Consider the following 46,711-nt stretch of genomic DNA (forward strand, 5'->3'; position numbering starts at 1 on the left):
CGGGCTGCGCGGGCGCGGCGGCCTCAGGCGCGGCCGCGGCAGGGGCCGGGGTCTCGGGCTGAGCGGGCGTCTGCGCGGCGGCATCCGCGGCCGACTGCGAGGGGACGGCGGGGGTCTGGTCTTCCGGGCGGTCGCCCTGGATGTCGCTCATGGTTGCTCCTTCTGCCAAGCACTCACCACTGTGCCCACCGATGCTGTGCGTTTCTTATGTCGGGAATGGGACTCGCCTATGCAACGAGGATGAGCCTCCCGATACGGTGAAGCGATGCGACAGATCCCCGGAGCATGGCACCGCACTGCCGCGGGTGCCGGACTCGTCGGTTCCGACGGGTCGATCCACCCCACCATCTTCGCCGAGATGTCCGCACTGGCGGCGCGAACCGGTGCGATAAACCTGGGGCAGGGCTTTCCCGATGAGGACGGCCCGGCCGAGGTGCTGGAGGCCGCCCGTTCGGCCATCGCGGCCGGGGCGAACCAGTATCCGCCGGGCCGCGGCATCCCCGATCTCCTCGCCGCCGTCGCTGAGCATCAGGAGCGGTTCTACGGCATCGCGCTCGATCCCGCCCGCGAGGTGCTGGTGACAGCCGGCGCCACCGAGGCGCTCGCCGCGGCGCTCCTCGCGCTGCTGGACGATCCCGACGACGAGGTCGTGGTGTTCGAGCCCCACTACGACTCGTACGCCGCCGTGGCCGCCCTGGCGGGCGCCAGGCTCGTGACGGTGCCGCTGCGGTGGCCCGACTTCCAGCCCGATCTCGATGAGCTGCGCGCGGCCGTGAGCGATCGCACCCGCGTCATCCTGGTCAACGATCCGCACAACCCGACGGGCGCCGTCTTCTCGCCCGACGTGCGCGATGAGATCGTGCGCCTCGCCGAGCGCCATGACGCCGTCATCGTCACCGACGAGGTGTACGAGCATCTGGTGTTCGGCGACCCTCACGTGCCCATCGCGACGCTTCCCGGCGCGCGCGAGCGGACCCTGACCATCTCGTCGGGCGGCAAGACCTTCTCGACCACCGGCTGGAAGATCGGCTGGATCTCTGGTCCCTCGGCCCTCGTCGACGCGGTGCTCGCCGTCAAGCAGTTCCTCACGTACGTCAACGGCAGCCCGTTCCAGCCGGCGATGGCGGTGGGGCTGCGCCTGGGCGACGACTTCTTCCGCGGCATCGCCGACACGCTGCGGACCAAGCGCGACCTGCTGGGCGCCGGCCTCCGGGCAGCCGGTTTCGAGGTGTCGGAGCCCGCCGGCTCCTATTTCACGGTGGCCGACGCGGCCCCTCTCGGAGCGACGGATGCCGCGGCCTTCTGCCGTTCCCTCCCCGAGCGCGCAGGGGTCGTGGCCATCCCCCTCACCGCTTTCGCGACTCCGGCTCGGCGGGCCGAGTTCGCCTCGCTGGTGCGGTTCGCCGCGTGCAAGCGCGTCGAGGTGCTGGAGGCGGCGGCATCCCGCCTCACCGCGCTGCGCTGACGACCCCGCTCAGCGCGGGCCGACCGTGAATCGGCGGAGCGAGAGGGACGGGTTGACGCGGCGCACGCGCTCGATCGCGCCCACGTCCAGGTGAGCCACCGCGACGTCCGTCGAGGTGCCGACCGCCGCGAGCTCGACGCCCTGGGCGTCGACGATGAGGGAGTTTCCGACCCCGAGCGGAGGCGGGTGATCGGCCGCCGCCACGAACACGGTGTTCTCGATGGCCCGCGCGTGCAGGAGCGTCCGCCAGTGGTGCTCCTTGAGGGGCCCGCGCACCCACTCGGCGGGAACGAGGAAGACGTCGGCGCCCGCATCCACGAGCAGACGGCCGACCTCCGGGAAGCGCAGGTCGTAGCAGGTCATGAGCCCGAACCGGAGGCCGCCGACCTGGAAGATCCGAGGCTCCTCGGGCTCGCCGGGCTGTACCCAGTCGGACTCGCGCTGACCGAAGGCGTCGTAGAGGTGCAGCTTGCGGTAGTGCCCGATCAGTCCTGTCTCGTCGACGGCGACGGCCGTGTTGCGCACCCGCTGCTCGTCGGTCGCACGCTCGAGAAGCCCTGCGACGACCACGACCCCGTGCCGGCCGGCGATCCTCGAAAGCGCCTTCACGAACGGCCCGTCGAGATCCTGCGCGTTCTCCGACAGAGAGTCGTCGAAGGGGTCGACGAAGTAGCTGGAGTACTCGGGGAAGACGATCACCCGCGCCCCGCGCGCAGCCGCCGTCGCCGTCAGCTGTCCGATGGTCTCGAGATTCGCCTTGGTGTCGGCGGTCGGAGCGAACTGAGCGACCGCGACGGGGAGAGTGTCGGTCATCGGCGGTTCCCTTCCGCGCGGAGGCGTACCCGGATGATCGCCGGCGCGATCAGCCACAGCACGAGGATGAGCAGGGCCAGCGGGACGAGGGCCCACCAGAACGCCGACCCGCCGAGGACGACGTCGAACACGAACGCCACGACGCCCACGAGGAGCACCGAGACGAGCAGGAGAGACGTGACCAGTCCGACGTGGCCGTAGCGGACCACCGCGGGCTTGGCGCGCTGCTGGAACAGCACGCGATGCAGCGCCACCGGGGCCAGAGCCACGATCGAGCTGAGAGCCGAGAGCACGACGAGCCCGAGGTAGACCGCGCGCTGGGCGTCGGACAGATCGGAGAACGCCGGCTGGAACGCCAGCGCCAGGAGGAAGCCGGTGAGGATCTGGGTGCCGGTCTGGAGCACGCGCAGCTCCTGCAGCACCTCGCTCCAGTTGCGGTCGGCGCGCTCTTCGGGAGTCTCGTCGCGGCCGTCCACTCGATCGTCGTGAGGGTCGTTGTCGCGATCCGCGGGCATGCTTCATCCTGGCGCGCACGCCGCGCGCACAGCAAGCGAACCCGCCCGTGTGTCACGACCACTCAAAACCCGTGCTAGGCTTACTTCTTGTGCCGCGGGGTGGAGCAGCTCGGTAGCTCGCTGGGCTCATAACCCAGAGGTCGCAGGTTCAAATCCTGTCCCCGCAACAGAAAAAACAGAAGAGGGCGTCCCGATGGGACGCCCTCTTCTGCATCCCGGCACCGGAACGGCGGCGGATCCGCAGACCTGCGGCCGCGGCATCCGTCGCGTCTATCCGGGCGGGTCCATCGCGCCGCTGAGGTCATCCAGGAAGCGCGCGATCACGGCGAGCTCGTCCTCGTCGTACTGCATCGCGACCTCGCGCATCGCGCGCAGATGACCGCCGAAGACGCGGAAGAACGTCTGCCGCGCCGAGTCGGTGAGCACGACGACGAGACCGCGGCGGTCGGTGGGATGCGGGCGGCGCTCGACGTGCCCCGAGTCCGAGAGACGATCGAGCAGCTTGGTGGTCGAGGCCGTCGAGATCCGCAGGTGCCTGGCTATGTCGCGGGGGCTGACGGACCGGTCCTGCCGCTCGCGGACGATCAGCATGCGCAGCGCAGCGACGTCGCTGGCGTTCATGTCCATGTCGCCCTTCATGCCGCTGTGCATGCGCTCCATGGCGTCGCTGACGGCACGGATCGACGTGAGCACGCGCATCACCGCGTGCTCATGATCCGTCTGCGGAACCCAACGTTCGGCCATCATGGAAGTTACCTCCGACCCGTTGTAGCATCGCACAAGGGATATCGCTAGTTTAACTAGCGATCGAAAGGAGCGACCGGATGACCGACACCGACCATGTGGTACTGCTCGATGACGACGGGCGTGCCATCGGCACCGCGCCGAAGTCGAGCGTGCACGGCCCCGACACCGCCCTCCACCTGGCCTTCTCGTGCCACGTCCTCAACAGCGAGGGACAGGTGCTCATCACCCGTCGCGCCCTCTCCAAGCGCACGTGGCCCGGCGTGTGGACCAACTCGTTCTGCGGTCACCCGCGGCCAGCCGAGCCGGTCATGACAGCGGTGCGCCGACACGCGGACTTCGAGCTCGGCCTGACGCTCCAGGACGTCCGCGTCGCACTCCCCCTGTTCCGCTACCGGGCGACCGACGCCAACGGGATCGTCGAGCACGAGGTGTGCCCGGTCTATCTCGCGTACACCGACGACGAGCCGGTGATGAATCCCCTCGAGGTCGTCGACTCCCGCTGGGTCGAGCCTGAGGCGCTGGCGACATCGCTCGAGGCGACGCCGTGGGCGTTCAGCCCGTGGCTGGTCCTGCAGGCGCAGCAGCTGCACCTGTTCGAGACCGCGTCGCGCCGCCGAAGGGCATCATGATCCCGGCTGCCGAGCATCCCGACCTCGCCATCGCGATCGACGGCGCGCTGGCGAGGATCCGCGAGCGCGCCTCGGAGCTCGGTCCCGGCTTCGGCGCCCTCGGCGACGCCATCACGCGGGCCGCGCACGGCGGCAAGCGGTTCCGGCCGGCGCTGGTGACGGCATCCTTCGACGCGTTCCGCCACGACGAGACCAACGCGTCCGCGGTGCTTTCGGTGGCTGCGGCCTTCGAGCTGCTCCACACCGCGTTCGTGGTGCATGACGACGTCATCGATCACGACACGATGCGCCGGGGTGTGCCCAACATCGGCGGGGAGTTCCGCGACCGCGCCCGGGACGGCGGCGCCGATGCGGACGGCGCGGCTCTCGTGGGCGACGCCGCCGCGATCCTCGCCGGCGACATCCTGCTCCATGAGGCGTTCCGGCTGGTAGCCATGGCGCACACCGACGCCGCCACACGCGACCGGCTCCTCACGCTGTTCGACGATGCCGTCCTGGTATCGGCGGCGGGAGAGCTGGCGGACGTCGAGAACAGCGTCGCCTCGCGGTTCCCCAGCCGCGGAGCGACGCTCGACACCGCCTTCAACAAGACGGCGGTCTACTCGTTCCGGGCACCGCTGCAGGCCGGTGCGCTGCTCGGCGGCGCCGGCACCGACGCACTTCGCGTGCTCGGCGACGCCGGTGGCCGGCTCGGCCTCGCGTTCCAGCTCGTCGACGATCTGATCGGCGCCTTCGGCACCACCGAGCAGACCGGCCGCGACAGCGGGCCGGACCTGCGCGAGAACAAGCGCACCCCGCTGGTGGCGCTCGCCCGCGAGTCCGAGCGCGCCCCGCGCGTCGACGAGGCGCTCGCACTCGCCCGCACCGGTCCCGTGGCCGTGCGCGAGGCGCAGCAGCTGCTCGAATCCAGCGGCGCGAAGGATCGCCTCGTCACGCTGATCGCCGAGACGCTCGACGCGGTGCGGACCTCGTCGCACGATCCCGCTCTCCCCGAACGCGCGGGGGCGCTGCTGCGCACGCTCGCCGACCGCATCGAAGGACGTATCCCGTGAAGACGACGCACCGGGGCGAAGCCACCGGTCTGAGCCTCTACGACAGGGCTGCCGACGACGCCGCCGCCACCGTGATCGCTCACTACTCGACCTCTTTCGGGCTCGCCTGCCGCCTGCTCGGGCCCCGGCCGCGCCCGCACGTGCGCAACGTGTACGCGCTCGTCAGGGTGGCCGACGAGGTCGTCGACGGACCGGCCGAGGAGGCTGGCCTCTCGCCCCTCGCGACGAGCGAGGTGCTCGACAAGCTCGAGCACGAGGTGATGGCAGCGATCTCGCGGGGATTCAGCGCGAACCTCGTGGTGCACGCCTTCGCCCGCACTGCCCGCGAGTGCGGGATCGGCGAGGATCTCGTGGCGCCCTTCTTCGCCTCCATGCGCACGGATCTGACCACCAGCAGCCATGACGCGGCCTCGCACGACGCCTACGTGTACGGCTCGGCCGAGGTCGTGGGCCTCATGTGCCTCCAGGTGTTCGTCAACGCGGGCGCGCCGCGCCCGGTCGCACCGGCACCCGACCTGGTGGAGGGCGCCCGGCGCCTGGGTGCGGCCTTCCAGGACGTCAACTTCCTGCGCGACCTCAACCATGACGGCCAGGTGCTCGGCCGCGACTACCTGGGCCTGTCGCAGCCCGGCGATCAGCGCGCCGCGGTGCTCGACCGGATCGACGCGGACCTCGCCGCGGCGGCGCGCGCCATCCCGGCGCTGCCTCCGGACTGCCGCCGCGCGGTGACCGCGGCGCACGACCTGTTCGCCGAACTGGCGACCCGGCTGCGTGCCGACCACGGCGACGCGCGGGTGCGCGTGCCGGACGCGGTCAAGGCACGGCTCGCGGCGCGCGCGATGCTCGGCTTCGCGCCGCGCGAGGTCCGCGCATGAGCGGCGACAGGGCTCAGCGGGCGGTCGTCGTCGGCGGCGGCATCGGCGGCCTCGCCGCGGCCGCTCTCCTGGCGGCCGAGGGATGGGACACGGCCGTCTTCGAGGCGCGCACCGAGCTCGGCGGCCGCGCGGGCTCGTGGGAGCAGGACGGCTTCCGCTTCGACACCGGGCCGAGCTGGTACCTCATGCCCGAGGTGTTCGACCACTTCTTCCGCCTGCTCGGAACGACCGCCGACGCGGAGCTGGACCTCGTGCCGCTCGACCCCGCGTATCGCGTCTACTCCGACCCCTCGACCGGCCTGCAGCCGCTCGACGTCCGGTCGGGTCGCGAGGCGGCGACCGCGCTCTTCGAGAGCGTCGAGCCCGGTGCCGGCGCGCGCCTGGAGGCGTACCTGGACTCGGCGGCGGACGCGTACGACCTGGCGGTGTCGCGCTTCCTCTACGACACGTACGAGACGACGGCGGGGCTGCGCGACCCGGCACTGCTGAAGCGGATGCCGCGCCTGGCGCCTCTGCTCACCCGCAGCCTCGCACGGCATGTCGACAGCCGCTTCACGGACCCGCGCCTGCGGCAGATCCTCGCGTACCCCGCGGTCTTCCTCGGCGGCTCGCCCTACGGCGTGCCGAGTCTGTACCACCTGATGAGCCACCTCGACCTCGGCGACCGCGTGCTCTACCCGCGCGGTGGCTTCACGGAGGTGATCCGCGCGGTCGCGCGCCTGGCCGAGGCATCCGGCGTCTCGATCGAGACCGGCGCGCGGGTGACGTCGATCACGACCGCCGGCGGACGTGCGACGGGCATCGAGCTCGCCGACGGGCGGCGGGTCGCGGCGGACCTCGTCGTGTCGGGCGCCGATCTGCACCACACCGAGACCCGGCTGCTGCCCCGCGCGCAGCAGACGTATCCCGAGGACTGGTGGCGCTCGCGCACCCCGAGCCCCGGCGCCCTGCTGGTGATGCTGGGGGTCGAAGGACCGCTGCCCCAGCTCGCGCACCACACGCTGCTGTTCACCGAGGACTGGCGCACCAACTTCGACGACATCTTCGGCCGCCGTCCGAGGATCCCCGAACCGGCCTCGCTGTACGTCTGCCGTCCGAGCGCCACCGACCCCGGCGTGGCGCCGCCCGAGCACGAGAACCTCTTCGTCCTCGTCCCGGTGCCCGCCGACCCCGCGCTCGGGCACGGCGGCATCGGCGGCGAGGGCGATCCTGCCATCGAAGCCGCGGCGGACCGCGTGATCGCGCAGATCTCCGAATGGTGCGGGATCCCCGACCTCGCGAGCCGCATCGTGGTGCGGCGCACCGTCGCGCCCGGCGACTTCGAGGACGACCTCGGCGCCTGGCGGGGCAACGCGCTCGGACTCGCCCACACGCTCGGGCAGAGCGCGGTGTTCCGTCCTCGCAATGCGTCGCGGAAGGTCGAGGGGCTCTCGTACGTCGGCGCGTCGACCCTTCCCGGCATCGGCCTGCCGATGTGCCTCATCTCGGCCGAGCTGGTCGTCAAGCGCCTGCGCGGCGACAGGTCGCCCGGTCCCCTCGCCGAACCTGCGAGGGTATGAGGGTGCCCGGCATCTACCTCGCAGCGATCCTCGTCTCCGCCGCCGGCGTCCTGCTGCTCGATCGACGCTGGCACCTGGCGGCCTGGCAGGCGCCCGGCCGCACCGCGCTCGCCGTCGGGGCCGGCACCGCGTTCTTCCTGGTCTGGGACGCCGTCGGCATCGCGACCGGCGTCTTCGTCAAGGGCGACAGCCCGCTTCTGCTGGGAATCGACCTGGCGCCGCATCTCCCCCTCGAGGAGCCGGTGTTCCTGGCGTTCCTGTGCTACCTCGCGCTCGTCGCGTGGGCGGGTGCGGTCCGCGTGATCGATCGCCGGAAGACGGATGCCGCAGCCCTGCGTTCGGAGGCGGGCCGATGACGTATCCGCTCATCGTGCTGCCGTTCGTCGCCGTGACCGCGGTCGTCGTGCTGCTGACCGTGAAGCGCGACGGCTTCGGCCGCCGGATGGCCGCCTCCGCCATCGCGGCCGGCGTCCTCGTCGTCCTCACCGCGGTGTTCGACAACCTCATGATCGCGGCCGGCCTGTTCACCTACCCCGAAGACCTCATCTCGGGGCTGCGGATCGGGCTCGCGCCGCTCGAGGACTTCGCGTACCCGGTCTGCGCGGCGTTCCTCGTGCCGGCCGTGTACACGCTGACGGCTCGTCATCCCGCGGCGAGGCCGACGGAGGCCCGGTCGTGACCGCCGCGCCCCCGCTGCGCGCCGGCGCGGTCCTGCGGCAGCTGTTCATCTCGTCGCGACCGGTGAGCTGGATCAACACCGCGTACCCGTTCGCGGCGGCATACCTCATGACGACGCGCGAGATCGACGCGACGCTCATCGTGGGGACGCTGTTCTTCCTGGTGCCGTACAACCTGGCGATGTACGGCATCAACGACGTGTTCGACTACGAGTCCGACCTCCGCAATCCCCGCAAGGGCGGGGCCCACGGCGCCGTGCTCGACCGGCGGCTGCATCGGGCCACGCTCTGGGCGTCGGGGTTACTCTGCCTCCCCTTCGTGGTCTATCTCGTGATCGTCGGTTCGCCGCTGTCATTGCTGGTGCTCGGGGCGAGCCTGTTCTTCGTCGTGTTCTACAGCGCACCCCCGCTGCGGCTGAAGGAGCGGCCGTTCCTCGATTCCGTGACGAGCAGCATCCACTTCTTCTCCCCCGCCGTCTACGGACTGGTCCTCGCCGCGGCGACATGGACCCTGCCGCTCGTCGCCATCATCGTGGCGTTCGCGCTGTGGGGCGTGGCATCGCACGCGTTCGGCGCCGTGCAGGACGTGGTGGCCGACCGCGAGGCCGGCATCGCCTCGATCGCCACGGCTCGCGGCGCGCGGTGGACCGTGCGCTTCGCGCTGGCCTGCTATGCCGCCGCGGGTCTCGCCATGCTGGCGACGACCTGGCCAGGACCGCTGGCGGCGGTGCTGGCCGTGCCGTACATCATCGCGGTGTGGCCGTACCGCTCGATCGCCGATGCCGACGCGTCCGCGGCGACGGCGGGCTGGAGCCGCTTCCTGTGGATCAATCAGCTGTCGGGGTTCGTCGTGACGCTGCTGCTGATCTGGTACGCGTTCCTCACCGCCTGAGGCGCTGGCGGTCTTCAGCCGAGAGCGCCGAAGGGTCCTCGCCGCTGGTCGGCGACGGCGGCAGAGCGTCGGCACAGACGACCGAGGGGCCGTCCTTCCGGACGGCCCCTCGGTCGTTCTCGGCTTACTGCTCGCCCAGCTCGATGAGCTTCTCGACCGCGGCGGTGAGCCGTTCGTCGGCCTCGCCGTACGCGGCCCAGTCACCCGCTTCGAGCGCCGTCTGGCGGTCCAGCATGGCCTGCTGGGCCTCCTGCAGCGCCGCCTGGTACTCGTCGGCCGGGGGCTCGGTGGGCTCCGTCGGCTCGGTGGGTTCCGTCGGCTCGGGCGTCGGCTCAGGCGTGGCGCCGGGGGTGGGCTCGACGTCGGTGTCACCGGCGTCGGCACCCGAGTCGCCGCCGAAGATCACGTCGAGCGCCTCGTTGAGCGTGTCCTCGAACGCGACCTCGTCTCCGAACGCCACCAGCACCTTCTGGAGCTTGGGCAGCTTCGTGCCACCCGAGGACTGCACGAACACCGGTTGCACGTACAGCAGGCCGCCGCCGACCGGAAGCGTCAGCAGGTTGCCGTTGAGCACCTCGGACTGCCCCTGTTGCAGGATGTTGACGAACGACGAGACGCTCGGCTCGGCGTCGAACGTGTTCTGCACCTGACCAGGACCCGCGACGGTGGTGTCGGAGTCGATCACCAGCATCCGCAGCTTGCCGAAGTCATCCGCCTTCACTCCCGCCTCGTTGCCGGCATTCGAGTCCACCGCGAGGTAGCCCATCAGCACGTTGCGGGCGTTGCCGGTGGTCGACGACGGGATGAACGACGTGAACATCGAATACGTCGGCGCCTCCTGCCCGGGCATCTGCATCGTCAGGTAATAGGGCGGCTGCAGCTGCTGATCGACCTGCGGGTCGTTCGGCGTCTGCCAGCGGTTGTCGCTCTGGTAGAACGAGCGCGCGTCGTCGACGTGGTACACGCCGAGGACCGTGCGCTGCACCTTGAACAGGTCGGTCGGGTAGCGCACGTGGCTCATGAGCTCGCCGGACATCTCGCTGATCGGCTCGACGGTGGTGGGGTACACCTTCTGCCACGCCTCGAGGAGCGGGTCCTCCTCGTCCCAGGCGTAGAGCGTGACCGAGCCGTCGTACGCGTCGACCGTTGCCTTGACCGAGTTGCGGATGTAGTTGATGTCATCCAGCGCGAACCGCGGAGCCGGGTTCGACGAGTCCGAGATCGCCGAGGTGAGGCTCACCGTCGAGGAGTACGGGTAGTTCGCGCTCAGCGTGTAGCCGTCCACGATCCAGACGATGCGGCCGTCGACGACGCTCGGGTACGGGTCGTTGTCGAGCGTGAGGTACGGCGCGACCTTCTGCACGCGCTGGCGAGGATCGCGGTCGTAGAGGATCTGAGAGTCCTCGTTCACGTAGTCCGAGAACAGGATCTGCTCGGCCTGGAACTTCAGCGCGTAGATCAGGCGGTTGAACACGTTGCCGACGCTCGGGCCGCCCTCGCCGTCGAACGTGGTCTTGGTCTCGGAGGCGCCGTCCTCACCCTGCGGGTAGTCGAGCTCGACCGGCTCGGCGCCCTCCGGGGCACCCACGATCGAGTACGGCGGCGAGTACTCGCCGAAGTACACGCGCGGCTGGAAGTCCTCCTGGTCGGAGAGGAAGCCTGCCGCCGGGATGCCGCGCTCGAGGAACACGGGGTCGCCCTCGCCCGTGCGGTCGTTGCCCTTGGCCGCGACCATGCCGTAGCCGTGCGTGTAGACGACCGCCGAGTTCTGCCAGTCCGCGGCGGCGCCGAGCTCGTCGAGATCGAGCTCGCGCACCGAGACCACGGTGTCCTGCGAGACGCCGTCGATCTCGTACCGGTCGACATCGAGCGGGTCGGCGAACTGGTAGTAGCCGCGGTACTGCTCGAGCTGGCGCACGTTCGGCGAGATGATCGCCGGGTCCATGATGCGCACCTGCGCGGTGGTCGCGGCATCCTCGCGGAGCTGGCCGGCCTCGACGTCCGTCACGGCGGTGAAGTCCTGCTTCTCGAGTCCGTCGACGCCGTATGCCTCATGGGTCATGTCGACGTTGCGCTGGTAGTAGTCCTGCTCGAGCGCGAAGCGGTTCGGCTGCACCTGGAAGGTGTTCACGACCCAGGGGTAGCCCACGCCGACGACGATCGCTGAGACGACAAGCAGCGCGGTGGCGATGAGCGGGTACCGCCAGCGGCCGATGACCGCGGTGACGAAGAACAGGATGGCGACGATGACCGCGGCGAACGCCAGGATCGTCTGGCCCGGGATGATGGCGTTGACGCCGGTGTAGCCGGGACCGGTGATGCGGTCGCCGGGCTCGACGAGCGTCTTGTAGCGGTCAAGCCAGAGGCTGGCACCCTGCACGAGCAGGTAGAGGCCCGCGATGACCGCGAGCTGGATGCGTGCCGACTTCGAGATGCGCAGCTCGCGCTGCCCGATGCGGACCGAGCCGTAGAGGTACGAGACGAGGGCGGTGACCAGCAGGCAGATCAGCAGCACCGCCGAGGCGAAGCCGACGAGCGCGCTCCAGAACGGCATCGCGAACATGTAGAAGCCGGTGTCGAGACCGAACTCCGGGTCGGTCGTGTCGGTGGCCACGCCGTTGAACCACAGCCACGTGGTCTCCCACTGGGCCGACGCGGCGAAGCCGGCGAAGAAGCCGAAGAAGATGGGGATGCCCCACATCGCGAGACGCCGCAGGGGCTCGACGACCTCCTGGTAGCGGTCCAGCTGCGAGCTCAGCCGCGCGTACACCGGGCGCAGGCGGTACGCGAGCTGGATGGACAGCCACACCGGCACCGCCATGCCCAGGAACCCGATCACGAACATCACGACCCGCGCCACCCACTGGGTCAGCAGCACCTCCGAGAAGCCGAGCTGGTCGTACCAGAGCCAATCGGCATAGAGGCTGGCGAACACGAAGAACGCCACCACGAGCGCGGCGATGACCGCGAGGGTGATGGCGATGACGCGTCGGGTGCGGGAGGGTGTGGCCGGAGTCGGCGACGAGGTCGTGGTCACCGTCCCATCCTAGGCGGCGGATTCTCGGCACCCGCCTTGTCCTCCCTGGGCGAACTCTCCGAAACATGCAACGTTTCGGGCACGGACGGGTGTCAGCTGCGCGTGCAGGTCGGAAGGGCGTCGAGGTCGCCGTCCTCGCGCACCGCGTCGAGCACCGCCAGCGCGTCGTCGAGGTCCTCGACGGCGAACACCCGCAGGTCGCCGGGGATGTGCCCGATCACCTCGTCGCAGTTGTCCTGCGGCGCGAGGAACCAGGTGGCCCCGGCATCCAGCGCTCCCCACATCTTCTGACGGATGCCGCCGATCGGCCCGACCTCGCCGTCCGCGGTGATCGTGCCGGTGCCCGCGACCTGCTGGCCGCCGTTGAGCTCACCCGGGGTCAGGGTGTCGATGATCCCCAGCGCGAACATCATGCCCGCGCTCGGTCCGCCCACGTTGTTCAGCTGGATCGTCACGTCGATCGGGAACTCGTAGTCCGTGATGAGGTTCACCCCGAGGATCCAGGAGGTCGTCCCGTCGTCGTCGGTCGTCTCCTTCGGCGTCACCTCGACGGTCTGCTCTTCTCCCCCGCGCTCGATGACGAGCTCGACCGGAGCGCCGTCGGTCTCGTTGATCACCGAGCGGAGGGTCGTGACGTCGGCGACCGCCTGGCCGTTCGCCTCGAGGATGAGGTCGCCCTGCTCGAGGATGCCCTCGGCGGCGGCGCCTTCGACCACGGAGTGCACCGACAGCTGCCCGCCCACGTCGTAGCCCAGCTCGGTGAGGGCGGCGGCGGTCGCCTCGTGCTGCGAGTCCACCATCATCTGCGCGCTCTGCTGGTTGCGCTCCTCGGTCGACTGGTCCTCGGGGAAGACCGCGTCGATGGGCAGGACGGCCCGCGTCGGGTCGAACCACGCCATCGCGAGCTCGAACCAGGACGGCGTGTGCTCGCGATTGCCCTGCACCTGAACCGTCAAGAGGTCCAGGGAGCCGTCGGTGGGATACGTCTCGGCACCCTCGACGGAGATGAGGGGCACTTCCTCGCCGTCGGCGTTCTCGGCGCTGCCGAGCGTGTTGTACACGGGACCCGGACGCTGGACGACGTACGACGTCGGCAGGAAGGTGATGACCAGGAGCACCACCATGGCCACGGCGAGCGCCCAGACGCCGGCGACGGTACGGCGGGACATCCGCGGCCTCGGGGCGGGCTGGATCGTCGTGTTCTCGTCGAACAGGGCCACGCGGGACCTCTCTTCCGTGCCTTGTCGTCGGGTGCCTGGTCGTTCGCGACCGGCGTAAGGCGTTCGGGGTCCCTGCCGGGGAGTGCGATGGATGCTGCGACTAGCGTAGAGCGCAAGCTCATCGACCGGCTGAAAGGCGGCTGAAGTGGCAGACGACGACAACACCGGCAACGGGCCGAGCCCGGAGGACGACTTCCAGGAGCTCATCCGCCAGCTGTTCGGGGGCGCGGCGGGCGACTTCGATCCCGAGCAGCTCTCTCGGCTGTCGGGGATGAACATCGACCCGGCGATGATGCAGGCCGTGATGCGGCAGCTGCAGGGCGCCTTCGAGGGCGCCGGCGAGAGCGGCATCTCGTGGGACATGGCCGAGCGTCAGGCGCTGCACATCGCCAACCAGGAGGGACTGGGCGTCACCGCCGGCCAGCGCACCGATCTGGATCAGGCGTTCGCGCTCGCGACGCTGTGGCTGAGTGAGGCCACGACCATCTCGGAGCTCCCCTCTCCGCCGAAGACGATCACGCGCGGCGGCTGGGTCGAGGCGACCCTGCCGGTCTGGCAGGAGCTGGCCACGCCGGTGGCCACGAGCATCTCCGACGCCCTCACCGCCGCGCTCAGCGAGCAGGCACCCGAAGACATGCAGGGACTGGTGCAGGGCGCCGGGCGCCTCATGCGCACGGTGGGCGGGTCGCTGTTCGCGTCGCAGCTCGGGCAGGTCGTCGGCAGCCTCTCGAAGGAGGTCGTCAGCGGCGGCGACGTCGGCATTCCGCTCATGCCCGACGGCGAGGCCGCGATCCTCCCCCAGAACTTCGCCGACTTCGGGCGCGACCTCGAGGTGCCCGAGGACCAGCTCGCCCTGTACGTCGCCGCGCGCGAGCTCGCCCATGCGCGCCTGTTCCGCCACGCGCGGTGGCTGCGACTGCACGTGATCTCGCAGGTGACCGACTTCGCGCGCGGCGTGCACGTCGACACCGACGCCCTCGAGGACCTCGCGTCGCGCTTCGACCCGTCGGAGCCCGAAGAGCTTCGCCGCGCGATCGAGAGCGGCGCGCTGCTCCCGGCTCGCTCCGAGGCACAGGACGCAGCGCTCGCCCGCCTCGAGAACCTTCTCGCCACGGTCGAGGGCTGGGTCGAGGTGGTCACCGAGGACGCCACCTCCCGGCTCCCCTCGGCAGGGCGGATCGCAGAGGCGGTGCGGCGCCGCCGCGCGGTCGGCGGTCCTGCCGAGCGCGCGCTCGGCTCGCTCGTCGGCCTCGAGATCCGTCCGCGTCGTATGCGCGAGGCTGCGGCGATGTGGCGTGCGGTGACGGATGCCGTGGGCCCGGCTGCCCGCGACGCGCTGTGGGACTACCCCGACCTCATGCCGGGGGCTGCCGACATCGACGACCCCGCGGCTCTCGTCGCACGCCTGGAGGCACGCGCACGCGGCGAGGAGCCCGCGCGGGACGAGATGGACGACGCACTGGCGCGCCTGCTCGCGGGTGAGACGCCGACGGGCGGCGATGCGGATGCCGGTTCAGCGGGTCCGGGCGATGGCGACGAGGCCCGCAGCGACAACGACGGTGGAGAGGCCGGCGAGGACGGCGGCGCGGACTCATCCGACCCCGGATCCGACGGAAATGCTGAGGACGGCGAGACCGGTTCTCCGGAGGATCACCGCCCGGTCTGATCGGCGGCGAGCGCCGACGGATTCGCCGGTTCCTCCACAGCTCCTGACGGCGTCTCGATGGCCCGCGCGGCCTGTGGATACCGGCCGCGGACCCCGGTCACTGCGCAAGGATCGGGCCATGCTGCGACTCGACCCCTCATTCCCGCCGGTGTGGCGGACCGATACGGTGCTCCAGTTCGGCTCCGAGGCGGTGGCGGTGCTCAGGGACCCTGCGGCGTGGCAGCTGCGGGTGCTCCGGGAATTGGAGCGCGGTGTGCCCGACGCGGCGTTCGTCGCCTTCGCCCAGGCGCTGGGCGCTCCCGACGCCGCTGCGGCTGCCCGCTTCCGCTCGCGGATCCGGCGGGCGATGACGACGGATGCCGCGGCCCGCAGCCGTGTGGCCCTGCGCTGCGCCACGGACGTCCCCGACGCGCATCGCGACGCCGTCGGTGCCGGCCTCGCCGCCTCCGGCTTCGACGTCGACGTGGTGCACCGCTACGACCCGCTGGATGCCCAGAATCCCGACGCCACCGTGGTGTTCGTCGTGCACCGGGTGGTCGCTCCGAGCGCCGCCGCCGGCCTCATGAGTGCCGACCTGGCGCACGTGCCCGTGACGCTCACCGGAGCCGGCGCCGAGATCGGCCCCTTCGTCCAACCGGGTCGCACCGCGTGCCTGGCCTGCGTCGCGGCCGATCGCCGCGATCGCGATCCCTCGTGGCCGGTTGTGGCGGCGCAGCTGCTCGGCCGCCCGCTCGAGAGCGAGGAGTCGGTGATGTGGGAGGCGGGACTGGTGGCAGGTCGGCTCATCGCGGAGCGCGAGCGCCGCCCCTCGCAGCCGCGGACGAGGTCGGTGACCCTGCGCGCCGGCTCGCTGCACCGGAACGTGCGATCGCACCGCCCGCACGCAGAGTGCCGCTGCCGATCTCTCGCAGGAACCGCGACGGCTGCCGCTCCCGTACCCCTCGAGACCACGTCAGCGCCAGCGTTCGCCCGGCTCGCGTGATGCCGACGTAGGCCAGGCGCCGCTCCTCGTCCACCTGCTCGAACGTGGTCGCGTACGAGATGGGCAGAAGCCCTTCCGCCACTCCGACGAGGTGCACGTGCTCCCACTCCAGGCCCTTGGCCGCGTGCAGCGTCGCGAGGGTGACCGTGCGCATCGCCGGCTCGTCGTGCGCCTTGGCCCGCGCGGTGAGCTCGTCGGTGAATGCGCGCAGCGTCGTGCCCTCCGGCGCCTCCTGCGCGAGTCGCAGGATCGCGGCCCGCGCCTCCCAGGCGTCGCGCAGGGCGCCGCCGGCCTCGGGCGGCTCGTCGGTGAGCCCGCGCGAGCGCAGGATGTCGCGGACGGTGTCGACGAACCCGCTCTCGATCGGCGCGACCGAGGCGGCGCGCAGCTCCATGACCGCCTGGCGCACTTCGGGCATGTCGAAGAACCGGCGGCCGCCCAGCACGGTCGTGGCGATGCCGGCATCGGCGAGCGCCGCCACGAGCTCGGCAGACTGGGCGTGCGCGCGGTACAGCACGGCGATGTGACGCGGGTCCGCGCCACCGGCGATCTGCGCGGAGATCCGCGTCGCGACGGCACGCGCCTCGGCGCGGTCGTCCTCGAACGCGGTCACGGTCGGCACCGGCCCTTCGCCGCCGGCCCCGTCGCGGCCGGCGGCTGTGAGGTGCAGGGCGCCGGGCCGCCCGCGCATGAGCTCGTTGGCGACCGCCAGGATCGGGGCATCCGATCGGTAGTTGGTCTCGAGGCGGACGACACGCGCGCCTTCGTAACGCGTCCCGAAGTCCAGCAGGTAGCGCGCGTCGGCGCCGGCGAAGGAGTAGATCGTCTGGCTCGCGTCGCCCACCACGCACAGGTCCCGGCGATCGCCGAGCCACAGCTCGAGCAGGCGGTTCTGAAGGGGCGAGACGTCCTGGAACTCGTCGACCGTGAAATGCCGGTACTGCTCGCGTACCGCCTTGGCGACCTGCGGCTCGGCCTCGAGCATGCCCGCGCACGCGAGCAGGACGTCTTCGAAGTCCAGCTGCCGCCGTTCATCCTTGAGCTTCTCGTAGGCGCGCTGCAGCGCCACGACGCGATCGACGCCGAGCCGCCCGACGCCCTGCGGCCGGGACGCGGCGTACTCGTCGACGCCCAGCATCGAGACCTTGCGCCATTCGATCTCGGCGGCCACATCGCGCAGCGTCGCGACGTCGGGGGCGAGCCCGATGCCGTCGGCCGCGTGGGCGAGCAGCCGAACCTTGTTGTCGACGATGCCGGGTGCGCTGTCGCCCGCGAGCGTCGGCCAGAAGAAGTTGAGCTGAGCGAGCGCCGCGGCGTGGAACGTGCGCGCCGACACACCGCCGACTCCCATCGCCCGCAGGCGCCCCCGCATCTCACCGGCGGCCTTCGTCGTGAAGGTGACCGCCATCACGCGCCCCGGCGAGTACGCGCCGGTGTCCACGCCGTGGGCGATGCGGTGGGTGATGACGCGGGTCTTGCCCGTGCCGGCGCCGGCGAGCACCACGACCGGTCCGCGCAGCGCGGTCGCCGCCTCGAGCTGCCGCTCGTCGAGCCCGGAGAGGGCAGCGGCACTCATGCGAGCCCCGCGTGCCAGTCGGCGATGAGACGATGCGCGATGGAGGCGCGTCCGGGGAGGACGACCTCGCCCTCTCCCCCGAGCGCGCGGCCCACCTCGTCGCGGGTGAACCATCTGACCGCCGCGATCTCCTCGCCGTCGGCACGCGCGGCTGCGTCGTCGCCGGCCTCGGCGAGGAACCCGACCATGAGTGAGCGGGGGTACGGCCACGCCTGCGAGCCGCGGTACGTCACACGGCCCACCTCGATGCCCGACTCCTCGGCGACCTCACGGCGCACCGCCGCCTCGAGCGACTCCCCCGCTTCCACGAAGCCGGCGAAGCACGAGAAGCGGTCGGCTCCCCACAGGGCGTTGGAACCCAGGAGCAGCAGATCCGGGTCATCGGCGCTGGTGATGGCGACGATCACGGCGGGGTCGGTCCGGGGGAAGTGCTGTCGACCGCAGTTCGGGCAGCGCCGCGACCAGCCGGCATCGCCCAGGATCGTGAGGGTGCCGCAGGCCGGGCAGTAGGGCGCGTCGAGCAGCCACCGCCCGAGGCTCAGCGCCTCGACGAACGCACCCGCTTCCGCCGCCGACAGCAGCGCGCCGGCGGTGCGCAGGCCCGCCCATCCCGCCGGTGCCTGGAAGAGCTCCTCCTCCTGCGCCGGGAAGACGGCTGTCAGGAGCGCGACGCCGTCGTCGTCGCGTCCGAGGAAGGCCCACTCGCCTCCGTCGGGCACCTCCGCCGGCGCTCGCCACGCCAGCTGATCCGGTGCGATGAGCGGTGCCGAGTCGCCGGAGATGACGAGGACGCGGGTGGCGGCATCCGTCTTCAACGTCTCGACGAGGTCCGGCGTGACCCGCTCCTCGGCCGCCCGGTCGAGACCGGGACGCGCCAGCGGAGGAAGGCTCGTGCTGTCGGGCGCCGTCATCGAACATGCTCCGCTTCGTCGTTCAGGGCCGGGCGTGGCGCGGGGACGGACGGGCGCGACCGACCTACCCTGGGCACATGGCACGCTCACCCCTCACTCTAGCCGCGTCGGTCACGTCGGCTCTGCCGCGGGTCGGGGTCGTCGGCGTCGGCGCTCTCACCGAGGGGGCGACAGGCCGATACGACGCCGCCGTCGCCGAGCTGGACGACGGCCGTCGCGTCGTCGTGCGCGTCCCCGCCGATCCGTCGTCCGGTCCCGAGCTCGCCGCCGAGGTGCGGGCGCTGCGCGCGCTGACGCCCGGCGTCCGCGGGCTGCTGCCCTTCCGCGCGCCCGATCTGCTCGGCGAGGCCGGCCTCGGGGACACGCGCGTCGTCGTCGTCGACTTCCTGCCCGGCTACCGGGTCGATGCCGCACACCTGCCTCCCGGGCGCGGCGCCGCCACCTCTCTCGGTGCCGCCCTGGCCGCCGTGCACGCGCTGCCGCATTCGATCGTGAAGGCCGAGGGCCTGCCCGCACGCACCCCGCAGCAGGTGCGCGCCGACGTCAGCCGCCTGATCGACCGGGCCGTCGCGACGCGCCGGCTCCCGATGACTCTCGCGCACCGCTGGCACCGTGCGGTCGACGCCGACGAGCTGTGGCGCTTCGAGTCCGCCGTCGTGCTGGGCGGTGCCGGCGCGGCGTCGTTCCTGTTCGAAGACCTCGACGGCGTGCCCACGGTCACCGGCCTCCTGGAGTGGCACGGGCTGTCCGTCGGCGACCCCGCGACAGACCTGCAGTGGCTGGCGTCGGCGCCCGACGCGGCCGACGACGTCTACGCCGCGTACGTGGCCGGGAGCGGCCGTGCCCCTGACGCGCGCGCCCGCGAGCGTTCGCGCCTGTATGCCGAGCTCGAGTTCGCGAAGTGGCTGGTGCACGGCCACGACGTCGATCGCGAAGACATCGTCACCGACGCCGTCGAACTGCTGGAGTCACTCGCGGCGGGCGTCGCCGGGGACGAGATCGTGACGGATGCCGCGCTCGACGTCGACGACGCGATCGCGCTGCTCGACCGGGTGCCGGGAGCCGCCGCGCCCACGATCGACACCTCGATGCACACCGACGCCTACGACCCCGACGAGCTCGCACAGTGGGTGCGGGAGGAGGACGACGGCCCCGACGGCGATCGCGCGACGCCGCCCGGCTCGACGATCTTCGACACGCCCGAGACCGTCGCCGACGACAACTCGCAGCTCCGGTCCCCGTCGGATCCGGTCGTGCCGGAGCCGGCGAGCGTGCCGGCCGGCGACGCGTACCCGGCAGACGACGTCTCGACCGCGCCCATCACTCTTCCGGTGGGCCGGGCGGCGCGGCCGGTCGCGGGCCGGAGTGACGTCGACGGCGCGACGGATGCCGCAACCGAGGCCGAGCGCGCCTCCGAGGCTGCGCTGCGGCGTTGGCTCGCTGACTGAGCCGGCTGCTTCGGGCAGACCGGGCCGCTCAGGCCTGACGCCGCGGTTCAGCCGCGCAGGATCACATCCTCCGCCACGTAGTAGAGCGCGACGTCGATCTCGCCGAGCGGGATGCCGTGCTTCGCGTGGTAGGCCTGCCGGTAGAGCTCGAGCTGCAGCATCCGCTCGCCCTTCTCGGCAGCCGTGCGCGGCGCGACACCCGTCTTCCAGTCCACGATCTCGATGCGCCCGCCGCGGTCCTCGCGCCGGTACACGGCATCGAGCTTGCAGATGACGATGTGCTCGAGCCCATCCGGGCCGGTGGTCGTGAAGTCGATCTCGGTCTCGACCTCGATCGGCTGCAGAGAGGCCCACTCGGACGCGAGGAAGCGAGACCGCAGGTCGGCGAGCGCTGCGGCGTCCTCGACCGACGATTCCGTGCCGAGCACCTCTTCGTCGGCCTCCCAGAGGGCGTCGTCCAGCGAGCCGCCGAGACCCGCCCTGCCGGAGCGCTGCTCCACCCATGCGTGGAACAGCGTCCCCAGTCGCGTCTGCCGGAACGGCCGCTCGGGCATCGGCCGGGCGATGTCGGCGAGCGTGCCCTCGAGGTCGGCGACGTACTCCTTGTAACGCGAAGCGGCGATGCGCGTCGGCGCGGTGTGCGCCGGTCGTGCGCGACGGGCGTCCCGCTCGGCCAGGAGCAGCGCCGCCTGCGCCTCGAGTGCGGCGCGGGGTGCGGCCAGCGCGTCGTCGACCGCCGCGGCCGCGCTGACGACGGCCTCGCGCCGGCTGCCGAGCGGGTCGATCGGCCATTGCAGCACCCGCCGCTCCCCCTGATAGGGGTCGTCCACCAGAACCTCATCGGCCGGTTCCACGCCGAGCGCCTCGGCGATCTCGCCGTAGAACACGCTGCGCGTGCGCGGTCGCTTGGTGCCCGACCAGGTCGCCCCGGTGAGCAGGAGGTGCTCGCGCGCGCGGGTCACCGCCACATAGGCGAGTCTGCGGTCCTCCTCGAGCTGACGCGCGCGGTTGGCCTCCACGAACGCGTCGATCGCCGACTTCAGGTCTTGCTGGGTCTGCGCCGACTGCCACGCGAGCGCCGGGAGCCATGCGGAGTCGCCGCGGAAGGAGTAGGGCAGCACGCCGAATCCGAGCCATGCCTTGGTGTCGCGGGGCGCGCTGGGGAGCTCGTCCTTCACGAGGCGCACGACGGCGACGGCGTCCCACTCGAGGCCCTTCGAACCGTGGATCGTCAGGAGCTGCACCACGTCGTCCTCGGGCGGCTCGGTGCGCGGCGCGAACTCGTCGAGCTGCTCGGCGTGTTCGAGCCAAGCCAGCAGGCTCGACAGCGACCCCGCCTCGTCCGCCGCGAGGAACGCATGCACCTCGTCGACGAAGGCGCGCAGCTGAGCCGAGGCGATGCGTGCGGGTCCGCGCGACTCGTTCGCGGCGAGCTCGATGTCCAGGCGCAGCTCGAGCTCGATGAGCCGCACGAGCTCGGGGATCGGCATCCCGCTCGCCTGCCGGAGCCCCGCGAAGACGGATGCCGCCTCCCGCAGCCGTTCGCGTGCCTCGACGGTGGATCCGGCAAGCCAGCCGTGGTCGGGCTTCTGGCGCAGCACGAAGTCGAGGGCGTCGACGAGCGAGCCGTCGTCGTCGCCTGCGCTCCCGCGGATGCGCTCGACCACCTCGGGCGCCAGAGACTGCAGGGCTGTGTCGTGCCGCGCGAGGCGGCGTGCCAGCGCGGCGAGCTCGCGGAGGTCGGGTAGGCCGATCCCCCAGCGCGGCCCGGCGAGCAGACGGATGAGCGCCGATCCGGCGGAGGGGTCGCTGATGACCCGCAGCGCCGAGACCACGTCGACCACTTCGGGCGTGGACAGCAGCCCGCCGAGGCCGAGGATGCGGTGCGGGATGCCGCGGCGCCCGAGCGCATCGCCGAAGCGCACCATGTGCTTCTTGCTGCGGAACAGGATCGCACCGGTCGTCGACCGGCCCTCCCCCGCGCGCTGCGCGCGCACGCGCGCGAACCACTCGGCGACGCGGTCTGCCTCGGTGTCGAGGTCGGCGTCGAACCCGAGCTCGACGACGCCCGCGGGAGCACCCGGGCGAGGGCGCAGCTCCTGCACCGCGACCGCCGCCGACGCCGCGAGAGGTGCCAGCACGGCGTTGGCCGCCGTCAGCACCGACGCGCTGTTGCGCCAGCTGGTGAGCAGCGCGTACTGCGCGCACGCCGCGTCCGGCGAGAACGCCGCGGGGAATCCGCCCAGGTTGCCGGCGCTCGCGCCGCGCCAGCCGTAGATCGCCTGATGGGGGTCGCCCACCGCCATCACGCCGGTGCCGGCGAACAGCGTCGCGAGGAGATCGGTCTGGACCACCGACGTGTCCTGGTACTCGTCGAGCAGCACCACCCGATAGCGGCCGCGCAGCTCGTCGGCCACGGCGCGATGCCCGGCGACCACCTGGAGCGCGCCCGCCACCTGGTCGGAGAAGTCGATCACGCCGAGCCGGAGCTTCTCGGCGGCGTACTCGCGGGCGAGGTCTGCCAGCAGCGCCAGGGCGTCCACGCGCTCGACGGCGTCGGCGACCTCGGCGTAGACGGTGGTGCGGCGGTTGGTGGACGGCAGCTCGCAGACGGTGCGGAATCGCTCGGGGAAGGCAGCGAGCGCGTCGAAGTCGACGAGGTTGTCGACCCCGTCGCGCGCGATGCGCAGTGCGGCATCGACGATCGAGCGCACCGCCTCGCCGCGCACCTCCAGCCGCGGGTCGTCCGAGCCGAAGACGACGCGGCGCATGAGCAGCCACGCCGCGGATTCCGACAGCACGGCCGCCTCGGCGTCCCGCCCGATGCGCACTGCGTGCTCGCGCACGATCTGGTCGGCGAAGCTGTTGTACGTCGCGACCGTCGGGCGGTGGAGCAGAGCGTCGTCCGCACCGTCCTGCGGGGTCGCCTCGACGGACCGTGCGAGCTCGTCGAGGAGGCGATGGCGCTCCGCCGTGGCACGGGCGCCGTCGCCCCCCGAACGTTCGAGTTCGCCGAAGACCTCGAGGCGCCCGTGCGCCGCGAGTTCGGGTAGCGCAGGGAGCAGCCCGCGCCGCTCGAACTCCGCCAGGCGACCGAGTCGCTTCTGGATGCGCTCCGCGAGCTCGCCGGCGGCCTTCCTGGTGAACGTCAGGCCGAGCACCTCGTCGCGCCGCACGATGCCGTTGGCCACGAGCCACACCACGCGCGCGGCCATCGTCTCGGTCTTGCCGCTGCCGGCGCCGGCGACGACGAGAGCGGGCGCGAGCGGTGCCTCGATGACCGCCGTCTGCTCCTCGGTGGGCGGGAACTGACCCAGCGCCGCGGCGATCACCCGCGCCGGCAGCGGGGCCACCGAGGAGACCAGGTCGTCGGGCGTTCCGGGCTCGGCGCCCAGCCCTTGCACGACCGTCACGAGGCGCTCACCGCACCGACGGTGTGGATCCGGCACAGCCCGTACGCGTGCTCGTCTCGGCAGTGCTCCTCGTACGGCGCGGTGAAGGTCGTCCCCCGCATCACGCCGACGGCCGCGCGGATGCGACCGAGGAACGCGTCGCGCCGCTCGTCGTCGAACGGCGGCTGCCAAGGCGTCACGTAGTCGGACTTGGTCGCCGTCGGGCGCAGCACGAGCAGTTTGGCGCCGCCGGGCGTGTGACCGTTCGCCGCGGCGATCGCCCCCGATTCGAAGGCGAGCTGGTAGGCGCCCAGCTGCGGGTTGTCGAGCACCTTGGCGTCAGTCTGCGGCTCCCGCTTGCCGGTCTTGAGGTCCATGATGACGACCTTCCCCTCGGGGGTCAGCTCGACGCGGTCGATGTACCCCGACAGGATCACGCGGTGTTCGCGGGGATCGTCGGACACCGCTTCTGCCGTCTCCGCGCGAGCGTCGACGAGGTCGCCCGCGTCGAGCGGGATCACGACCTCGAAATGCGGCTCCGCGCCGATCAGCGTGCCTCCGGCGTCGTCGAAGCGCCGCAGGTACAGGTGCAGCCGGCGCACCAGGTCGCGGGCGCGGGTCTGCTCCGCGCGATCGCGCCACGCGGCTTCGAAGGTCAGCTCGCCCCAGCGCGATTCGACCTCCGCCCACAGCGCCGCCTCGTCGTGACCGGCCGCGTGCTCGAGCGCGGCGTGGATGATCGTCCCGAGGCCCGCTGTCGTCCCGCCCGGATCGCCGCCAAGATCTGCGATCACCCAGTTGAGCTCGCATTCCTCGAGCGCGTGCAGCCGCGACGGCGACACGCGCACATCCTCGCGCGCGAGGTCGCGCAGGGGCCCGGTCGAGGTCGGACCCGTCACCCCGTACCAGTCGCGCGGCACGGCACCCGGCACTCCGGCGTCCGCCAGGAGAGCGAGCTGCTGGGCGGCGCGGGCCGCGGCCGCCGGCACCGTTCCCGGGGCCGGCACGATGCGCGACCCCGCCGCCGCGAGAGTCTGCGGCGCCAGCGCGGTGAGGGTGCGGCGGTGGCGGGCGACGAGCCCGCGCAGCGAGACGGGATGGTCGAGGTCGAAGGACTCGGGGTCGGGCAGCAGCTCGAAGAAGACGCTGGGGCCGGTGTCGTCGTCGTCGACCGCCGTCACGATCACCTGGGCGGTCGCGCGCGACAGGGCCCGCGCGAGCAGCCTCAGCTCGTCGTGCATCGCCGCGCGGCGGCGGTCGAACGCGCCGGTGGTCTCGCCTTCGGCGCGGGTCGCGGCGTCCGCCAGCCGCCACGTGTCGAGCAGGCTGCCGCGCAGGCGTGTGTTGGGCCAGACGGCGTCCTGCATGCCGGCAACGACGACAGTGTCGAACTCGAGCCCCAGCGCACCCGCGGGCGTCATGATCCTGACGCTGTCGTCGCGCGTCGGAGCCTCCAGCCGGTCCTCGGCGACCCCGCTGTCGAGGATCGAGCGCACGAACACCCGCGGATCGGCGTCGAGCGAGCGCTCGACGAACCGCTTGGCGGCCTGGAAGAGCGCGACCAGCGCGTCCAGATCGCGGTGGGCCTGCTCGGCGAGCGGGCCATTGCCCTTCGCCAGCTCGCCCCACGCGCGCTGGAGGCCGCTGCGGTCCCAGGCCGTCCACAGCAGTTCGTGTGCCGTCGCACCCCGCGAGAGATCCTCGCGCAGCACCTCGAGCGTGCGGGCCAGCGATGCAGCCCGCCGCGCCTCTCGCGTGTCGAGCAGATCGAACTCCAGCGGCTGCCGCATCGCCGACAGCACCAGGTCGCGCCCCGACCGCTCGGCGACCGCCGCCGCCTCGTCGGCGAGAGCGGCACCGTCACTGCCGCCGTCGGCGTCGGCGAGCGCGAAGACGCGACGCAGCTCGGCATGGCGCAGCGCAGAGCGCAGCCGGCGCAGCTCGATGACATCCAGGCGTCCGTACGTCCCGACCAGGGCCGCCGACACATCCTCGAACGTCCAGTCGTCGCGGGAGGCCAGCTCGATCAGTCGCAGCAGATCGGCCACCGGTCGTACCGCGCCCAGGGCGCGGCCGGGCCCGCTCGATCGCGCCGGGACCTCGCGCGCCGACAGCTCGGCTTCCAGCGCCGCCACCTGCCGAGTGTCGTGCGCGATCACGGCGCACGCGCTCCAGCGCACGCCGTCGTGGACGTGCCGCTCACGCAGCAGCCGCGCGATCGCGTCGTACTCCTCGGCCGGCGAGCGCAGCGTGAGCACGCGGACCGACTCGTCGGGCTCGGCCGCCGTTCCAGCGCCGCGGTGCGCCACGACGCCGACCGCGCCGATGCGCTGCGTGACGCGCCCCACCAGCTCCCGCTGCCACGGCGTGCCGCGATGCCCGCCCGCGAGGACATGGACCGTGCCCAGCGACGCGGCGAGCCGGGCGAAATTCTCGGGCGTCGCTCCGCGGAACGAGCCCGAGCCGACGTCGGGGTCGCCGAACGCCAGGACGGCGGCGCCACGTGCGCGCGCCGCCTCGAGCATCTCGATCCCGCCCAGGGTGAGCTCCTGCGCGTCGTCGACGAGCACGATGCGCACGCGGTCGACCGCGGGGCTGCCGGCCGGTGCGGTGCGCAGCAGTCCGACGGCCTCGCGCACCAGCCCCGCGGCGTCGCGGTGAGCTCCGCGCATGCCGTCGCGCACCTGCAGGTACTCGGCGAAGAACGACGACAGCGCGACCCACGCCGGGAGCTCATGCTGCTCGCCGAGACGGCGGAGGCGTGCCGGCTCGATGCCGAGGGTCGTGCACTCGGCCAGGAAGGTGCGCACCTCGGTGCGGAAGCCGGCGGTGCCGCGGATCGTCGGACCGAGCCACTCCGGCCAGCGCTCTGCGCCGGCCACCTCGTCCTCCTCGTCGCCGTCGAGGAGGTCGCGGATGATCTGATCCTCGTCGCCGCCCGTGAGCAGCTGCGGCGGGTCGGCATCCTCCGCGACGGCGTGTGCCCGCACGATCTGGAAGGCATAGGAGGCGACCGAGCGTGCCAGCGGCCCCGCCGTGGCCACCTTCACCGCGAGACCCAGCCGGTCCCGCAAGGCGGTCGCCGTCTGACGGGACGGCGTGAGGACGAGCACGCTGTCGGGATCGACGCCGTCGGCGACGAGCGCCGCGACGCGCGCGACCAGGGTCGCGGTCTTGCCCGTGCCCGGCGCTCCGACGACCACGCCCGACGCATCGGCGGGCAGTGCCAGCACCGCCCGCTGCGACGCATCCGGCTGGACGGCCGCGCCGTCTCCGCTCCCCGAGTCCACCCTTCGACGCTAGCGCGACGGACCGACATCGGGCGTTCGCCCAGAGCGTTCCGACGGCGGGCGGACGCCCCTCCCCGGTGTCGTAGAGTGGCCATGCGTCCGGGGAGCCTCAGCCTTCCGCCGAGAAACCGTCGCCCCGCGCAGGAGGTCAGTCACGTGGAGATCCGCATCGGCATCGCGAACACCGGCCGCGAGCTCAACTTCGAGACGAACGAGCCGGCAGCCGACGTGAAGAAGTCCGTCGCCGCGGCGCTGGACGCCGGTGCCACGCACGTCACCTTCGCCGACGCGAAGGGCAACTCGTACATCGTTCCGACCGCGGGCCTGGCCTACATCGAGCTCGGCTCCGAGGAGTCGCGCCGCGTCGGCTTCGTCGCCTGAGCGGTCGCCTGACGTGCAGATCCTCATCGCCTTCATCGTCGGGGCGGTCATCGGTCTCGGCATCCACTTCCAGCTGCACCAGCGGCTGACGCGCGGCGTCGTCCTCGCGCCGATGATCGGCGCGGTGTCGGCGGGCGCCGCCTGGTCGATCCTCACGTGGCTCGGCGTCGGCATCGACACGCCGTGGCCGTGGCTCGCGTCGCTCATCGTGCCGGTCGTCGTCACCTACCCGGCGATCATCGCGCTCTCGCGCGCCCGCGTCGCCCATGACCGTCGCGAGAAGGCGCGCCTCGGCATCGGCTGAGTCCTCAGCGGCGCGCCAGCCCTGGGCGTATCCGGTAGGCCCCGCCGTCAGGCGGCCAGGCCCATCGCGTCCATGCGGCGGGAGTGGGCCGCCATCAGCTCGGTGAAGACGGGCTCGACCTTCTCCTCCTCCGCGCGTCCGAGCGTCGTCGGCCGCAGCGCGGCGCGCGCGATGAGAAGGGTGTCGCCGACGAGGCGGCGTCCCCACAGCGCGAGCAGCGACTTCCACTCCGGATCGCTCGTGATGGTCTCCGAGATCAGCTCGACGATCGCCTGGCGGTCGTCGTCGGCCTGCAGGATCCGCGCCACGCGGTCGCCCGTCTCGCCGTAGCTGGCCGACAGGGCGAGATAGAAGTCGTCCAGCATGCCGGCCGTGATGTGCACCGACAGCATCGTCTCCTGCGGCCGCACGCCGTGTGTGGCCGCCCGGAAAGCGTCCAGCGGCTCGCGGAACGGACGCATGATCTCGGTCGGGTCGTCGCCGCGCTCGCGGATGAGCGCCACCAAGGCCTCGTGCTTGGTCAGGGCGGCGCCGGCCGCGCGCGACACCGCCTCCTTCTCGCCGAGCTCGGGGATCGTCTGGATGAGCTCGGTCAGCGTCTCGAAGAAGCCCAGCTGCAGGTAGGCGGCCTGACCCAGGAACGTGTCGATGTCGGGAGCGAGCTCCTCGAAGTCCACGCGGTTGCCGCCGCTCAGCTCGTCACGCGAGCGGAGCTGGAGCTTGCGCCCCGTCTCACGCCTCTCCCAGAACCACTTCACCATGCACGAAAGCCTACGAGGGCGGACGGCTCCGTGCTGGCGCGGGAGACTCCGGTATCGTGGGTGTCGGCCCCGGCGTCGGATCGGGGCGCCCGCGCCTGTGGGAAAGAAGGGCGTGGATCGCACTTCCGCCCGCGCGGCGGCTCTCCGAAGAGGCCGGACCCGCGCCCGGGCACGAACCCAGGCAGCATCCCACTGCCGGACAGGCACACATCGTGACGACCTTCGCCGAACTCGGCGTCGATCAGGACATCGTCGAAGCGCTCTCCGCGAAGGGCATCGTCGACGCGTTCCCCATCCAGGAGCAGACCATCCCGCTGGGGCTGCCCGGACAGGACATCATCGGCCAGGCCAAGACCGGCACGGGCAAGACGTTCGGCTTCGGCATCCCCGTCGTCCAGCGTCTGGGACTGGACCCCTCCCCCGGCGTCAAGGCGCTCATCGTCGTCCCCACCCGTGAGCTGGCCGTCCAGGTCTACGAAGACATGGACATGCTCACCTCGAACCGCTCGACCAGCGTCGTGGCGATCTACGGCGGCAAGGCGTACGAGGGCCAGATCGACCAGCTCAAGGCCGGCGCGCAGATCGTCGTCGGAACGCCGGGCCGCCTGATCGACCTCAACAACCAGCGCCTCCTCGATCTGTCGAACGCGACCGAGGTGGTGCTCGACGAGGCCGACAAGATGCTCGACCTCGGCTTCCTCCCCGACATCGAGAAGATCTTCTCGAAGGTGCCGGCGCTGCGTCACACGATGCTCTACTCGGCCACCATGCCGGGCCCGATCGTCGCCCTCGCGCGCCGGTTCATGTCCAACCCGATCCACATCCGGGCGACCGACCCCGATGAGGGCCTCACGCAGGCCAACATCCGTCACCTCGTCTACCGCGCCCACTCGCTCGACAAGGACGAGGTCATCGCGCGCATCCTGCAGGCCGACGGCCGCGGCAAGACCGTGATCTTCACCCGCACCAAGCGCGCCGCCCAGAAGCTCGTCGACGAGCTCAACGACCGCGGCTTCAACGCCGGGGCGGTCCACGGCGACATGAGCCAGGAGGCCCGCGAGCGGTCGATGGCGGGCTTCAAGGCCGGCAAGAAGGACGTCCTCATCGCGACCGACGTCGCCGCGCGCGGCATCGACGTCGACGACGTGACCCACGTCATCAACCACACCATCCCCGACGACGAGAAGACCTACCTCCACCGCGCGGGCCGCACCGGCCGCGCCGGCAAGACGGGCATCGCGGTCACCTTCGTCGACTGGGAGGACCTCCACAAGTGGGCCCTCATCAACCGCGCCCTGGAGTTCGGGCAGCCCGAGCCCGTCGAGACCTACTCGTCGAGCGCGCACCTGTACTCCGACCTCGACATCCCCGAGGGCACGAAGGGCCGCATCCGCACCGCGCCGAAGACCCAGGCCGTCCGCGTCCAGCCCGAGAAGGCGACGGATGCCGCAGCCGAGGTCGAGACGAACGGCCAGGGCGCCTCGCGCCGTCGGCGTCGCCGCCGCTCGGGCGGGTCGGCCGACCGCGTCGGCTCGACCTTCGAGACGGCCGACGGCGGCGCAGCCGCAGGATCGCACGGCCAGAGCACGGAAGCGGGCTCCGAGGGCGACCGCTCCAGCGACGGCGGCGGCACGCACGACGGCGGAGGCAAGGAGCACCACGACGGCAAGCCGGCTCCGCGTCGCCGGCGGCGGCGCCGCGGTGGCAGCGGCGGCGGCGCCCCGACCGGCGGTGCCGCGGTCGGCGCCTGAATCGACACCCCGCGTCGCGGTGCCGTCATACGGCACCGCGACAGCGCTATGGTGAGCGCAGACGGCGCACGTGGCGCCGTGACCTCGCAGTCAAGAAAGGCATATCGTGCGCTTCATCGAGGCAGTCAACACCGCCTACGAGTACCAGGGCTTCTGGGGCTCGTTCTGGGACATCATCTGGTGGTTCCTCTGGATCTTCTTCTTCATGGCGTACCTGTTCGCGCTGTTCGCCGTCATCGCCGACCTGTTCCGCGACCACAAGCTGAACGGCTGGCTGAAGGCGATCTGGATCATCTTCCTGATCTTCGTGCCGTTCCTGACGCTGCTGGTCTACCTCATCGCCCGCGGCAACGGCATGGCCAAGCGCAGCGCGAAGGAGGCCTCGGAGCTGCAGAGCGCGCAGGACGCGTACATCAAGTCCGTCGCCGGCTCCGCCGCCAGCCCCGCCGACGAGATCGCCAAGGCGAAGACGCTCCTCGACGCCGGCACCATCACGCAGGCCGAGTACGACGCGCTGAAGGCCAGGGCCCTGGGCTGACGAGCCCGCGCGTCCGGCTGAGGCCGGGTCGCGGCATCCGTCCGCTCTGAAGCGCCCTCGTCCGCCCTCACGGGTAGACGGGGGCGCTTCCCGTTGCGCGATCGATGATGCGCGCGACCATGTCGTCTGCGGTCGTGTTCTCGCCGGGCTGGTTGGGCTTTCCGAGGCCGTGGTAGTCGCTCGAGCCGGTGACGATGAGGTCGCGCTCTCGGCACAGGTCGCGCAGCGTGGACAGCCCCGGGTTCCGGTTCTCGCGGTGGCCCAGTTCGAAGCCGGCCAGGCCGGCGTCCAGCATCCGCTCCAGCAGGCGCATCGGCAGCAGCCCGCCGCGGGAGGCGGGGTGCGCGATCACCGGCACTCCCCCGGCACCCGCGACCAGCGACACCGCCGTGACGGGGTCGGGCGCGTAGAGCGCGACGTAGTAGTCCCCGCCCGGACTCAGGATCCCGGCGAACGCCTCGGCGCGGTCGCGCACGAGACCGCGTGCGACCAGTGCGTCGGCGATGTGCGGGCGCCCGACGGTCGCCCCGTCGGTGGTCTGCTCGAGGATGTCGTCCCAGACGAGGTCGTAGTCACGCGAGATGCGGTCGGCCATCAGGCGAGCGCGGTCGAGCCGTGACGAACGGATGCGGGAGGTCTCGGCGCGCAGCCCCGGCTCGTCGGGATCGGGGAGGTAGGCCAGCACGTGGACGCTGCGCCATTCGTGCCGAGCGGAGAGCTCCATGCCCGGGACGAAGGTCATGCCCAGCGATGTCGCCGCCTCTGCCGCCTCCGCCCACCCGGACGTCGTGTCGTGGTCGGTGAGCGCCGCCGTGCGGATGCCGTGGCGATGCGCCGAGGCCATCACCTCGGCGGGAGGCTGCGTCCCGTCGGAGTTCGCCGAGTGCAGGTGAAGGTCGCTCGGTCCCTCGAAGCGCCGGGTCGGCGTGCCCCGTGATTCCGCGCGCCGCGACGGCGACGGGTCGGAGGGGCGCGGGGACGGTCCGGGCATCCTCCGAGCGTAGCGCCCGACCGGGTGGCGACAGGGGTGCCGTCCGGCGCCACGCCCGTCGCGCTGACGGATCTCCCAGCCTGCTCGCATAGAGTCGCCGTCGTGCTTCGCCTGCTCGGGATCCTCGCGGCGGTGCTCTGCGCGATCGCCGCGGCGGTGCTGACCTTCCCGGGCTTCTTCCGCGTCGAGCGCCTGTACCCGGTCGCCCAGATCGTGTCGTTCCGGGGCCTCCTCGCGGCGGCCTTCGCGGTCGCGACGCTGCTCGCGCTGCTGCTCGCGATCGCCCGGCCCCTCCGCGCCTTCTTCTTCTCCATCGCGGTGATCGCCGGGGTCGCCACGGTGGCCAACGTCGCGGTGCTCGCCTCGCGCGGCGGCCTCGGCACCGATCCGCTTCCGACGAAGACCGACGCCAGCATCCGCGTGATGACCTGGAACACCGCGGGCCCGGCGACCCCGCCCGACACGATCGCCAAGATCGCCGTCGCGATGGACGTGGACATCGTGGCGCTGCCCGAGACCACGATCGAGACCGGCGAGCGGGTCGCTCTGGCCATGCGCGACCTCGGCCACCGCATGTGGGCGCATCACGCCGAGGACCCCTCGACCGAGTGGGACGCGGGCTCCACCACGCTGCTCATCTCGCCGGAGATGGGCGACTACGCCGTGATCGAGTCCTCCCTCGACGGCACGAGCAACACCTCCACGGTGCCCAGCGCCGTGGCCATGCCGGTGTCGGGCGAAGGGCCTATCGTGGTGGCCGCCCACGCCGTCGCGCCGCGCCCGAGCTACATGCAGAGCTGGCGCGACGACCTCCAGTGGCTCGCCGACCAGTGCGGCGACGGCAACGTGATCATGGCGGGCGACTTCAACGCCACAGTCGATCACATGTCGGGTCTGGGCATCGACGGCGCGACGCTCGGTCACTGCACCGACGCCGCCGTCGATACCGGCAACGGCGCGCTCGGAACGTGGTCCTCGAACGTGCCGGCCATCCTCGGCGCACCGATCGACCACATCATGGCGACGTCGCAGTGGCGCGCCAGCGGATCACTCGTGCTGCGATCGATGGACGACTCGGGCTCCGGCTCCGATCACCGGCCGCTGATCGTCCAGTACGAGCCCGCCGTCTGAGCCCTGCCTGCCGTCGGCGCGCGTGCGAGACTGTCTGCATGAGCAGCGCAGCCGCCGAGCAGTCCCCGGGAGCCACGAGCACCACCGAGACCTCCACCGAGCCCTCGCCCTCGACCAGCACCAATCGTCGCCAGCCGTACGGTCAGGGTTTCCTCGACACCATCTCGACCGGCTGGGCCGAGCGGCCCGAGTCCACCCCGCCGGCCCGTGCGCAGGCGCCGTTCGCGGCGGCTCGCCGTGACGCGGTCTCGGCCGCCTTCCCCGGCAAGCGCCTGGTCGTCCCCGCGGGTGAGCTCAAGCAGCGCAGCAACGACACCGACTACCCGTTCCGCGCGCACTCGGCGTTCTCGCACCTCACGGGGTGGGCCTCCGACGCCGAGCCCGGCGCGGTGCTCGTGTTCGACCCGCGAGCGCACGGCGGCCATGACGTCACGCTCTACTTCCGCGAGCGCGCCGACCGCACCACGAGCGAGTTCTACTCGGATGCCTCGATCGGCGAGTTCTGGATCGGTCCCCGCCCTGCCCTGACCGGCGTCGCCGCCGACCTCGGGCTCGCCACGGCGCACATCGACGACTTCGAGTCCGGCGACGGCGACCTCGTGCTCGACGAGGACGACGACCTCACCCGGTTCGTCTCGGAACTCCGCCTCATCAAGGACTCCTACGAGATCGGTCAGATGGAGCTCGCGGTGCAGGTCACCGCCGACGGCTTCGACGACATCGTCGCGAACCTTCCGGCGATCATCGAGCACGCTCGCGGCGAGCGCGTCGTCGAAGGCGTCTTCCACCAGCGGGCGCGCAGCGACGGAAACGCGGTCGGGTACGACACGATCGCGGCCTCCGGCCCTCACGCCTGCTATCTGCACTGGACGCGCAACGACGGCGCCGTGGTGCCCGGCGACCTCATCCTCATCGACGCCGGTGTCGAGGTCGACAGCCTCTACACCGCCGACATCACGCGGACCCTCCCGGTGAGCGGCCGGTTCACCGACGTGCAGCGGAAGGTGTACGAGACGGTGCGCGAGGCGGCTGACGCCGCGTTCGCCGCCGCGAGGCCCGGCGTGAAGTTCCGCTCGATCCATGAGGCGGCGATGCAGATTATCGCGACGCGCGTCGCCGAATGGGGCCTGCTGCCGGTCTCGGCCGAGGAGGCGCTCGATGCCGACAAGGGCGGTCACCACCGTCGCTACATGGTGCACGGGACGAGCCATCACCTCGGCATCGACGTGCACGACTGCGCCCAGGCTCGCCGCGACATGTACTACGACGGCCTGCTCGAGCCCGGCATGGTCTTCACGATCGAGCCCGGCCTCTACTTCCAGATCGACGACCTCACGGTCCCCGAGGAGTACCGCGGCATCGGGGTGCGCATCGAGGACGACATCCTCATGACCGCCGACGGGCCGGTGAACCTGTCGGCGGCCATCCCGCGCACGGCCGATGAGGTCGAGGCCTGGATCGCCGAGGGCCGCCGCTGAGCCTTCACACCGGATCTCGAAGCTTGTCGAACTACACCGCTCCCGCGCCCTTCACGACGCGCCCGACGCTCACAGGCACGTTCGGCATGTCCGCCTCGACGCACTGGCTCGCGACGGCCAGTGCGCAGGCCGTGCTCGAGCGCGGCGGCAACGCGTTCGACGCCGCGGTCGCCGCGGCGTTCGTGCTGCACGTCGTCGAGCCTCACCTCAACGGCCCGGGCGGCGACCTGGTTGCCATCTTCCAGACGGCGGATGCCGCGGCCCCGACGGTGCTGATGGGTCAGGGTCCGGCGCCCGCGGGCGCAACGATCGACCACTACCGCGGCGAAGGGCTCGAGCTGGTGCCCGGCGCGGGCGGACTCGCCGCGGCGGTGCCGGGTGCGGTCGACGCCTGGCTGCTGCTGCTGCGCGATCACGGCACGTGGGAGCTGACCGACGTCCTCGCCTATGCGATCGGCTACGCGCGGGACGGACACCCGCTGGTCGCCGGCGCGGCGGCGACCATCGCGCGCGTGGCGGAGCTGTTCCAGAGCGACTGGCCGACCTCGGCGGCGCTCTGGATGCCCGACGGCGAACCTCTCGCACCGGGCGCGGTCGTGCGCAATCCGGCCTACGCCGCCGTCCTGGACGCCCTTGTGCACGCCTCGTGCACCGTCCGCGACGACGGGCCCGTCGGACGGGCGGCTCGCATCGACGCCGCGCGGCGCGAGTGGAAGACGGGCATCGTCGCCCACGAGGCATCCACGTTCCTGGCGCAGCCGCACGTCCACTCGGGAGGGGGCTCGCATGCGGCCGTCATCACGGCGGACGACTTCGCCGGCTTCGACGCGGGCTACGAACAGGCGGTGACGCGCGAGTTCCGCGGGCGCACGATCGCGAAGGCGGGCGCGTGGACGCAGGGGCCGGCGCTGCTGCAGACCCTGGGACTGCTCGAGCCGCTCGCCGACGACCTCCTCGACCCATCGCAGGAGGCGGGTGCCCACACGATCCTCGAAGCGCAGAAGCTGGCCTACGCCGATCGCGACGGCTGGTTCGGCGATGACGACGTGGATCTCGACGCGCTGCTCGCCGCGGACTACCTCGATGAGCGCCGGGCGCTCATCACCCCGACGGCGTCCGCCGAGTTCCGGCCCGGAGCCCTGCCCGGGCGCACCGCCTACCGCCCGCCGCTGCGCACGTCGTACGACGCGCCGGCCGTGGGAACCGGCGAACCCACGGTCGCGCGGAGCGGTGAGACGCGCGGCGACACGTGTCACCTCGACGTGATCGACCGGTGGGGCAACATCGTCTCGGCGACGCCGTCAGGCGGCTGGCTGCAGTCCTCCCCCACCGTCCCCGCGCTGGGCTTCTGCCTCGGCACGCGCCTGCAGATGACATGGCTCGAGCCGGGGCATCCGTCGTCCCTCGTTCCCGGCCGCAGGCCCCGCACCACGCTCACGCCGACGCTGGTGCTGAGGGACGGGACCCCGGAGTTCGCGATCGGATCGCCGGGCGGCGACCAGCAGGACCAATGGCAGCTGCTGGCGCTGCTGCGCATCATCGTCGGCGGCTATTCGCCGCAGCAGGCGATCGACGCCCCCGCGCTCCACACGACGTCGCTGCCGGAATCGTTCTGGCCGCGCACGTGGACGCCGGCCGGAGCCGTGGTCGAGGACCGGCTCGGCGACGCGCTCATCGCGGGCCTCGAGCGCCGCGGGCACGTCGTCACCCGAGCGGGCGACTGGACCCTCGGGCGCGTGTCGGCGGTCGGACGCGACGCCGCGTCGGGCGTGCTGTGGAGTGCGGCCAATCCGCGCGGCATGCAGGGATACGCCGCCGGTCGCTGACCGGCGACGCGCCCCGTGCGCACCGCGTGGGTCACGCGGCGACCACGCGGACGGGCGGACCGACGTAGCGCGCCGACGGACGGATGATCTTCGGGTCGCGCGCCTGCTCGAGGATGTGCGCCGTCCACCCGATCGTGCGGGCGATGGCGAAGGTCGGCGTGAACATCGACCGCGGCAGACCGCACCGTTCCATGACGAGCGCCGCCCAGTACTCCACGTTGGCGTGCAGCTCGCGCCCCGGCTTCGCCTCGGCGAGGAGCCGCTCCGCCGTCTCCTGGAACTCGACCGCCAGATCCACGCGCGGTCCGCCCGTGCGCATCGCGACCCGCTTCAGGAGCTCGGCGCGCGGGTCGGCGGTCCGGTAGACCGCATGACCGAATCCCATGAGCCGTCGGCCGGCGCCGAGCTCGCCGCGGATCCACGGCTCGACGCGGTCGGCGCTGCCGACGGCGTCCAGCCCGTCGAGCGCCCGCGACGGCGCCCCGCCGTGGAGCGGCCCCGTGAGCGCACCGAGCGCACCCACGAGGCAGGCTGCGGCATCCGCACCGGTGGACGCGATGACGCGCGCGGTGAACGTGGACGCGTTGAAGCCGTGATCCATGACGGCGATCAGGTAGGCCGTGAGCGCGCGCTCCGTCTCGGCGTCCGGCACGACCCCGGTGACCTGGTGCAGGTAGTTCGCGACGACCCCGCGGCCGTCCAGTGCCGGCAGCGGCTGCTCGCCGCGGCCACGGCGCCACAGAGCGGCGACGAGGGCCGGCGTCGCGGCGGCCAGCTCGATCGCGTCGGCCAGGCGCTCATCCTCGTCGAGATCGTAGAGGGGACGGATGCCGCGCCGCGCGCCCAGCAGCGGCCACGCTGCTGCGAGCCCGGCGAGCACGTCCGGCGTCGCAGCGCTCACCGCATCCACGACGGAATCGAGGTCTGCCCGACGCGCGTCGGTGGCGCCGGCGATCCGGGCGGCGAACGCGGGACTGGTGGCCTCGCTCGCCGGCTCTCCGGTGACCAAGAGCTGCCAGGCCTCCTCGAAGGTCGCGGTGGCGGCGAGCTCGATCGCCGAACGATCGCGGTACTGGTAGAAGCCCTCTGCGCCGCGGACGTCGCTCACCGCGGTGTCGGCGACGATGACGCCGGCGAGTCCTCGCGGCGCCTCGAACGGCGAAGGTCGATCGGTGCTCATCTCGTCTCCTTTGTCGTGCAGGGCGGCGTCATCTCGATGTCGGACGCGCGATCCCGCTACAGTCAGTGTCGGAACTTGATCGCCACTTCGTCAATCTTGATCGGATCAACATGAACGAACTCCCCCGGCTGAGCGCGGCAGAAGCCGCGGCGCGGCTCGGCGTCAAGCCGGAGTCCCTCTACGCCTACGTGTCTCGGGGACAGCTCTCTCGGGTGCGGGACGCCGCGGGCTCGTGGTTCGACCCGCTCGAGGTCGAGGCGTTCGCGCGGCGACGCCGGCGCACCCCGGCGGCGGCTGCGCCGCGCGCCACCGCCGCCGGCACTCCTCTCATGGTGCTCGAGACCTCGCTCGCGCACATCGACGACGACGAGCTCTTCTACCGAGACCGGTCCGTCGCACAGCTCGCGCGCACGGAGTCGTTCGAGGCCGTGCTCGCGTGGCTGTGGGGCGCTGCTCCGATGCCCGTTCCCACGCCGGACGACTTGGCGATCGCCCGCCGCGCCATGTCCGCGCTCCCGGACGGCGCGACTCCTCTCGACCGGCTCCTCATCGGCGTCACCGCCTTCGCCGCTGCGGATCCGCTGCGCCTCGACCCCGCCCCCGAGCACCTCGTCCGCATCGGGTGGCGGCTCGTGTCGGGGCTCCCCGCAGCCCTCGCGGACGAGGGTGAGTGCGGCCCGGTCGCGGCCACCCTGTGGCGAGCGCTGGCGGGTGCCGACCACCCCGACGGACCTCGTGTGGTCGATGCCGCGCTCGTGCTCGTGATCGACCACGACCTCGCCGTCTCCACGCTGGCCGCGCGCATCGCCGCGTCGGCGCGGGCCTCGGGCTATGCCGTGGTGACGGCGGCCCTCGGCGCATTCGATGCGCCGCTCCACGGCACCGCGAGCCGATCCGCCGCCCGCATGCTGCGGGCCGTGCGGGACGGCGAGGCTGCCCCCGCCGCGATCGCCCGGGCCGTCCGCGACGGCGGGCGAGGCATCCCCGGCTTCGGTCAGCCGCTGTACAGCGGTGCCGACATGCGCGCAACGGTGCTCCTCGACCTGCTGGGAGGGATTCCGGGCGCCACCGACGTGCTGACCGCCGTGGACGAGGTGTCCGCCGAGGTGGCACGCCGCGCCGACACCGCGCCCAATCTCGATCTGGCGCTGGGCGCGCTGACGCTCTGGGCCGGAATGCCCGACGACGCCGGAGCGGTCGTCTTCGCGATGGGCCGTATCGCCGGGTGGATCTCGCACGCCGTCGACGAGTACGACGAGCGTCCGATGCGGCTGCGCCCCCGCGGCCGCTACACGGGACCCGCGCCGGAGTGACGCGCGCGCAGCCAGTCGGCGACGAGGGGTGCCAGCTCGGCTGCGATCTCCCCAGCGGGGCGCTTGCGCCCTTTCACCTCGAAGGAGTGGCCGCCGCCCTCGATCCACACGACCTCCGCGTCGCGGCAGGAGGCGACGGCCTCTTCCAGCTGCTCGTGAGGATCGATGAAGGGGTCGTTGGTGCCCTCGACGAACAGCTGCGGCTGGGGCACGTCCGGAAGGTGCGCGGTGCGCGCCTTGTCGGGGCTGCCCGGAGGATGAAGCGGGTAGCCGAGGTAGACGAGGCCTGACGGATCGATCGCGCCCTCCGCAGCCGCCATCGATGCCATCCGCCCGCCGTACGACTTGCCGATCGCGGCCACGGGTCTGCCCGCCGCGTGCTCGACGAGGGCCGCGTGGACCGCCGTCCAGGCGAGCACGGCGTGAGCCGCGGGTCCCGGCATCCGTCGTCCTGCCTCGACGTACGGGAAGTTGAACCGAAGGGTCGCGACGCCCGCTTGCGCGAGCGCGTCGGCGAAGCCGGTGAGGAACGGATGCCGGTACCCGGCTCCCGCGCCGTGCGCGAGTCCGGCGAAGGCCCAGGGGGATTCGGGCGAGACGAGGTCGGCCGACACCTCCACGCCGCCCGCGGGCAGCGCGACGGCGATCCGCAGCGGCTGCAGAACCGGGCCGGCGCCGTCGGGGCTCATGCCCTCGGGCTGTCCTCGGAGCGCGCCTCGCCCGTCACCTCGGCCGCGTCGCGGGGCTCGTCTGCGTCTGCGCCGGCGTCTGCGCCTGTCGCGGCATCCGCCGGTTCCGCCGGCTCTGTGTTCTCAGCGGCGGCGGCCTCGGCCTGCGGCGCGACCCGCTCGCCGTAGCGCGGCGGTTCATCGGGCGTCGTCGGGGTGGGTACGGCCGGCGCGGCGGCCTGCGGCGTCGCGGGCGCGGCGACGGCGCCCTGCGGCCCGAGAACCTGGCGCGCGCGATGCACGCTGTTGTCGGTGACGGTGATCTCGTAGTGGTCGGCGACGACCTGCATGACCGAGGCGTAGTCGCGGCGGCGGCGCACGAAGGAGTACGCGACGATGCTCATCAGCATGCCGATCGCGATGCCGACGAACAGGACGCCCACGAACGCCTGGATCGGCACCGACGGGGAGCCGATGACGAGGATCGCGGAGAAGAGCAGACCCAGCAGCAGGCCGTTCACGGCACCCGAGCGCGCCGCGGCCGCGTAGCCGAGCCGGCCCGTGATGCGCTCGATCGAACGGAGCCCCTGCCCCACGATCGCGATGTCGCGCGCGGGGATGTCGGCCGCGATGAGCGAGGACACCACCTTCTGCGCCGCCTCGTACGTGGGGAAGCTCGCAACGGTCTGACCGACCGCCTCGGAGCCCTTCGGGCCGCGCCCACCCATCATGGTCATCTCCCCATCCTCCCACGGCACGCGGACTACGCTGGGACGTGTGAGCACGCAGAGGGTTTTCGTCGCGCGCCTGTCCGGGTGCTCGGTCTTCGACCCCGCCGGCGATCGTCTCGGCAAGGTCCGCGACGTCGTCGTCATCTACCGCAAAGACGATCCGCCGCGCGTCATCGGACTCGTCGTCGAGATCCCCGGCCGCCGCCACGTCTTCGTGTCGATCGGGCGGGTGACCTCGATCGCCACCGGCCAGGTCATCACGACCGGCCTCATCAACGTCCGCCGCTTCCAGCAGCGCGGCGGCGAGGTGCGCGTCATGGCCGAGATGCTCGGCCGGAAGGTGTTCTTCGCCGACGGCTCCGGTACGGCGGTCATCGAAGACGTCGCGATCGAGCGCAACCGCCTCGGCGAGTGGGATGTCGGTCAGCTGTTCCTGCGCAAGCCCAAGACGAGCGCGTCGCCGTTCGCCAAAGGGCCGACGACGTTCGCCAACTGGGATGCCGTGCGCGAGAGCCAGGTGCCGGGTGAGGCGCAGTCGGCGGAGCAGCTCGTCGCCACCTACTCGGAGCTGCGTCCCGCCGACCTCGCGAACACCCTGCTCGACCTGCCCGAGGAGCGGCTCCTCGAAGTGGTGGAGGAGCTGCCCGACGACCGCCTCGCCGACGCCCTCGAAGAGATGCCCGAGGAGGAGCAGGTCCACATCCTCGAGGCCCTCGACGACGAGCGGGCCGCCGACATCCTCGACGCGATGGAACCCGACGACGCGGCCGACGTGCTCGGCCAGCTTCCCGAGGAACAGCGTGAGGAGCTCCTCGAGCTGATGGAGCCCGAGGAGGCCGAGGACGTCCGCGCGCTGCTGAAGTACGGCCCCGACACCGCGGGCGGTCTCATGACGAGCGAGCCGATCGTGCTGTCCGCCGATGCGACGATCGCGGAGGCGCTCGCCCTCATCCGCCGGCACGAGCTGCACCCGGCGCTGGCGGCCGCCGTCTTCGTGACGCTCCCGCCGTACGAGACGCCGACTGGGCGGCTGCTGGGCACCGTGCACTTTCAGCGGATGCTGCGCTACCCGCCGCACGAGCGGCTCGGCGCGATCATCGACGACACGCTCGATCCGATCCCCGCCACGGCGTCGGCCGCCGAGGTGGCGCGTCTGCTCGCGTCCTACAACCTCGTCTCGCTCCCGGTCGTCGACCCGGCCCACCGGCTGGTCGGCGCGGTGAGCGTCGACGACGTGCTCGACTATCTCCTGCCCGAGGACTGGAGATCGCAGGATGCCGAGGAGCGTGAACGCGCGGCATCCGAACCCGTACCCACCACGACCGCAGGCACGCTGACCCTTGGCAAGCCGTCCGCGGGGAGGAGGCGCTGATGGCACGCAACACCCGCCGCCCCTCCCTCGACGCCCCGCGCGGCCGCGGTGGAATGCTGCAGCGCACGCCGCAGCAGTCCAGCGACAGGTTCGGGCGGTTCTCCGAGTCCTTCGCGCGTGCGATGGGCACGTCCGGCTTCCTCATCGGCATGACGATCTTCGTGGTCGTGTGGCTCGCGTGGAACACCTTCGCGCCACGCGAGCTCCAGTTCGACCCGCGCGAGTACAACTACACGCTGCTGACCCTGATCCTGTCGCTGCAGGCCTCCTACGCCGCGCCCCTGATCCTCCTCGCGCAGAACCGTCAGGACGACCGCGACCGGGTGCAGATCGAGCAGGACCGCCAGCGCGCCGAGCGCAACCTGGCCGACACCGAGTACCTGGCCCGCGAGGTCGTGGCGCTGCGGATGGCGGTGAACGACTTCGCCGACCAGGTGGTCACGCGCGACGTGCTGCGCACCGAGCTGCGCGCACTCCAGGACAGACTGGAGAGCGCCCCCGAGGTCGAGGACGGCGCCGCGCGATGAGCGCGCCCGCCGCGGACGCCGTCCGCACCGCCGTCGGCGCTGTGCCCGACCCCGAGCTGCGCCGGCCGATCGGCGAGCTCGACATGGTGCGCGACATCACGGTCGACGGGTCGGTCGCCCACGTGGCGATCGCCCTGACGATCGTGGGCTGCCCCGCCGCGGACCGCATCGCCGCGGACGTGCGTGCGGCCGCGGCATCCGTTCCGGGGATCACGGATGTCGCGCTCGAGGTCGGCGTCATGACGCCGGCCGAGCGGCACGCGCTGACCGAGCGTCTGCGCGGCGGGCGATCACGCGAGATGCCGTTCGGTCCCGGCACCCTGACCCGGGTGATCGCCGTCACGAGCGGCAAGGGCGGGGTGGGCAAGTCGACCGTCACGGCGAACCTCGCCGCCGCGCTCGCGGAGCGGGGCCTCGCGGTCGGGCTGATCGACGCGGACGTGCACGGCTTCTCCATCCCCGGTCAACTGGGACTCGTCGCCGCGGACGGAACGGTCCCCCAGCCGACGCGGGTCGACGATCTCATGCTGCCGCCGGTGGCGCACGGCGTGAAGGTCATCTCGATCGGGATGTTCCTGCGCCGGGGCGAGGGCGACGCGGCCGTGGGAGCCGTCGCCTGGAGAGGCCCGATGCTCCACCGCACGGTGCAGCAGTTCCTCACCGACGTGTACTTCGGCGACCTCGACGTGCTGCTGCTCGACATGCCGCCGGGAACCGGCGACGTCGCGATCTCGGTCGGCCAGCTGCTGCCGAACGCAGAGGTGCTCGTCGTGACGACCCCGCAGACCGCCGCGTCGGAGGTCGCGGTGCGCAGCGGCCTGGTCGCCCGCCAGACCGGGCAGCGTGTGATCGGCGTGGTCGAGAACATGGCGGCCATGGCGCTGCCCGACGGCACCACTCTCGACCTGTTCGGCTCGGGCGGCGGGGCCGCGGTCGCCGCCGCGCTCTCCGATGCGGACTCCGAGGTTCCACTGCTGGCGTCGGTGCCGCTGAGCCCCACGTTGCGCACGGACGCGGATGCCGGAACCCCGGCGGTCATCGCCCACCCCGACGACCCCGCCGCACGGGCCATCGCCGACCTCGCGGCCGCGCTCGCGCGCAGTCCGCGCGGGCTCTCGGGCAAGCCCCTGCCTTTCCGTCCGCGCTGACGGGCGGGGTCAGGTCGCTTCGCTGTCGAAGGGCGTCGGCCCGTCGGCCGGCCCTCGGAACGGCGACTTCACGGGCGGTGTGGGGGGCGTGGGAGCCGACAGCTGGGCGGTCCGGGCGGCATTGACGCTCGCCACCGGTGCGTCGTCGAGGAGCGCTTCGCGGATGATGCGCCGCGGGTCGTACTGACGCGGATCGAGTGTGCGCCAGTCGACGTCGTCGAAGTCCTCGCCCATCTCGTCGCGCACACGCGTCCTCGCGGTCGTCACCCACTCCCGGGCCCGCTTGGTGAAGCCGGCGAGCGCCTCCGCATAGCGCGGCAGACGCTCGGGTCCGAGGATGAGTGCCGCGACGAGTCCGATCAGCAGAAGCTTCTCGATCGTGAGGCCGAAGATCATGACATCAGGTTACCGCCGCGCCTGTGCGGCCCGCGCCGCCGGGCCGCGTAGGCTTGCGGGCGGAGGGTCAGGATGGCAGAGCAGAACGCGAACCAGCGGTTCGTCGACGAGGCGACGAGCGAGCCGGAGCACATCGCGCGCGCCCGCGCGCACGCTCTCGAGCTCGGCGCCTCACCGATCAGCCCGGCGATCGGGGCGCAGTGCGCCGTGCTCGCCGCGGCATCGCAGGCCCTCAACATCGTCGAGATCGGGACGGGCGCCGGTGTCTCGGGCCTCTGGCTGCTGCACGGCTCGCCCCGCGCGACCCTCACCACGATTGACAAGGAGCCCGAGCACCTCGGAGCAGCACGCCAGGCGTTCGCCGAGGCGCGCATCCCTCCCGCCCGCGCGCGCTTCATCACCGGTCGCGCGGCCGAGGTGCTCCCCCGCATGAACGAGGCGTCGTACGACATCGTCCTCGTGGACGCCGACCCGGACGGCGTGATCGAGTACGTCGAGCACGGTCTGCGGCTCGTGCGTGCCGGAGGGACGGTGCTCGTGCCGCGGGTGCTCGCCGGCGGCGCCGTCGCCGACCCGGTCCGCCGCGACCCGGTCACCACCGCCTACCGGTCGCTGATCCAGGAGACCCAGGCCTCGCCCGCCGTGATCGGGGCCCTGTCGATCACCGGCGAAGGCCTGCTCCAGCTGACCACCGTGCCCACGAACTGACCTGTACGCACGAACGCGAACGGCCGGTCCGATCGGACCGGCCGTTCGCATAACGTGCGACTACGCGGCGTTGACGACGCCGCCCAGAACGTCGTAGAGCTCCTTGGCCTCAGCGTCGTTCACCGAGACGACGAGGCGACCGCCTCCCTCGAGCGGCACGCGCACGATGATGAGTCGACCCTCCTTCACGGCCTCCATCGGCCCGTCTCCGGTTCTCGGCTTCATGGCTGCCATTGCGGCTCCTTTTCATCGATGGTCTGCGGATCAAGTTTATCGTGAGGGCACGGGCCCCGGGCACGCCTGGGGAAAGCGGCATCCGTCATCCGGCGTTATGGCACCTGCGTGTTGCTGCCGAGCGCGTACATGTTGTAGATCCACCACCACTGCCCCACAAGGCAGGCCACGAGCACGCTTCCCCTCCACAGGCGCGAGCGGGGAACCGCGAATGCACCCCACAGGGGCGACAGCGGCACCAGCAGGCGGAAGATGCTCGACTGCGGGAAGAACACCAGCAGCAGGTAGAACAGGTAGCTGGCGCTCCAGAGGCGGATCTCGACGCCGAGCCGGCGCACCTGCGGAAGGAAGAGGAGCGCCGCCGCGACGGCCGCGACGATCACCGCGAGTCCGGCGTAGCCGACCCACGCCGGGATGTGCCAGACGGTCTCGCACCAGAAGCGGACGCCTTCCAGGAACGGTTCGAAGGGCGTGAACGCAGCCTCGCCCGGCAGCCAGTTGCGTCGCCATGCGAGTTCGGTCGCAAGGTAGGCGTCGGGCACCCCGGTCACCGCGGCCGCGATCCACTGCCACGCGAAGCCCACTGCCGCTGCGAGAAGGCCGAGCGCGATGATGTGCGCGATCTCGGACGCCGGCAGCGGCTCGCGTCGTCGTCCGAGCCAGCGCCACACGCCGTACAGCGCCAGGAACAGGGAGAACGCCAGCACCCCCGGCCGCGTGAAGCCCATCAGCGGGATCAGCGCGTAGAGCCAGACGTATCGCCGTCGCATCACGCACCACAGCGCGGCGAACAGCCACAGGAGGCTCAGCGACTCGGCGTACCCGACATGGAACAGGGCGGCGAGCGGGCCGCTCGCGAAGAACGCGACCGCCCACAGCGCGGACCTGTCATCGAGCCGGGTCCGAAGGAGATGGAAGAGGATGAGGGATGCCCCGTACCCGGCGACGAGCGAGACGATCATCGCTCCGCTCGCCCAGGTGCCGAACGGCACGGCGACCCACTTCGCCAGGTAGGGATAGATCGGCATGAAGGCCCAGGTGTTCTCTGCCACCTGGCCCGCCTCGTTCCGCGGCAGCTCGGAGGGGTACCCCACCAGTGCGACGTACTGGTACCAGGCGCCGTCCCACGCGACGATGGTGTCGGCGATGTCGGCGTCGGCGCCCATCCTCGAGCCGAATCCGGAGAGTTCCGCGGCGAGGAAGAGGAACGCCGTCGTGACCGCGCGCGCGGCGGCGTAGATCACCGCCACCCGCACCGCGACGGCACCGTGCGACGCGGGCGCGGCCTCCGCGACCGTCGTCAGCCGGCTGCCAGCCACGCGCGCAGGCCCTGCTGGACCGCCTCGATCTGCCAGAGAGGCACCCGCTCCTCGTCGTGGTGGGCGAGGTGCGGGTCGCCGGGTCCGTAGTTGACGGCGGGAACGCCGAGCGCGCTGAAACGGGCGACATCGGTCCACCCGTACTTGGGGCGTGGTTCGGCACCTACGGCGGAGAGGAACTCCTGTGCCAGCGGCGCGTCGAGACCCGGTCGGGCGCCAGCCGCGGCATCCACCACTTCGACGTCGAAGCCCGCGAGCACCTCGCGTACATGGTCCGCCGCTTCTTCGACGCCGCGACTGGGGGCGAAGCGGTAGTTGACCTCCACCTCGCAGAGGTCGGGGATCACGTTGCCCGCCACCCCGCCGTTGATGCGGACGGCGTTGAGGCCTTCGCGATAGACGAGTCCGTCGACCTCGACCTGAAGCGGCTCGTACGCCGCGAGGCGCTCGAGGATCGGTGCGGCCTTGTGGATCGCGTTCTCGCCGATCCACGCCCGCGCGCTGTGCGCGCGCACGCCGTCGGTGCGAACGATCGCGCGAAGGTTGCCGTTGCAGCCGCCCTCCACCTCGCCGTTGGAGGGCTCGCCGAGGATCGCGAAGTCGCCGGCGAACAGGTCGGGCCGCGTGCGGGCCAGGCGGGTCAGGCCGTTGAGGTCGGCGTCGACCTCTTCGTGGTCATACCACATCCACGTGATGTCGACGCGGGGGTCGGACAGCTCCGCGGCGAGCTTCAACTGCACCGCGACGCCCGCCTTCATGTCCACGGTGCCGCGACCCCAGATGAAGGGCTGGCCGTCGAGCTCGATGTCTCGCGTCGGCACGTTGCCGTTGATCGGCACGGTGTCGATGTGCCCGGCGATGACGACCCGCTGCGCCCGGCCGAGGTGGGTGCGCGCGACGATGGTGTCGCCGTCGCGGTAGACCTCGAGATGACCGAGCGCCGAGACGGCGTCGAAGACCGCGTCCGCGAGCGTCTGCTCCTCGCCCGAGACGCTCGGAATGTCGCAGATGATGCGGGTGAGATCGACGGAGGAAAGGGACAGATCGAGCGCCGGCATCCCTCGAGTCTACCGACGCGGATGGGGCCGTTAACGCGGAATGGCCACCCAGGGTGTGGGTGGCCATTCCGTGAATGGGTGTCCGGCGGTGTCCTACTCTCCCACAGGGTCCCCCCTGCAGTACCATCGGCGCTGAGAGGCTTAGCTTCC

General features: G+C 71.9%; 40 protein-coding genes, 1 tRNA gene and 1 rRNA gene. 23 read left to right on the forward strand and 19 right to left on the reverse strand.

From position 1 onward, the window contains the following. The first annotated feature begins 265 nt into the window (after positions 1-265). Positions 266-1,465 (forward strand): aminotransferase class I/II-fold pyridoxal phosphate-dependent enzyme, encoded by a 1,200-nt coding sequence (locus IM767_RS19490; RefSeq protein ID WP_109212069.1) that lies wholly within the window; start codon positions 266-268, stop codon positions 1,463-1,465. A 9-nt stretch (positions 1,466-1,474) separates the two neighbouring features. On the opposite strand, the gene IM767_RS19495 is transcribed toward IM767_RS19490, so the two are convergent. Both IM767_RS19495 and IM767_RS19500 read right to left on the reverse strand, forming a co-directional pair. Next, complete coding sequence (locus IM767_RS19495; protein ID WP_109212068.1) at positions 1,475-2,278, reverse strand: carbon-nitrogen hydrolase family protein; 804 nt, start codon at positions 2,276-2,278, stop codon at positions 1,475-1,477. Further along, entirely contained in the window at positions 2,275-2,793 is a 519-nt protein-coding gene (locus IM767_RS19500; protein WP_109212067.1) for a DUF6328 family protein, read from the reverse strand. Before IM767_RS19500 ends, IM767_RS19495 begins: the two co-directional genes overlap by 4 nt. A 93-nt stretch (positions 2,794-2,886) precedes the next feature. Between IM767_RS19500 and IM767_RS19505 the strand changes: the two genes are divergently transcribed. Further along, positions 2,887-2,960, forward strand: a tRNA-Met gene (locus IM767_RS19505). Positions 2,961-3,063: 103 nt separating this feature from the next. Here IM767_RS19505 and IM767_RS19510 read toward each other — a convergent pair. After that, complete coding sequence (locus IM767_RS19510) at positions 3,064-3,540, reverse strand: MarR family winged helix-turn-helix transcriptional regulator (RefSeq protein ID WP_239453494.1); 477 nt, start codon at positions 3,538-3,540, stop codon at positions 3,064-3,066. 77 nt (positions 3,541-3,617) lie between these two features. Between IM767_RS19510 and idi the strand changes: the two genes are divergently transcribed. From idi to IM767_RS19545, 7 genes are read left to right on the forward strand one after another with little or no spacing between them, the layout of a single operon-like run. After that, complete coding sequence (gene idi, locus IM767_RS19515) at positions 3,618-4,169, forward strand: isopentenyl-diphosphate Delta-isomerase (protein ID WP_109212066.1); 552 nt, start codon at positions 3,618-3,620, stop codon at positions 4,167-4,169. Continuing rightward, a complete protein-coding gene (locus IM767_RS19520) occupies positions 4,166-5,221 on the forward strand; it encodes a polyprenyl synthetase family protein (RefSeq protein WP_109212065.1) in 1,056 nt (351 codons plus the stop codon). The genes idi and IM767_RS19520 overlap by 4 nt, the downstream gene beginning before the upstream one ends. Next, complete coding sequence (locus IM767_RS19525) at positions 5,218-6,096, forward strand: phytoene/squalene synthase family protein (RefSeq protein WP_162564402.1); 879 nt, start codon at positions 5,218-5,220, stop codon at positions 6,094-6,096. The genes IM767_RS19520 and IM767_RS19525 overlap by 4 nt, the downstream gene beginning before the upstream one ends. Continuing rightward, positions 6,093-7,655 carry a phytoene desaturase family protein gene (crtI, locus tag IM767_RS19530; protein WP_109212064.1) on the forward strand — a complete coding sequence of 521 codons (1,563 nt, stop codon included), beginning with the start codon at positions 6,093-6,095 and terminating at the stop codon, positions 7,653-7,655. Before IM767_RS19525 ends, crtI begins: the two co-directional genes overlap by 4 nt. A gap of 2 nt (positions 7,656-7,657) precedes the next feature. Then, positions 7,658-8,011, forward strand: a complete 354-nt coding sequence (locus IM767_RS19535) for a lycopene cyclase domain-containing protein (protein WP_109212063.1) — start codon at positions 7,658-7,660, stop codon at positions 8,009-8,011. Next, positions 8,008-8,334 (forward strand): lycopene cyclase domain-containing protein, encoded by a 327-nt coding sequence (locus tag IM767_RS19540; RefSeq protein WP_109212062.1) that lies wholly within the window; start codon positions 8,008-8,010, stop codon positions 8,332-8,334. Before IM767_RS19535 ends, IM767_RS19540 begins: the two co-directional genes overlap by 4 nt. Continuing rightward, the gene (locus IM767_RS19545; protein WP_194398956.1) at positions 8,331-9,224 is read left to right on the forward strand and encodes a prenyltransferase; all 894 of its coding nucleotides are present in this window, start codon (positions 8,331-8,333) and stop codon (positions 9,222-9,224) included. The genes IM767_RS19540 and IM767_RS19545 overlap by 4 nt, the downstream gene beginning before the upstream one ends. Before the next feature lie 124 nt (positions 9,225-9,348). On the opposite strand, the gene IM767_RS19550 is transcribed toward IM767_RS19545, so the two are convergent. Next, entirely contained in the window at positions 9,349-12,261 is a 2,913-nt protein-coding gene (locus tag IM767_RS19550; protein WP_109212061.1) for a UPF0182 family membrane protein, read from the reverse strand. A gap of 92 nt (positions 12,262-12,353) precedes the next feature. After that, complete coding sequence (locus tag IM767_RS19555) at positions 12,354-13,481, reverse strand: YlbL family protein (protein ID WP_109212060.1); 1,128 nt, start codon at positions 13,479-13,481, stop codon at positions 12,354-12,356. Between the two features lie 145 nt (positions 13,482-13,626). Here IM767_RS19555 and IM767_RS19560 point away from each other — a divergent pair, with 145 nt between their 5' ends. Then, the gene (locus IM767_RS19560) at positions 13,627-15,147 is read left to right on the forward strand and encodes a zinc-dependent metalloprotease (protein WP_109212059.1); all 1,521 of its coding nucleotides are present in this window, start codon (positions 13,627-13,629) and stop codon (positions 15,145-15,147) included. Between the two features lie 782 nt (positions 15,148-15,929). Here the strand turns inward: IM767_RS19560 and IM767_RS19565 are convergent. Together IM767_RS19565 and nudC are read right to left on the reverse strand one after the other, a co-directional pair. Beyond that, the gene (locus IM767_RS19565; protein ID WP_109212057.1) at positions 15,930-17,705 is read right to left on the reverse strand and encodes an ATP-dependent helicase; all 1,776 of its coding nucleotides are present in this window, start codon (positions 17,703-17,705) and stop codon (positions 15,930-15,932) included. Beyond that, complete coding sequence (gene nudC / locus IM767_RS19570) at positions 17,702-18,616, reverse strand: NAD(+) diphosphatase (RefSeq protein WP_109212056.1); 915 nt, start codon at positions 18,614-18,616, stop codon at positions 17,702-17,704. Before nudC ends, IM767_RS19565 begins: the two co-directional genes overlap by 4 nt. 77 nt (positions 18,617-18,693) lie before the next feature. On the opposite strand from nudC, the gene IM767_RS19575 reads away from it, so the two are divergent. Then, on the forward strand, positions 18,694-20,064 hold the full coding sequence (locus IM767_RS19575) for a phosphotransferase (RefSeq protein ID WP_109212075.1): 1,371 nt from the start codon (positions 18,694-18,696) through the stop codon (positions 20,062-20,064). 47 nt (positions 20,065-20,111) lie between these two features. On the opposite strand, the gene IM767_RS19580 is transcribed toward IM767_RS19575, so the two are convergent. Continuing rightward, positions 20,112-23,468: an ATP-dependent helicase gene (locus IM767_RS19580; protein WP_422613788.1), complete on the reverse strand. Its 3,357-nt coding sequence runs from the start codon at positions 23,466-23,468 to the stop codon at positions 20,112-20,114. A 5-nt stretch (positions 23,469-23,473) separates the two neighbouring features. Continuing rightward, positions 23,474-26,746 (reverse strand): ATP-dependent helicase, encoded by a 3,273-nt coding sequence (locus tag IM767_RS19585; RefSeq protein ID WP_109212055.1) that lies wholly within the window; start codon positions 26,744-26,746, stop codon positions 23,474-23,476. Between the two features lie 156 nt (positions 26,747-26,902). Here IM767_RS19585 and IM767_RS19590 point away from each other — a divergent pair, with 156 nt between their 5' ends. Next, positions 26,903-27,127 (forward strand): DUF3107 domain-containing protein, encoded by a 225-nt coding sequence (locus tag IM767_RS19590; RefSeq protein WP_045296833.1) that lies wholly within the window; start codon positions 26,903-26,905, stop codon positions 27,125-27,127. Between the two features lie 13 nt (positions 27,128-27,140). After that, positions 27,141-27,431 carry a hypothetical protein gene (locus IM767_RS19595; protein ID WP_109212054.1) on the forward strand — a complete coding sequence of 97 codons (291 nt, stop codon included), beginning with the start codon at positions 27,141-27,143 and terminating at the stop codon, positions 27,429-27,431. Between the two features lie 47 nt (positions 27,432-27,478). Here the strand turns inward: IM767_RS19595 and IM767_RS19600 are convergent, their stop codons facing one another. Further along, a complete protein-coding gene (locus IM767_RS19600) occupies positions 27,479-28,192 on the reverse strand; it encodes a ferritin-like fold-containing protein (RefSeq protein ID WP_109212053.1) in 714 nt (237 codons plus the stop codon). Between the two features lie 212 nt (positions 28,193-28,404). Here IM767_RS19600 and IM767_RS19605 point away from each other — a divergent pair, with 212 nt between their 5' ends. Further along, positions 28,405-29,943: a DEAD/DEAH box helicase gene (locus tag IM767_RS19605; protein WP_109212052.1), complete on the forward strand. Its 1,539-nt coding sequence runs from the start codon at positions 28,405-28,407 to the stop codon at positions 29,941-29,943. Positions 29,944-30,049: 106 nt separating this feature from the next. Then, complete coding sequence (locus tag IM767_RS19610; RefSeq protein WP_194398957.1) at positions 30,050-30,481, forward strand: SHOCT domain-containing protein; 432 nt, start codon at positions 30,050-30,052, stop codon at positions 30,479-30,481. 67 nt (positions 30,482-30,548) lie between these two features. On the opposite strand, the gene IM767_RS19615 is transcribed toward IM767_RS19610, so the two are convergent. After that, entirely contained in the window at positions 30,549-31,472 is a 924-nt protein-coding gene (locus IM767_RS19615) for a PHP domain-containing protein (RefSeq protein WP_239453491.1), read from the reverse strand. A 102-nt stretch (positions 31,473-31,574) separates the two neighbouring features. On the opposite strand from IM767_RS19615, the gene IM767_RS19620 reads away from it, so the two are divergent. The 3 genes from IM767_RS19620 (at position 31,575) to IM767_RS19630 (ending at position 35,907) form a co-directional block, all read left to right on the forward strand. Next, positions 31,575-32,603 (forward strand): endonuclease/exonuclease/phosphatase family protein, encoded by a 1,029-nt coding sequence (locus IM767_RS19620; protein ID WP_109212051.1) that lies wholly within the window; start codon positions 31,575-31,577, stop codon positions 32,601-32,603. A gap of 38 nt (positions 32,604-32,641) precedes the next feature. Further along, positions 32,642-34,081 (forward strand): aminopeptidase P family protein, encoded by a 1,440-nt coding sequence (locus tag IM767_RS19625; protein WP_109212050.1) that lies wholly within the window; start codon positions 32,642-32,644, stop codon positions 34,079-34,081. A gap of 86 nt (positions 34,082-34,167) precedes the next feature. Beyond that, entirely contained in the window at positions 34,168-35,907 is a 1,740-nt protein-coding gene (locus IM767_RS19630; protein WP_109212071.1) for a gamma-glutamyltransferase family protein, read from the forward strand. 31 nt (positions 35,908-35,938) lie between these two features. Here the strand turns inward: IM767_RS19630 and IM767_RS19635 are convergent, their stop codons facing one another. Next, positions 35,939-37,087 (reverse strand): citrate/2-methylcitrate synthase, encoded by a 1,149-nt coding sequence (locus IM767_RS19635; RefSeq protein WP_109212049.1) that lies wholly within the window; start codon positions 37,085-37,087, stop codon positions 35,939-35,941. Positions 37,088-37,197: 110 nt separating this feature from the next. Between IM767_RS19635 and IM767_RS19640 the strand changes: the two genes are divergently transcribed. Then, complete coding sequence (locus tag IM767_RS19640; protein ID WP_109212048.1) at positions 37,198-38,400, forward strand: citrate/2-methylcitrate synthase; 1,203 nt, start codon at positions 37,198-37,200, stop codon at positions 38,398-38,400. Here the strand turns inward: IM767_RS19640 and IM767_RS19645 are convergent. Continuing rightward, complete coding sequence (locus IM767_RS19645; RefSeq protein ID WP_109212047.1) at positions 38,376-39,089, reverse strand: alpha/beta hydrolase family protein; 714 nt, start codon at positions 39,087-39,089, stop codon at positions 38,376-38,378. The two genes, IM767_RS19640 and IM767_RS19645, sit on opposite strands and share 25 nt — an antisense overlap. Then, positions 39,086-39,805, reverse strand: coding sequence for a YflT domain-containing protein (locus IM767_RS19650; protein ID WP_239453490.1), 720 nt, complete (start codon positions 39,803-39,805; stop codon positions 39,086-39,088). Before IM767_RS19650 ends, IM767_RS19645 begins: the two co-directional genes overlap by 4 nt. 40 nt (positions 39,806-39,845) lie before the next feature. Here IM767_RS19650 and IM767_RS19655 point away from each other — a divergent pair, with 40 nt between their 5' ends. Genes IM767_RS19655 through IM767_RS19665 form a run of 3 tightly spaced genes read left to right on the forward strand, consistent with a single transcriptional unit; the run spans position 39,846 to position 42,846 of the window. Then, a complete protein-coding gene (locus tag IM767_RS19655; RefSeq protein ID WP_109212046.1) occupies positions 39,846-41,171 on the forward strand; it encodes a magnesium transporter MgtE N-terminal domain-containing protein in 1,326 nt (441 codons plus the stop codon). Continuing rightward, entirely contained in the window at positions 41,171-41,698 is a 528-nt protein-coding gene (locus IM767_RS19660; protein ID WP_109212045.1) for a DUF1003 domain-containing protein, read from the forward strand. Before IM767_RS19655 ends, IM767_RS19660 begins: the two co-directional genes overlap by 1 nt. Beyond that, positions 41,695-42,846 carry an Mrp/NBP35 family ATP-binding protein gene (locus IM767_RS19665; protein WP_109212044.1) on the forward strand — a complete coding sequence of 384 codons (1,152 nt, stop codon included), beginning with the start codon at positions 41,695-41,697 and terminating at the stop codon, positions 42,844-42,846. The genes IM767_RS19660 and IM767_RS19665 overlap by 4 nt, the downstream gene beginning before the upstream one ends. A gap of 9 nt (positions 42,847-42,855) precedes the next feature. Here IM767_RS19665 and IM767_RS19670 read toward each other — a convergent pair whose 3' ends face one another. Then, entirely contained in the window at positions 42,856-43,242 is a 387-nt protein-coding gene (locus IM767_RS19670) for a twin-arginine translocase TatA/TatE family subunit (protein ID WP_109212043.1), read from the reverse strand. A 72-nt stretch (positions 43,243-43,314) separates the two neighbouring features. Here IM767_RS19670 and IM767_RS19675 point away from each other — a divergent pair, with 72 nt between their 5' ends. Further along, the gene (locus IM767_RS19675; protein WP_109212042.1) at positions 43,315-43,950 is read left to right on the forward strand and encodes an O-methyltransferase; all 636 of its coding nucleotides are present in this window, start codon (positions 43,315-43,317) and stop codon (positions 43,948-43,950) included. Between the two features lie 60 nt (positions 43,951-44,010). On the opposite strand, the gene IM767_RS19680 is transcribed toward IM767_RS19675, so the two are convergent. From IM767_RS19680 to rrf, 4 genes are all read right to left on the reverse strand, one after another. After that, entirely contained in the window at positions 44,011-44,184 is a 174-nt protein-coding gene (locus tag IM767_RS19680) for a DUF3117 domain-containing protein (RefSeq protein ID WP_019179788.1), read from the reverse strand. Positions 44,185-44,279: 95 nt separating this feature from the next. Further along, positions 44,280-45,503 (reverse strand): hypothetical protein, encoded by a 1,224-nt coding sequence (locus tag IM767_RS19685; RefSeq protein ID WP_239453489.1) that lies wholly within the window; start codon positions 45,501-45,503, stop codon positions 44,280-44,282. After that, positions 45,485-46,561: a succinyl-diaminopimelate desuccinylase gene (gene dapE / locus IM767_RS19690; protein ID WP_109212041.1), complete on the reverse strand. Its 1,077-nt coding sequence runs from the start codon at positions 46,559-46,561 to the stop codon at positions 45,485-45,487. The genes IM767_RS19685 and dapE overlap by 19 nt, the downstream gene beginning before the upstream one ends. 80 nt (positions 46,562-46,641) lie before the next feature. Further along, positions 46,642-46,711 (reverse strand): 5S ribosomal RNA (rrf, locus tag IM767_RS21245); the annotation flags it as partial.

This window comes from Microbacterium ureisolvens (genome assembly GCF_015278315.1).
GTDB classification, from domain to species: Bacteria; Actinomycetota; Actinomycetes; order Actinomycetales; family Microbacteriaceae; genus Microbacterium; species Microbacterium ureisolvens.

Excerpts from the sequence above, each read along its gene's own strand:
- IM767_RS19490 (WP_109212069.1), top strand. The coding sequence starts at position 266 with ATGCGACAGATCCCCGGAGCATGGCACCGCACTGCCGCGGGTGCCGGA.
- IM767_RS19495 (WP_109212068.1), bottom strand. The coding sequence starts at position 2,278 with ATGACCGACACTCTCCCCGTCGCGGTCGCTCAGTTCGCTCCGACCGCC.
- IM767_RS19500 (WP_109212067.1), bottom strand. The coding sequence starts at position 2,793 with ATGCCCGCGGATCGCGACAACGACCCTCACGACGATCGAGTGGACGGC.
- IM767_RS19510 (WP_239453494.1), bottom strand. The coding sequence starts at position 3,540 with ATGATGGCCGAACGTTGGGTTCCGCAGACGGATCATGAGCACGCGGTG.
- idi (WP_109212066.1), top strand. The coding sequence starts at position 3,618 with ATGACCGACACCGACCATGTGGTACTGCTCGATGACGACGGGCGTGCC.
- IM767_RS19520 (WP_109212065.1), top strand. The coding sequence starts at position 4,166 with ATGATCCCGGCTGCCGAGCATCCCGACCTCGCCATCGCGATCGACGGC.
- crtI (WP_109212064.1), top strand. The coding sequence starts at position 6,093 with ATGAGCGGCGACAGGGCTCAGCGGGCGGTCGTCGTCGGCGGCGGCATC.
- IM767_RS19540 (WP_109212062.1), top strand. The coding sequence starts at position 8,008 with ATGACGTATCCGCTCATCGTGCTGCCGTTCGTCGCCGTGACCGCGGTC.
- IM767_RS19565 (WP_109212057.1), bottom strand. The coding sequence starts at position 17,705 with ATGAGTGCCGCTGCCCTCTCCGGGCTCGACGAGCGGCAGCTCGAGGCG.
- nudC (WP_109212056.1), bottom strand. The coding sequence starts at position 18,616 with ATGACGGCGCCCGACAGCACGAGCCTTCCTCCGCTGGCGCGTCCCGGT.
- IM767_RS19575 (WP_109212075.1), top strand. The coding sequence starts at position 18,694 with ATGGCACGCTCACCCCTCACTCTAGCCGCGTCGGTCACGTCGGCTCTG.
- IM767_RS19600 (WP_109212053.1), bottom strand. The coding sequence starts at position 28,192 with ATGGTGAAGTGGTTCTGGGAGAGGCGTGAGACGGGGCGCAAGCTCCAG.
- IM767_RS19615 (WP_239453491.1), bottom strand. The coding sequence starts at position 31,472 with ATGCCCGGACCGTCCCCGCGCCCCTCCGACCCGTCGCCGTCGCGGCGC.
- IM767_RS19625 (WP_109212050.1), top strand. The coding sequence starts at position 32,642 with ATGAGCAGCGCAGCCGCCGAGCAGTCCCCGGGAGCCACGAGCACCACC.
- IM767_RS19630 (WP_109212071.1), top strand. The coding sequence starts at position 34,168 with ATGTCCGCCTCGACGCACTGGCTCGCGACGGCCAGTGCGCAGGCCGTG.
- IM767_RS19635 (WP_109212049.1), bottom strand. The coding sequence starts at position 37,087 with ATGAGCACCGATCGACCTTCGCCGTTCGAGGCGCCGCGAGGACTCGCC.
- IM767_RS19640 (WP_109212048.1), top strand. The coding sequence starts at position 37,198 with ATGAACGAACTCCCCCGGCTGAGCGCGGCAGAAGCCGCGGCGCGGCTC.
- IM767_RS19645 (WP_109212047.1), bottom strand. The coding sequence starts at position 39,089 with ATGAGCCCCGACGGCGCCGGCCCGGTTCTGCAGCCGCTGCGGATCGCC.
- IM767_RS19650 (WP_239453490.1), bottom strand. The coding sequence starts at position 39,805 with ATGACCATGATGGGTGGGCGCGGCCCGAAGGGCTCCGAGGCGGTCGGT.
- IM767_RS19660 (WP_109212045.1), top strand. The coding sequence starts at position 41,171 with ATGGCACGCAACACCCGCCGCCCCTCCCTCGACGCCCCGCGCGGCCGC.
- IM767_RS19665 (WP_109212044.1), top strand. The coding sequence starts at position 41,695 with ATGAGCGCGCCCGCCGCGGACGCCGTCCGCACCGCCGTCGGCGCTGTG.
- IM767_RS19670 (WP_109212043.1), bottom strand. The coding sequence starts at position 43,242 with ATGATCTTCGGCCTCACGATCGAGAAGCTTCTGCTGATCGGACTCGTC.
- IM767_RS19675 (WP_109212042.1), top strand. The coding sequence starts at position 43,315 with ATGGCAGAGCAGAACGCGAACCAGCGGTTCGTCGACGAGGCGACGAGC.
- IM767_RS19680 (WP_019179788.1), bottom strand. The coding sequence starts at position 44,184 with ATGGCAGCCATGAAGCCGAGAACCGGAGACGGGCCGATGGAGGCCGTG.
- dapE (WP_109212041.1), bottom strand. The coding sequence starts at position 46,561 with ATGCCGGCGCTCGATCTGTCCCTTTCCTCCGTCGATCTCACCCGCATC.